This window comes from uncultured Bacteroides sp. (assembly GCF_937912035.1).
Classification (GTDB): Bacteria; Bacteroidota; Bacteroidia; order Bacteroidales; family Bacteroidaceae; genus Phocaeicola.
On the sequence record NZ_CALDPF010000031.1, the window covers coordinates 288,358 to 346,028 of the forward strand.

Annotated in this window: 48 protein-coding genes and 1 pseudogene (2 of these 49 only partly in view); 26 read left to right on the forward strand and 23 right to left on the reverse strand. The window is 36.9% G+C overall.

Annotated features, from left to right (window positions below; genetic code table 11):
* The 23 genes and pseudogenes from Q0486_RS06870 to Q0486_RS06980 form a co-directional block, all read right to left on the reverse strand.
* Positions 1–1,826, reverse strand: partial view of a hypothetical protein gene (locus tag Q0486_RS06870; RefSeq protein ID WP_299231479.1) — the 5' portion only. The gene continues 1,531 nt to the left of window position 1, outside the view; the window shows 1,826 of its 3,357 coding nt (coding positions 1–1,826); its start codon is at positions 1,824–1,826; its stop codon lies beyond the left edge, outside the window.
* Positions 1,827–1,841: 15 nt separating this feature from the next.
* Positions 1,842–1,994, reverse strand: a complete 153-nt coding sequence (locus tag Q0486_RS06875) for a hypothetical protein (protein ID WP_299231481.1) — start codon at positions 1,992–1,994, stop codon at positions 1,842–1,844.
* Between the two features lie 387 nt (positions 1,995–2,381).
* Positions 2,382–4,298 (reverse strand): hypothetical protein, encoded by a 1,917-nt coding sequence (locus tag Q0486_RS06880; protein WP_299231483.1) that lies wholly within the window; start codon positions 4,296–4,298, stop codon positions 2,382–2,384.
* A 403-nt stretch (positions 4,299–4,701) separates the two neighbouring features.
* Positions 4,702–5,937, reverse strand: coding sequence for an adenylyltransferase/cytidyltransferase family protein (locus Q0486_RS06885; RefSeq protein ID WP_299231485.1), 1,236 nt, complete (start codon positions 5,935–5,937; stop codon positions 4,702–4,704).
* A 12-nt stretch (positions 5,938–5,949) separates the two neighbouring features.
* Positions 5,950–6,165 (reverse strand): annotated as a pseudogene (locus Q0486_RS06890) (GDP-mannose 4,6-dehydratase); the annotation flags it as partial.
* Between the two features lie 18 nt (positions 6,166–6,183).
* The gene (gene glf, locus Q0486_RS06895; protein WP_299231487.1) at positions 6,184–7,314 is read right to left on the reverse strand and encodes a UDP-galactopyranose mutase; all 1,131 of its coding nucleotides are present in this window, start codon (positions 7,312–7,314) and stop codon (positions 6,184–6,186) included.
* Positions 7,314–8,084, reverse strand: coding sequence for a glycosyltransferase family 2 protein (locus tag Q0486_RS06900; RefSeq protein WP_299231489.1), 771 nt, complete (start codon positions 8,082–8,084; stop codon positions 7,314–7,316). The genes glf and Q0486_RS06900 overlap by 1 nt, the downstream gene beginning before the upstream one ends.
* 17 nt (positions 8,085–8,101) lie before the next feature.
* Positions 8,102–9,103: a glycosyltransferase gene (locus Q0486_RS06905; RefSeq protein ID WP_299231491.1), complete on the reverse strand. Its 1,002-nt coding sequence runs from the start codon at positions 9,101–9,103 to the stop codon at positions 8,102–8,104.
* Positions 9,100–10,233, reverse strand: a complete 1,134-nt coding sequence (locus Q0486_RS06910; protein ID WP_299231493.1) for a glycosyltransferase family 4 protein — start codon at positions 10,231–10,233, stop codon at positions 9,100–9,102. Before Q0486_RS06910 ends, Q0486_RS06905 begins: the two co-directional genes overlap by 4 nt.
* 21 nt (positions 10,234–10,254) lie before the next feature.
* The gene (locus tag Q0486_RS06915; RefSeq protein ID WP_299231495.1) at positions 10,255–11,304 is read right to left on the reverse strand and encodes an EpsG family protein; all 1,050 of its coding nucleotides are present in this window, start codon (positions 11,302–11,304) and stop codon (positions 10,255–10,257) included.
* 31 nt (positions 11,305–11,335) lie between these two features.
* Positions 11,336–12,451, reverse strand: a complete 1,116-nt coding sequence (locus Q0486_RS06920) for a hypothetical protein (protein ID WP_299231497.1) — start codon at positions 12,449–12,451, stop codon at positions 11,336–11,338.
* Positions 12,451–13,386, reverse strand: coding sequence for a glycosyltransferase (locus tag Q0486_RS06925; protein ID WP_299231499.1), 936 nt, complete (start codon positions 13,384–13,386; stop codon positions 12,451–12,453). Before Q0486_RS06925 ends, Q0486_RS06920 begins: the two co-directional genes overlap by 1 nt.
* A gap of 1 nt (position 13,387) precedes the next feature.
* On the reverse strand, positions 13,388–14,917 hold the full coding sequence (locus Q0486_RS06930) for a sugar transporter (RefSeq protein ID WP_299231500.1): 1,530 nt from the start codon (positions 14,915–14,917) through the stop codon (positions 13,388–13,390).
* A 300-nt stretch (positions 14,918–15,217) separates the two neighbouring features.
* Positions 15,218–16,315 (reverse strand): N-acetyl sugar amidotransferase, encoded by a 1,098-nt coding sequence (locus Q0486_RS06935; RefSeq protein WP_299231502.1) that lies wholly within the window; start codon positions 16,313–16,315, stop codon positions 15,218–15,220.
* 10 nt (positions 16,316–16,325) lie between these two features.
* Positions 16,326–17,366 (reverse strand): nucleotidyltransferase family protein, encoded by a 1,041-nt coding sequence (locus tag Q0486_RS06940; protein ID WP_299231503.1) that lies wholly within the window; start codon positions 17,364–17,366, stop codon positions 16,326–16,328.
* 4 nt (positions 17,367–17,370) lie between these two features.
* A complete protein-coding gene (locus tag Q0486_RS06945; protein ID WP_299231505.1) occupies positions 17,371–18,051 on the reverse strand; it encodes an acylneuraminate cytidylyltransferase family protein in 681 nt (226 codons plus the stop codon).
* Positions 18,051–19,202, reverse strand: coding sequence for a UDP-N-acetylglucosamine 2-epimerase (neuC, locus tag Q0486_RS06950; protein ID WP_299231507.1), 1,152 nt, complete (start codon positions 19,200–19,202; stop codon positions 18,051–18,053). Before neuC ends, Q0486_RS06945 begins: the two co-directional genes overlap by 1 nt.
* Entirely contained in the window at positions 19,199–20,209 is a 1,011-nt protein-coding gene (neuB, locus tag Q0486_RS06955) for an N-acetylneuraminate synthase (protein WP_299231509.1), read from the reverse strand. Before neuB ends, neuC begins: the two co-directional genes overlap by 4 nt.
* Positions 20,206–20,844 carry an acetyltransferase gene (locus tag Q0486_RS06960; protein WP_299231511.1) on the reverse strand — a complete coding sequence of 213 codons (639 nt, stop codon included), beginning with the start codon at positions 20,842–20,844 and terminating at the stop codon, positions 20,206–20,208. Before Q0486_RS06960 ends, neuB begins: the two co-directional genes overlap by 4 nt.
* Positions 20,844–21,992, reverse strand: a complete 1,149-nt coding sequence (locus Q0486_RS06965) for a LegC family aminotransferase (RefSeq protein ID WP_299231513.1) — start codon at positions 21,990–21,992, stop codon at positions 20,844–20,846. Before Q0486_RS06965 ends, Q0486_RS06960 begins: the two co-directional genes overlap by 1 nt.
* A 7-nt stretch (positions 21,993–21,999) precedes the next feature.
* Positions 22,000–23,208: a UDP-N-acetylglucosamine 4,6-dehydratase gene (locus Q0486_RS06970; protein ID WP_299231515.1), complete on the reverse strand. Its 1,209-nt coding sequence runs from the start codon at positions 23,206–23,208 to the stop codon at positions 22,000–22,002.
* Positions 23,209–23,625: 417 nt separating this feature from the next.
* Complete coding sequence (locus Q0486_RS06975; RefSeq protein ID WP_299231517.1) at positions 23,626–23,865, reverse strand: DUF4248 domain-containing protein; 240 nt, start codon at positions 23,863–23,865, stop codon at positions 23,626–23,628.
* Positions 23,866–24,078: 213 nt separating this feature from the next.
* Positions 24,079–26,478 (reverse strand): DUF3987 domain-containing protein, encoded by a 2,400-nt coding sequence (locus Q0486_RS06980; RefSeq protein WP_299231518.1) that lies wholly within the window; start codon positions 26,476–26,478, stop codon positions 24,079–24,081.
* A 263-nt stretch (positions 26,479–26,741) separates the two neighbouring features.
* Between Q0486_RS06980 and Q0486_RS06985 the strand changes: the two genes are divergently transcribed.
* The 26 genes from Q0486_RS06985 to Q0486_RS07110 form a co-directional block, all read left to right on the forward strand.
* Entirely contained in the window at positions 26,742–26,906 is a 165-nt protein-coding gene (locus Q0486_RS06985) for a hypothetical protein (RefSeq protein ID WP_299231520.1), read from the forward strand.
* Positions 26,907–27,068: 162 nt separating this feature from the next.
* Positions 27,069–28,181, forward strand: coding sequence for an MraY family glycosyltransferase (locus Q0486_RS06990; protein WP_299231522.1), 1,113 nt, complete (start codon positions 27,069–27,071; stop codon positions 28,179–28,181).
* Positions 28,182–28,189: 8 nt separating this feature from the next.
* Positions 28,190–29,656, forward strand: coding sequence for a capsule assembly Wzi family protein (locus Q0486_RS06995; RefSeq protein WP_299231524.1), 1,467 nt, complete (start codon positions 28,190–28,192; stop codon positions 29,654–29,656).
* Between the two features lie 14 nt (positions 29,657–29,670).
* Positions 29,671–30,108 carry a lipocalin-like domain-containing protein gene (locus Q0486_RS07000; RefSeq protein ID WP_299231525.1) on the forward strand — a complete coding sequence of 146 codons (438 nt, stop codon included), beginning with the start codon at positions 29,671–29,673 and terminating at the stop codon, positions 30,106–30,108.
* A gap of 95 nt (positions 30,109–30,203) precedes the next feature.
* Positions 30,204–32,627 carry an SLBB domain-containing protein gene (locus Q0486_RS07005; RefSeq protein ID WP_299231527.1) on the forward strand — a complete coding sequence of 808 codons (2,424 nt, stop codon included), beginning with the start codon at positions 30,204–30,206 and terminating at the stop codon, positions 32,625–32,627.
* A 60-nt stretch (positions 32,628–32,687) separates the two neighbouring features.
* The gene (locus Q0486_RS07010) at positions 32,688–33,791 is read left to right on the forward strand and encodes a Wzz/FepE/Etk N-terminal domain-containing protein (protein WP_299231529.1); all 1,104 of its coding nucleotides are present in this window, start codon (positions 32,688–32,690) and stop codon (positions 33,789–33,791) included.
* A gap of 113 nt (positions 33,792–33,904) precedes the next feature.
* Positions 33,905–35,398 (forward strand): succinate CoA transferase, encoded by a 1,494-nt coding sequence (locus Q0486_RS07015; RefSeq protein WP_299231531.1) that lies wholly within the window; start codon positions 33,905–33,907, stop codon positions 35,396–35,398.
* A gap of 157 nt (positions 35,399–35,555) precedes the next feature.
* Positions 35,556–36,353 carry a polysaccharide biosynthesis/export family protein gene (locus tag Q0486_RS07020; protein WP_299231533.1) on the forward strand — a complete coding sequence of 266 codons (798 nt, stop codon included), beginning with the start codon at positions 35,556–35,558 and terminating at the stop codon, positions 36,351–36,353.
* Between the two features lie 59 nt (positions 36,354–36,412).
* Entirely contained in the window at positions 36,413–38,821 is a 2,409-nt protein-coding gene (locus Q0486_RS07025; RefSeq protein WP_299231822.1) for a tyrosine-protein kinase, read from the forward strand.
* 628 nt (positions 38,822–39,449) lie between these two features.
* The gene (locus Q0486_RS07030) at positions 39,450–39,827 is read left to right on the forward strand and encodes a GIY-YIG nuclease family protein (protein ID WP_299231535.1); all 378 of its coding nucleotides are present in this window, start codon (positions 39,450–39,452) and stop codon (positions 39,825–39,827) included.
* Between the two features lie 50 nt (positions 39,828–39,877).
* Entirely contained in the window at positions 39,878–41,422 is a 1,545-nt protein-coding gene (locus Q0486_RS07035) for an oligosaccharide flippase family protein (RefSeq protein WP_299231537.1), read from the forward strand.
* 121 nt (positions 41,423–41,543) lie between these two features.
* Positions 41,544–42,605, forward strand: a complete 1,062-nt coding sequence (locus Q0486_RS07040; protein WP_299231539.1) for an NAD-dependent epimerase/dehydratase family protein — start codon at positions 41,544–41,546, stop codon at positions 42,603–42,605.
* Between the two features lie 9 nt (positions 42,606–42,614).
* Positions 42,615–44,357, forward strand: coding sequence for a thiamine pyrophosphate-binding protein (locus Q0486_RS07045; RefSeq protein ID WP_299231541.1), 1,743 nt, complete (start codon positions 42,615–42,617; stop codon positions 44,355–44,357).
* Positions 44,358–44,868: 511 nt separating this feature from the next.
* Positions 44,869–45,945 carry a polysaccharide pyruvyl transferase family protein gene (locus tag Q0486_RS07050; protein ID WP_299231543.1) on the forward strand — a complete coding sequence of 359 codons (1,077 nt, stop codon included), beginning with the start codon at positions 44,869–44,871 and terminating at the stop codon, positions 45,943–45,945.
* Positions 45,942–47,165: an O-antigen ligase family protein gene (locus Q0486_RS07055; protein WP_299231545.1), complete on the forward strand. Its 1,224-nt coding sequence runs from the start codon at positions 45,942–45,944 to the stop codon at positions 47,163–47,165. The genes Q0486_RS07050 and Q0486_RS07055 overlap by 4 nt, the downstream gene beginning before the upstream one ends.
* 5 nt (positions 47,166–47,170) lie before the next feature.
* Entirely contained in the window at positions 47,171–48,337 is a 1,167-nt protein-coding gene (locus tag Q0486_RS07060; RefSeq protein ID WP_299231547.1) for a glycosyltransferase, read from the forward strand.
* 252 nt (positions 48,338–48,589) lie between these two features.
* The gene (locus tag Q0486_RS07065) at positions 48,590–49,672 is read left to right on the forward strand and encodes a glycosyltransferase (RefSeq protein ID WP_299231549.1); all 1,083 of its coding nucleotides are present in this window, start codon (positions 48,590–48,592) and stop codon (positions 49,670–49,672) included.
* Complete coding sequence (locus Q0486_RS07070; protein ID WP_299231550.1) at positions 49,669–50,790, forward strand: glycosyltransferase; 1,122 nt, start codon at positions 49,669–49,671, stop codon at positions 50,788–50,790. The genes Q0486_RS07065 and Q0486_RS07070 overlap by 4 nt, the downstream gene beginning before the upstream one ends.
* A gap of 104 nt (positions 50,791–50,894) precedes the next feature.
* Complete coding sequence (locus tag Q0486_RS07075; RefSeq protein ID WP_299231824.1) at positions 50,895–51,893, forward strand: acyltransferase family protein; 999 nt, start codon at positions 50,895–50,897, stop codon at positions 51,891–51,893.
* Positions 51,894–52,092: 199 nt separating this feature from the next.
* Entirely contained in the window at positions 52,093–52,641 is a 549-nt protein-coding gene (locus Q0486_RS07080) for a putative colanic acid biosynthesis acetyltransferase (RefSeq protein ID WP_299231551.1), read from the forward strand.
* A complete protein-coding gene (locus tag Q0486_RS07085; RefSeq protein ID WP_299231553.1) occupies positions 52,634–53,620 on the forward strand; it encodes a glycosyltransferase family 2 protein in 987 nt (328 codons plus the stop codon). Before Q0486_RS07080 ends, Q0486_RS07085 begins: the two co-directional genes overlap by 8 nt.
* Positions 53,610–54,185: a WcaF family extracellular polysaccharide biosynthesis acetyltransferase gene (locus Q0486_RS07090; protein ID WP_299231555.1), complete on the forward strand. Its 576-nt coding sequence runs from the start codon at positions 53,610–53,612 to the stop codon at positions 54,183–54,185. The genes Q0486_RS07085 and Q0486_RS07090 overlap by 11 nt, the downstream gene beginning before the upstream one ends.
* Positions 54,182–55,093 carry a hypothetical protein gene (locus Q0486_RS07095; protein WP_299231557.1) on the forward strand — a complete coding sequence of 304 codons (912 nt, stop codon included), beginning with the start codon at positions 54,182–54,184 and terminating at the stop codon, positions 55,091–55,093. Before Q0486_RS07090 ends, Q0486_RS07095 begins: the two co-directional genes overlap by 4 nt.
* On the forward strand, positions 55,093–55,836 hold the full coding sequence (locus Q0486_RS07100; RefSeq protein WP_299231558.1) for a glycosyltransferase family 2 protein: 744 nt from the start codon (positions 55,093–55,095) through the stop codon (positions 55,834–55,836). The genes Q0486_RS07095 and Q0486_RS07100 overlap by 1 nt, the downstream gene beginning before the upstream one ends.
* Before the next feature lies 1 nt (position 55,837).
* Entirely contained in the window at positions 55,838–57,247 is a 1,410-nt protein-coding gene (locus Q0486_RS07105) for an undecaprenyl-phosphate glucose phosphotransferase (protein WP_299231559.1), read from the forward strand.
* A gap of 135 nt (positions 57,248–57,382) precedes the next feature.
* Positions 57,383–57,671, forward strand: the 5' end (the start) of a protein-coding gene (locus tag Q0486_RS07110; RefSeq protein ID WP_299231825.1) for a hypothetical protein. 851 nt of this gene lie beyond the right edge of the window; the window shows 289 of its 1,140 coding nt (coding positions 1–289); its start codon is at positions 57,383–57,385; the stop codon falls past the right edge of the window.

Below are 57,671 nucleotides of genomic sequence, written 5' to 3' on the forward strand. Positions count from 1 at the left end.
TTCGTCGTAATGCTGAAATAACGTTGTTTCTTATGCTTATCAGAAGATACTAACTCACACATATGCCTATCATCAAATGGCCACCACTTAATATTAAATTCACGTTTTTCAACATTCGCAACAGCATCCACATGAGTTGCTCCATTAAACAGATAACCAAAATACTCTTTGGACATCTGTACATTATTTTTGTCACCAGTCATACATTTATAACCACAGAAACTTGGAGTAATATGTTTTTCCAGTCCATAACTCCAACAATAATTTCCGTAAATAAAATAAGTAGAGTCCCATTGATAATTATCAAAATATTCAGGTTTAACAAAATATGAATCTTTAAATCTACCGTATTCCTCTTGACCTGGCAAAATCAGATAAGCAATATTTGGTAAGACACTCTCTCCAAATTTCTTAATAATATCAAGCTGTAAATTATCTTTACACATAATTCCAAATCCTCCCTGAGCATTACCTGAACCATGTGTACCGGAAATAAGAATTGCACTATAGTTTTTCAACCTGTTTAACACAAAAATATCATCAGAAACTTTTTCCATTTTAGCATCAACAGGAGATTCATCTATTATTCTACTATTATTTTCAAATTCTTTTGTATATTTATCCTTTAAGAAATTAAACTGGTCCTCAATAAACTGATCATAGTCCATTCCATACAAATATAAAACCGGACCTGCTACCGCTATAGTTTCTCCGTCTATCGAAGCAACATTATATGTTGTAGATTCATTCGGCATGTCATTTGTCGCTACTTTTGTTTCAACCTCATCAGCCGAACTTGCAATATAGACAAAAGATACCATAGACTGTAACCCATTTTGATAAGTTATAGTTATATAATCTTTTCTATCATCGTATTCTATATCAGAAACGTAAGATTGTTGTTCAAGCCATGAAATAAGTCCCTCCTTCACAATCTCCACATCATTTTGGGAATCTTCCATCAATTTCGAAATATACATCCGAATTGTTTGCAAATATTCTTCTAACATCCCTTCTTCATTCAGAACAGGTACTTCCGGCATATTTAAAATCACCCCTCTTTTAATTTTGCAATCCGAGATTGTCTTTTTAAAATATACACTATCTTCCGTATTATATGATACTGAGATTTGTGAATATTCACCTACCGGCAATGGTATATAGAACGTTTTATCTGACACTTCCTTTGCATCAACATTCACTGCTACTGTATCCAAGCCTTCTTCACTAATTGTAAGAATAGCATTTTCCTCCTTTATATCTGTTACTATAGCCTGACCGGAAATTCCTTTTGCATTCTCACCTTCTGACCGGATTACGAGTTTTGATTCCCCAACCGGAATACCTTTTAAAGTCAGTTTCATTAATCCACAAAGATGCTTGAACAGGAAATTTCCATTTTCCTGTTTCACTCCTATCATAGGTGCATTACTGCATTCTGTATACTCATATTCCGATGGAAGAGTAAAAGATAGTTTGTCATCAATCAAGGATGCTTCCATTCTATAAGGATAATAAGCATCAACCGGTTGCTCATCATCTTTAAGTGTTCCTTTAAAAGAAGCTGTCGAACCGTCATCTGACATTCCGTTATACATAAAACATGTATTAACAGAACCTTTATTCCCCCAAACACCTATTTGATCATTCTCTACCCACATCACACGATTCTCACTGTCAACAGCTGTACGGGTATCACTTCCATTCTCAATCTCTACTTTCAGTGTATAATTACCTTTTATACTTCCATTGCCTGAGAATTCCTCTTCTGTACACCCGGTAATCGCAATGAAAGCTGCTATTGCATAGTAACCAATCTTCCTCATAACCAATCCAATACATTAGTCCCAAAAGCCTTGTTCTTCATCGTAACTTTCAAGGCCACTGGTTGATATTAAGTAACTATTTTCCGTATCCATTTCTATACATTCTACAACTGGTGCTTCATACGGCACTTTTATTTCACTTTTTTTTTCATCATTAAACGTTTTCATAACTATATCATTTTATTAAACATGTTTACAAATATTCTATTTAATTCTAAAGCCTAAGAATTCACACGTCCAGTTTGAAATCCTTGATTGTCAGATACCTGCTCTGATACAAAATTACGTAAAAGTTTCCGAAATATCAATCTTATAAACACTGAAATTCCCCCACACCCGGCTTCACTTTGCCGGATATGGAGGAATCCCCTATAAAACATAGTCAACTGGAATCCAGTAACTATTCCCTTTTTATATGCAGCTCAATCGCCTCGCTGTGGCCGTTCAGGTATTCCTTGGCATCCTTCACCACTAGAGCCAGATATCCGCCAGAGCCTTCACCTTCTTCGGCCAGAAATTATTGTCATAATAGTGTCTGCACAGTCCCGGCACACCTTACAAGTATTTTTTATCTATATCATCAGCTTCTTCTATATCTTTTTCAGCCTCGTCAATATGTCGTTTCACTTCATCATCATAGCCCAACTTATTTCTTTTTTCTGCTTCCTCCAGTTCTTTTTCAGCCCTTCTCAAAGCATCCTCTTTCTCATGCTTCCAGAAGTTTCTATCTTCCTCCTCCCTTCTTTCCTTTTCTTTTCTTTCTTGTTCCTCTCTTTCTCTTCTTTTCTGTTCCTTTCTTTCCTCTTCCTCATCATACGGTATAACCGGGCTTTCTTTTTTCTCATTACCAGATCTCACTTCACTGATAATTAGTGAATAATCACAGTTCGGACATTTTTCGTAATAAACATTGTTTTCCGCACTCACTTTCAGTTTACTGTCACACATCGGACAAGTGGTATCTCTGGTACGTGTTTCCTGTCTTACATATGTATTTTTATCCTCATATCCACATTCTTTACATGCGCCCACCATAATATATTCAATATCCATGGTGTATGTTTTCTCCGGAATTCTGATATTATATTCTGTTTTTCCTCTATTCCAGCTATAGCTGGTTTTCGCTATTGTCCGGCTGATAACCTTTTCCGTTGGCGCGTATGCTCCGTTTTTCAGGCACGACGGACATTTGTAAATACTCTTTGCCGCATCATCCGTACCTATGCCGAATGTTTCAATAATGATCGATAAGATATATAGCAGTACCAGAATCCACCAGCTGTGGTAGAAATCAAGAAGAGCCAGTGTATAAATATATATGAACGGTGAGCATATCACCCAAATGATAATTTTCACCGACCTTTTCACGTTGAAACTCTTTTCCCCCGCCCAGTACGATATCACGCTGGCAGTTCTTGCTACCATTAAAATTACAAATCCCATCAGGAAGAAATTCACAACAACAGCCAGCAGCCTTTCCCAGAAACTGTTGTCTCCCGTAATACCTGTAGACACGTATAAGTTCTTGCAGGCTATTGTTTCATAAAAAGGAAGCTTATTGAATATATTCGACGATTTTTCCTCTTCATTGTACAATATGCTCTGAATCACTCCTGCCATGTTAGTCAGCACCGTTACTCCCTGCACTCTCTCCCCGTTTCCAATGGCCACGAGGTATGGAAATTCGTACATCATTCCCACTCCGGTAACATAGCTTCCCACTTCGCGTGCAAATTGCAGTATATCCTTCCCCATGTATGAGTCCACTTTCTCCTTACTCACGTTATAGGTAAATTTCTCGTTCAGGTCACTCAGACTTTCCACTTTATTTTTCAATCCACCTGCAGGTACCACAAACTGATTATGGTATTCATCTCTTACAAGGTATTTATAACCGTCATAATGACACAATACATCCACTTCGCTATCCGTCGAAGGCTCAAATCCATCTATATCCATCTGTATTGCAATCATGTTTTTAGCTCTGGAATTCAGACTTGGCGGTGATGACGGATTATTCAGCAAAAATATCATCCATCCGAATATTGCCAGTGTTATAATAACATATAGCGCTGTTTTCAATTGTGACAACAGTCTTACATTGTTTTTCCTCAAATACTTATATCCCATATTCAATGCAATGCATAAGATAATGAAGTAAACAAAGTACTGCACCACTCCCCATATATCATACGTTCTTTTTACCAGTTCAAAGTCCGTTTTTTTCACATACAATGTTTGTCCGTCAACATGCATTTCATACGAGCTATACTCCCCAAACGGTTCAATTTTCACTACAGTATCAAAAGGTAGCACGTCAATGCTGTCTCCCGATACAAACACAGAGTTATACACATTTGCACCTTTCTCCATTGTCACTCTGTAATACCCGCTGTTATCGATGTAGAATATCCCAAAGACAAAAAAAACGAATATCAACACCATCAAAATAGTTGAACCATTGATTTTCATAATGTTTTCAGTTAAAAGTTCTTATATATTCTTTTCAATGTAAATAAAGACTTAAATCTATCTTTTAGCCATTGTTATAGGTATATTTTTCCTTATTGCTCAAAATTCATCATAAACTTGATATATCCAATACTGATTATTAGTTTATATAATACAAAATTACGTAAAAGTTCTGTAACATCAATTATATAAACGAAAATTCCCCCTTGCCTGTCAACTTTTCTGCATCTGCTATTCGCCATAATAGAAAAAAGGCAGAGCTAACCGTCACGGTGCCCTGCCATGAAAACATTTATTTATTTTTTTAGAGAAAATCTCTTGTCACAAAGTTACGAAAAATTTCGAAACTTCCAATGGTATAAAAAACTTTCTTAGCCATCTTTTTGATGTACTAATAATATTTTTATTCCCTTCTTATATGCAGCTCAATCGCCTCGCTGTGGCCGTTCAGGAATTCCTTGGCATCCTTCACCACCAGAGCCAGATATCCGCCACCGCCTGCACCGGCCAGCTTCCATGCCATTACCTCCGGCATTGCGCTGTAGTGCGCTATGGCATCACCGATAAAGCTGTTGTCCTGTTGTGGCTGACCTATATACGCAGGATTCAGCATTCCCGGGAACATCGCAGTCTGCGCTTCGAAGCTCGCTTTGTAAGCCGCTGCAAAGCCGTTCAGGTCACGTCCCATTATGGCACTCCAGCATGCGTCTGCCGCATCCGCCAGAGCCTTCACCTTCTCCACTGTGATATCCTTTCCCTCCACTACCGAGCATCCCGGTTTGCGTGGTTCCAGAGGAATCATCACCAGATGCTGTTCCAGGAATCTCAGTGTCATCTCGTCCCTGCATATCTCCACCTTCTGAGGCCAGAAATTATTGTCATAATAATGCCTGCACAGTCCCGGCACACAAATACCAATCGCATCCTGTGCTCCGGAGATATGTCCCTCTTCACGCTCAGGATTATTCTCGAAGCAGAACACCAGACGTGCCAGCATTTCCGGATCCATTTTAGGCAGTTTCACCGGCCATATCTTCTTTATTATGTTTCGTGTGCTGGTGCTCAGTCCACATCTGTCCCTCACCTCGAAAGTAGGTTCCAGCGATATAGTAATCGCCCATCCAGGATGATGCACGCTCACGTAAGGCTGGTCAATCCATGTACCCGCCAGATCCAGACGCGTCGGTATACCCTTACTCTCCTCGTTTCCTTCCTCCTGTTTCTGCATAGCCGCCTTCAGCGAGCTCGAGCTTCTTGCCTCCAGACCCTCGTGCGGAGTGCGCTGCAGCTCGATATATTCTATTCCACGTTCCTCACACAGTCTGCGTTTCTCTTCGCTTCCTCCTTCCGCGTTCACCACGAATATGTCCGGCTTCACGATGTCCAGAGTCGGAATGAAGTCAATCACCCCGCTACCCTCATTTATATAAGCCTCCTTCACCGCCTTTATGTTCTTCACCATGAACAGACGTTCCTCCTGCGGGAACATCGGTTTCCTGTGCTTATATTCCAGATAAGTGGCGTCCGAACCTATACCCACATACAGGTCTCCAAATTTCGAAGCCTGCTGGAAGAACTCCACGTGTCCGCTGTGCAGCAGGTCGTAACACCCGCTTACGAAAACTTTCTTGTTGCTCATTGTATATTAATCTTAATTATTATAAGTTTCCTCATAATACTTCTGATAATCCCCTGAAGTCACATTATCCATCCACTCCTGATTCTCCAGATACCATTTCACGGTCTTCTCTATACCCTCTTCAAACTGCAGGCTCGGTTCCCAGCCCAGCTCACGCTGCAGCTTCGTAGAGTCTATCGCATAGCGCATGTCATGTCCCAGTCGGTCAGTCACGTAAGTGATCAGGTCCGCAATATGTTTTTATAATTATATTTCTTTGAAAGATAATACTTTCTCAATAATCGGTGCCATATCATAATATTTATATTCAGCCAATCTGCCTCCGAAAATTACATTTTTTTCTTTTTCAGCCAATTCTTTATATTTTGCATAAAGTGTATTGTTTTTCTCATCATTTACAGGATAATAAGGTTCCATACCATTTTTCCATTCTGTTGAATATTCTTTTGATATTACTGTCTTAGGACAACTTTCCACTTCAGCTCCGAACATTTCAAAATGTTTATGTTCTATTATTCTGGTATATGGAACATCTTTTTCGGTATAGTTTACAACAGCATTGCCCTGATAATTGCTGCAATTATGAATTTCTTCTTCAAATCTTACAGTTCTGTATTCTAGTTTTCCAAACTGATAGCCATAGAACTCATCTATTTTTCCGGTAAAAACTATCTTTTTAGCAATACTCTCCCAGTATTCTCTGTTGTCAAAGAAATCCATTCCGGTTTTTACTTCAATACCTTCCAAAAGACCATCAATTAGTTTATTATATCCCCCAATAGGTATTCCTTGATACTTATCATTGAAATAATTGTTGTCATATACAAATCTTACAGGAAGACGTTTTATAATGAAAGCAGGAAGTTCTGTACATTTTCTTCCCCACTGTTTTTCTGTATATCCTTTGATAAGGGTTTCATAAATATCTGTTCCTATCAATGATATAGCTTGTTCCTCTAGATTGCGAGGTTCTGAAATACCAGCTTTTTTCATTTTTTCTACAGCAGCAGCTTTCTGTTGTTCAATTCTATCCTTTGCCTGTTGTGGAGTAATTATGCCCCACATCTGGTAGAAGGTATTCATATTGAAAGGAAGATTGTATAATTTCCCTTTATAGTTGGCTACAGGTGAATTGGTATATCTGTTAAATTCTACTATAGAATTTACAAAATCCCATACAACTTTATTTGATGTATGGAATATGTGTGCTCCATATTTATGTACATTAATACCTTCTATATTTTCACAATAAACATTTCCTCCAATATGCTGACGTTTATCTATTACCAGACATTTTTTTCCTACTTGTTTTGCCTTATAGGCAAATGTTGCTCCGAAAAGACCGGAACCTACTATTAAATAATCGTATTTTTCCATTATTTTCTATATTTGAAATAAGATATAAATGCCCAGCAAACAATATAATATACACAAGATAATATCGGAAGTTTTTCTACATTACGCAAAACATTCCACTGAGGGTAGATTACTTTCTTTTTATTTGCAGTAACAGAAGTTTTTCTCATTCTGTAGTAAACTAATTTCTTTTTATTTCCGTATGCATATTTTATTTCTTTAAGCATTGCAAGCCAATATACATAATCATCCCTCATACTTCCCATGCCTTCATTAAAAAAGTATTTTTTTACTTTAGATAGATCATATATTGCTGTAGATGGGAAAATCGGACATGTTTTAAGCAGAGACTTATATGTAACTTTCTCAGGAACAATAAATGGTGAGAGAATCTCTTCTTTAGTATTTTCATCAATTCTATAATATGATGAGAAAACTAAAGCTGCATCTTTTTCTTTCATAAACTTTAATTGTTCTTCAAGGAACGTAGGTAACCAAATATCATCCGAATCAAGAAAAGCTATATATTGTCCTTTAGCTTTTTCTAAAGCTATATTTCTTGAACCGGAAGAGCCTCTGTTTTTTTTACTTTCAATAAGTATTATTCTATTGTCTTTTTCAGCATACTTTTTTACTACATTTATTCCGGCACCATTATCTGGGGAACAATCATCAACAATAATCATTTCCCAATTTTTATAAGTCTGAGATTTGACAGATTCTATTGTTTCAGCAACAAAAGTCGCTCCTTTATACATAGGAGTTATTATAGAAACTAGTTCATTATTCATAATGTTATATTTAAGTTTTATACTATGATTTTTTTTCCTAACAATGTTGGAATATTCATTGATAACCATATAAAAATAGAACTTCGCCCTAATAAAGACATTATTCTATGCTTTTTACTCATAAGTTTTCTTATCATATAATTATTCCACTTCTTGTAGTCTGTTGTCTTTGTATATTCATTGTAAAAATCTCTAAATATTTTATAATTAACTTTTAACGCCAAATGATAAAGTTCATAGTTACTAAAACGTACAAACCATGCCTTATAATAATCTTTGTATTCATCCCATAAATTATTTTTCTTTAAAAACTCTTCTACATTTGGTCTTTTCTTTTTCTTGTCAAGTTCATGAATGCTATTTCTTGTAACGCTAGATGCCCTTACCAAAACATGATAAAAATGCTCTTCACGAACAATAATTTTTTTGGCAAAAGCCATAAAATTAATAGTGAAAAATACATCTTCTGCATATTTTATTTCTGGAGCAAAGTATATATTGTTTTTAACAATTGTTTCCAAAAGATATATTCCCCCCCAAACACTACTCCAAATGTAGTTCCCTACTAAATAGTTTTTTAAAATTTCTTTACCTTCGAATAAAACTTGTGTAAATCCATCAGGCGAACATCTCTTTTTATTATTTTCTAAATCCTCAAAAATAAAACCGGCACCAACGAAATCACTTTGAGTTTTTTCGGCAGTTTCAACAAGTTTTTCTATCATGTCACAATCAATCCAATCATCACCGTCAACAAACATAATATACTTACCGTTAGCCTTATTAATGCCTTCATTTCTAGCGACAGATACTCCTTCATTTTTTTTATCTATAACGATAAATCTTTTATCTTGCTCCGCATACTTATTAATAATAGAAATAGATTTGTCTTTAGATCCGTCATTTACTACAATTATTTCTATGTTATTATAAGTTTGATGTATTAAACTATCCAAACATCTATGTAAATATAATTCAAGATTAAATACAGGTACTATAATTGAAACTTTAGGATTCATATCTTAGAACTTAATAAATCATTAAACAAATTAACCCATATATTCATTATTCTATCTTTTGAGAAATCTTTTGCACGTTTTAAAGATTGATTCCTCAAATATAATCTTTTTTCTTTACTTTCTATTAGCATTATAATAGAATTGGCTAATTCTTCAATATTATTTGGCTTTACCAATATCCCATATTCTTTATCTATTAAATCCTTAGGACCACATGGACATGAGAATGATATTATTGGAAGCCCGTATGACATTGCTTCAATAAGAACCATTGGAAGTCCCTCATATCTAGAACTCATAACATATATTGAAGCGTTAACATATTCATGTTCTATATTGTGGGTTGGTGGTTTTAACTCAATATTATTATTTAATCCTAATTTACAAATTTTTTTTCTAATGCTTTCTTTTTCTCCTCCACCAACTATTGTAAGTTTCCATTCAGGATGTATTTTAATAACTTTCTGCCATGCTTGAACAAGCATATCAAAACCTTTTTGATACGACATTCGTCCTATACTTAAAACATTCTTTTTATTGATATCTGAATGATTTGAAGTATTGATTTCCATACTATTGGGTATTACGTTTATATTCTTAATATTTCCCCAATGTTTTTTGTCTTCATCTGTTAATACTACAAATCTATCATATTTAGATACAATATTTTCCCAACCTTTTATTCTTAAAAATTGAATTAGCTTCATCATGGGGTTTTTTTGCTCTAGAACTTTCATCTTTTTACAAAAATGGAATTCTAAGATTTTTTTACTTCCATCTTTTATCTTATGTAAAATATTGAAATCTCTATCAAACATTGAAATACAAATATCAGGTTTTTCTTGATATATAATTCTTTCTAAGAATCTTTTATGTAATTTCCTTTTTTTTCTTTCTCTAAAAAATCTTATTACTCTATTTGTATTTAAATCATCATCATAGTTAATTGCTAAATCTATAAACTTTATTTTTTGATCAAAAGAAAAGAAATTTTCTCTGTTTTTCTGTTCCGTTGTGATAATGATAACGTCAAATCCTAATTCCTTACAGAAATAATTCACTTTATTACATAAAACTTTTTCCATTCCACCACTATTGTATGTAGAATTTATAGTATATATAATCTTCATATTGTTATTATTATGATTTTATTACATATCAAATAAAGACTTATATGGTATAACACCATGTAAATTTGTATCTCTGGTTATTAAAAATAAGTAGAAAACAATTGAAGCTAAAATCACATTAATTCCATGCTGTTTACTATTTATACAGTATTTGCTGATAATATAAATAATTACGTAGAAACAGTACATCGAAAGTCTTTGTAGCAAATGATATTCGATAAAAATTATATACATACTTAACCCAATAAGATAAAGATTTAAATTAATCCTATTTTGTGGATTGTAATATATTAATATATAAACAGTAATTATAATATAAAAAAGAAATACAGGAGAGAATCCTATTTCTTCGGCAAGAACTCTATCTGAGTTTATAAAATGCATATAATTTTCAGGTATAGGAAGCGAGGTCAACACTATATTCCCTAAGTTCCTAAATACTCCTGCTAATTGTAAAATATATAAAACAACAATAATTATTATCCATTTATGATTTGAAAATTTGATATTTTGAGCTAATGGAATTATAAGAAATAAAATAAAAGCTGATGTATGACATAGTAAAACATCCAATACAAGTATAGGAATCCATATTTTATATTTTTTTTTCTCAATATACTCTAAAGCAAATAAAAAAACTGCTATTGCTAAAGCTTGTCTAATTTGATTTGATGCCATAAACTGATACTGAAGAACAATGGAAAAAAATATTCCCTGACATAAAATATTATTTCTATAAAGAGAAGCTATAAGGAAAAAATACGTAATAGCACTCATTAATGAGATAGTAAAAAATTCACCACCATTAAATTGAAATAACATTGAAGCCAAATGATAAACTGGTTCTACGTAGCTATCATATCCATTTCGTATTTCTTTCGATATATCAATATATGAATCATAATCAAATCCTATGCCATATCTTAAACTCCAAAAAGTGACAATAAAAATATATGTTACAATTAGAAATGCAATACTATTGATTCTCTTCTTGCACAATTGCGACATCAGAGCTAAAACTGACGAAACTAACAAAAAAACTGTATATATTAAAAAACTTCTAAAATCCATAATTATATATCAAAAGGAATTTTTTACCTATTTATAATGCCTCTAAAATTCCTTTAATAATATTGAAATTATTTTTATCCTTAGTTTCTAATGAAGTTAAATATGTATAAATGTACTGTTCTCTATATTCTTCTGTAATCGTATTAGTATCCAATTTATCAAGATCATCTTTATCTATATTGATAGTTTCTTTACCTAATGTTTTGCATAATAAATTCATATATTGAATAGACTCCTTTAACTCTTTCATGTCTTCTGTAATAAAAAAGATGACTGGTTTATTGGCTAATATACAATACGAAACCGAATTACTAAAATGTTGTAAGACCAATGAAGAATTGATAACTAAATTACCTGTATTATATTTTATAATCTTTCGATATCCAAATTCATCTCCATCATAATTAGACTTTGGATGTGCAGCAATAATTACTGGCATCTTATATTTCTTCTCCAAAAAATCAAAAAAAATGTTCAATGATTTTCTATATTTAATAGCCGATGGCCTTTTTTTATATAAAGAAACAAATTCTGGATGATCAGGAAATGATATATCACAAAAAACGATATAATTACCTTCAACTATAGGTTTATCATTCATTTCTTGAATATAAGATTCATAATCAGGATGATTTATTTTATCAGTTCTGTATACTATAGATGATGAAGACAATATTTTATCAAAAGATTTAATTTTATAGACCTTTTTGTATATTGATAAAAATGTATATTTAATCTTGTTGTTGATTATAGAAAAAAAAGTACTTGAAAAAAGACGAGATATTTTTTCCTTATAAGTTTCTTTTAATACTGTATTTGCATACAGATCAATCTTTATTGTATAACAATTATATTCAGATAATAGTCTATAGATTTTTCTATTATCCCATATATCTAAACATTCAACGATAAATATTGTATCCTTAATATTACATAATGATAATCTTTTATTTAAATCATCAATATTTAATAATTTCTTAACTATTTCATCTTTTTGTTCATCCGGATATTTTATATTAGGATAAACAATATTTGATATGTCCCAAATCTCAACATTGAAACCAGACTTTATAAAAGCATCAATCATGAAAATCTCTTTTCTTCTTTTTGTGTACAATTCATGATCAATCAAAATTAGTTTTTTCATTATTCGTGTATAACAAATTTCGATAATATTTTTTCGAGATAATTATTATATATGCAAATATATTTTATTTTTGATTTTAAATCCAATTTCTTAAAAACGTCTTTTTTGTATAAAGATAATATTCTTGATTTTATTCTATGTTTCTTATTAATATCTGTGCAATAATAATAAGAAGATAACAATTTAGAAAGTAAAATTGGTAGAAACTCATTTTTATATACTGTTATACTATATTGCAATTCATATAGTTTAACAATATAATTTATATCAATATCTTTTGTATGTGTTACTGAATCATTCCTTTGGGTGTAATGATAAAAAACATAATCTGTAATGAAAATACTATTTACATTATTAAGAATTCCAAGTAATGTTGAAGAATCTTCACCTCTAAATATATTTCTGTGTATATTAAAAATATCTTCATTGATAATTTCTCTTTTAAATATCCCAATACATATAGAAGGTATACATTCAAGTTTGTTTACAGATATAGTAATATATTGGGAAACAGAAATTTCACCTATGGGGTATAATTTCTTTATATGTTCAATCTTTCCATTATCATATATAATGTCATAACTTCCTGCTATAAAATCATATTCTTTTTTTGACAAAATATTTATAAAATATTCTATAGCTTCCAATTGAATGCTATCATCTGCATCTATAAATAAACAATATTTGCCAGTTGAATTTTGCCAACCTCTTTTTCTTGCTAAAGTAACACCGCCATTTTCTTGGCTTATAACTTTAATTCGTTTGTCTCCTTTCGCATACTTTTGTATAATATTTAAAGAGGAATCAGTTGAACCATCATTAACCAATATAATCTCAATATTCTTATATGTTTGATTAATTAAACTATCTATACATGTATGTATATAATTACCAGTATTGTATATAGGAACAATAATTGATACTAGTGGATTCATATTACTTAATTATAAAGCGTTTTACAATGTTTCTGAAATATTTATTGCATGAGAAAAAAATCAAAAAACTTATAAATATATATGTAGTCATTATTTCAATAGATTTTAAAATCCAATCTATATAATCATTACATGGGGATTTAAAATAATTATTTGTTATAAATAAGCCTAATAAAAAAGAGGTAAGAATAAAAGTTAAATATTTAGCATTTTCTACTAGGTATTCTGATATTTTGTCCTTAAATCCATAAGTATATAAATAAAATGGCTTCCATATATGTATTACAAGAAAAGTACTAATTAAACCACCTAATATTATACCAGATAATCCCCATACAAGTCCTAATAATATTGATATTGATAAATTTAAAATTGACTCAATTATAGGTGCCCATATGTCACCAAATAAGCCGTATGCATTAATAAACAAATCATTATTCCTTGTTGAATTTAGATATGTTAAACAGATAAGGATTATTAATGTTTCTCGAGGTAAAATAAAGTCCTTACCCACCCATAAAATAATAAAATCTTCGCTCAAAGTATATATACCAAAACAAATAAATGAAGCTATCCAAACTCTAAAAACAGTAGTTTCCCAAAAAACTCTTTTTATATTCTTTTTATTGCCCTCAGCAACTAAATTTCCTACACTGCTATTCACTCCATTATAAATAGCAGTTAACAGCGTTGTTATACCATTAATAATTAAGATATAATTCCCATATATAGCAACCATAGTTAACGTTGAAAATGCATATATAATAATAGGTGTGGTCTGGGTTAAAACAAAACTACCTATCTTATGAAAAAACAGTTGTTTTGTCTTTGTCAAAATATTAGGATATTTTTTTCTTAAGACATTCCCTTTTGATATATCCGTTTTAAGCCATTTATACTCTTTGTTTATTTCTTTATTTAAAACTATAGAGGTAACAAATGACATTAGAATTTCTATTATTATCCACCATAGATAACCAACTAATAAATATCTAATAGCTAATATTTGTATGCATACTTTCAGTAATTTTAAACCTTGTACAACTATTGTTATTTTATACTCTTTTTGGTCAGCAGAAAGAACAATCTGCTTATAGTTTATAAAATATCCAAGTAATGAACTTGTAAGTAATGCTATAAATGATCCATAAGTATACCAAAAAGGGATATCTACCTTTTTAAAAATTAAAGGGAAAAAAAGCATTAAAAATAATGATGATATTATAACAATATAAGCTATTCTTCTGTATAACCAACCTTGAATAGAAACTATTTCGTTAACCTCATTATAATTACTATTATATAATGGCTTATAAAGACTATATGCTATAGCACTACCTATTCCAAGTTCAGCTAAATTTAAGAAACCTAACAGATTTTGTGCAGTAGTATTCAATCCTAAAACTTCACTACCTAAATAAGTAATAAAAATTTTTCTGGATAAAAATTGAATTAATATATTAAAAACATAGAATACTAACGCTATTTTAGCATTTCTTATACTATTATTAATCCTACTAGTTGCACCCATATAATGCTTTTTCAAATCAAATAAAAATTAACTATAAAAAAACGAAGTGAGGTATCTAATGTTATTCATATATAAAACTTCTATTTACAACTTAATATTTTTTATACAATTAAAAATTGTTAAGCTGTAAATAGAAGTTTTAAGAACAAATATTTTATATAGCTTACTCACTCTATACTTACCATTAGAGTGTTTTTTATTATACAATTCGTATCATCTATACTTCATGTATTAACACTTTTATTACTTTATTGAATGAATAAAAGACTGAACCTTTAAAGATAAAAAACATAACCTTTTTTATTTTAAAACCCATCTTCCATAATTATCTTTCTTGAATATATCACGATTATAATGGCTATCAATAATATCCCAAAACTCTTTTTCAGAATATCCAAGAAAATCACAGAAATCTCTAACACACAAAGGGTCTAAAGCATGGTCATGTTCTTTGACAAGTTTAAAAGCTTCATCTCTGTTAATCATTCCATATCTTACCATTCTTGCAGCATAGTCAGTTGCGGACGCATGACCAAATTTTGGATATTTCAACCAAGAATGAACTAAGTATGCTCGACTATCGACCTGATCCATTTGTTCAACATGGTGAGTTCTATTCCATTCATGGGTAAGATCGTGAAATCCAAAATGCTTTGCTATTTCATAGTTCTTAAAACTGTTCCATTCGACGAAATAACTTAAATATATTGGATCTAATTTATTTATTTCATCAATTGTAGGAGGTTCAAAAAAGTTTAAATCTTTTAAAGTAACGCCATCTCCTAATAACTCTTCAGTTGGAATCCCATAACCAACCCCATTATATATTTGATCCTTTGCAGAATAAGTTTCTACAGCACCATTACCACCATATTCATAGCTAACATTCTCTCCATAAACCAATAAAGGAGTATTAAATTTTAAAGCCATGTGTAATGGATACGTGTATATGTATCGATCAATAAAATATGTTGGCTTTCCATATTTCTCAAAAGTTTTACGCATTATTATTTTTTGAGCTTTGATATTAGGCTTCATACTAATAATATCGCAACCAAAAGCTTCTGAAATGTTTTTAAGATTATGCTTGCCTGCCTCTGTCATTGGAAAATTATCTTCAACAGAAACTAATAGAGGATTCATGTGAAGAATTTCTTTCATAACATAAGTTTGGTAATGGCTATCCTTACCACCACTAACAGCAATCATACAATCATAACCGTTTGGCCCATTCATTCCTCTGTATTTATCACATAGGATTTTGAGCTCTTCAAAACGCTTATCATAATTAACATTTTTCCTATTTTCGTATGCTTGACATGCAGAACATACTCCTTCTTCATTGAAAGTAATTCCAGGTCTTGTATCTGGCATTACACATTTAGTACAATATTTCATAATTCTTTTATTAATATATATGTTTTACAATTTCTTTGGCTCTTTCTAATTCATCATGTTGACCTATATCAATCCAATATCCGGAAATAGGATATCTAATAACATTATATCCACCTTGAATCAGAGAATCCATAAAATCTGTTGCATTATAGAACTTATTTTTAGGAATGAGTTGTAATAAGTTTTTCTTTATAAGATATATTCCTGCATTAGCATAATAACTTATAGTAGGTTTCTCTGTTACACCTTTAATATTTCTCCCTTCAAGATTAAATACACCGTAAGGAACTTTTACTACGTAAGGGACTGCTGCGACACTCATATCTGCATTATGTTCTTTGAAATGTAAATAAAAATCTTCATAATCTATATTTGTAAATAAATCAGAGTTCATTACAAGAATAGTATCATTATGGAATACATCAACGAATTTTATACTACCTATTGTACCTAAGAATTTAGGTTCCCTCACAGTGTTTATTTTTATACCGTCTCTTGGTTCTGCAAAATGCTCTTCCAATTGTTCTCCTAAATAGTTTACTGTAACTGATATATTTTTGATACCGAATGATATTAGATTGTCGATATTGTAATCAATAATACATTTTTCTCCTATTTTTATTAATGGTTTAGGAGTTTTTTCCGTTAAAGGTCTTAATCTTTCACCCTTACCTCCAGCCATTAACACAGCATCAATAGGTAATTTTGTCTTATATTTTTCAAGATTGATTATTTCTACTATATGGTTTTCATCATCTAATGTCGGAATCAACCTCATTTTCATTTCTCTTTGCCTATGAATATTGGCAACATCATCATTTTTATCTTTACGTAGGAAATTAAAATTTCTGTTTATGGCCTTAGTTATGGAATCTTCAACTTTTATACCTCGTATTAAAGCACGTCTGATGTCTCCATCAGTAAGTGTTCCTATCATTCTATTTTCCTCATCGGTTACAAATAAAACTAATGGATCGGATACAAAACTATTAATTTTAACTAAGGCGTCTATAATCCTACTGTTACTGCTTAAGATATGCAAACTTTCCATTATATTATTCTTTTATAATAGCTTCTGCTATTTTCCAATCTAGCATTGTATCTAAATCAATTGAATATTTTCTATCCATTACATATTTTACTTTCTTGGTAAACATATTTAATGGCATTTTTTTTAAACTTTCAGGATTAATAATATAAATAGCTCCATTATATTCCCAGCATTTGGGAACATCTTGACGTCTAGTATATTTCCCGTCTCCTTTGCAAATATTTAAATATCCATTCTCTCCATCCTCAAAACAATTGTAGTATGGATTTGATGAAACTTCACAGACCGATACCACCATATCAATTTCTGAATTATATAATTCCAAAGCTTCTTTTACATGATTTATTGTTCTAAATGGAGATGTATTTTGTAATAAAATTATATTATCAAATTTATGTCCCTGATTTTCATAAAAGTTTAGTGCATGTAATAATACCTCATAAGTGCCTGCAGTATCTGTTGCAAGTTCTGCAGGACGCACAAAAGGAACTTTCAATCCATAATTCTCTACTATACTAATAATTTCTTGCGAGTCTGTAGATACACATATATTGGAATCTGCAACTATACCTCTGGCCACATCTATTGTATATTCTATCAAAGGTTTACCATTTAATGGCTTTATATTCTTACCAGGAATACCTTTACTACCTCCTCTGGCAGGAATAATAACTAATGAATTCATTATTGTTGTATATTATAAAATGTTTTCTGTATCAATCCTTCAAGAGGATAAGTCATTATTACGTGCAGAATATCTGCTGTTGTATTTTTACCTTCGTAAGGATTATGTATCTCTCTATGTCCTGAGTTTAATACTTTGTCAAGACCTTCCAAAATATCTTTTTTGCTTGTACCACAATTAATCACACTGTCTGCTGCAATACGGCCCTTTTGTCTGTCACCTATATTTAGTGTCGGTATTCCGAAACTAGGAACCTCTATAATACCACTTGATGAGTTTCCTACAACAGCTTTAACAAACTGAAGCGCAGAAAGATATCGTTTCAACCCTAAAGAAGGATATGCTATTGCTTTTTCCTGATGCTTAGAAACGTACTCATTTATCAGTCTGATAATAACACGACCATCTGTGTCAGAGTTTGGAAGAGTAAAAATAATCTTTATATCGGAATATTCATCTAGAGCTGATAACAGACTATGTATCTGTTCTTCTGCTGTCGAATTCTCAAGAGTTACCGGATGATATGTTATTAAAATGGTCTTGTCATTAAATGTAAAGCCATCAAGTGTTGATTCAAGTTCCTTTTTGTTCATTAAAGGAACTTTCTTTATATTTTCAATACCTGGAGCACCTACATTAAACACTCTTTTAGGATCTTCTCCTAATTGTATTACACGCTGGCGATATTCTTCAGTACTTGTAAAGTGCAAATGACTCATTTTTGTGATGGCATGACGTATGCAATCATCATATGCACCTTCGGTTATTTCTCCACCATGAAGATGTGCCACAGGTATTTTATAAAATAATGCGGCAGTAACTGCAGCTAGAATTTCATATCTGTCACCCAATACAACAATCATATCAGGTTTTAAATCTTCGTATGCGTCAGCAAAACCTATGGTAGCTAAGCCTACGGATTTTGTCGTTGCATTTGCAGTATCACTTGATAAAAGCATTTCAACTTTCTTATTTATAAAGAACCCGTCCCGTTCAATTTCTTTATATGTCAAGCCGAATTCAGGAGACAAGTGCATGTTTGTTGCAATAACTTGCAACTCTAAACTTTCATCTTCCTTTATGGCTTTCATCAAACCGCTTAAAAGGCCATACTCAGCTCTACTGCCTGTAATGACACATATCTTTCTCATAATTCTATCAATTCTTCTTCCTGAAAATCGCGTTTTGCAGCTTTACCGATAACATTTTCCCACTCCATTGGGCTGATACCATTTCCAGGGCGTTTTACTGTAATATTATCTTCCGTAAAGATTTCGCCTTCTTTGATATCTTTTGCAGCTACAATACTCTTTCTCGCTATTTCAATATTTTTTCTTTCAGATTCGGATACAGTTTTATGTCCGGATCCTAAAGCTTGTTCAATATTTCTGATTGACTTAACCATGGCTTTCAGCTCATTTGGCTCTAAAGAAGCTTTATGGTCAGGACCTTCCATATTCTTGTCAAGAGTAAAATGTTTCTCTATAACTGTCGCACCAAGTGCAACTGCCGCTATAGGAACTTCTATTCCTTCAGTATGGTCAGAATATCCTATTTTTACTCCAAATTTTTCTTTTATCTCGAACATGGCTTTAAGATTTACATCTTTCATAGGTGTCGGATATTCTGTATTACAATGCAACACTGTTATTTTATCTTTAGAAACTCCGTTTGCGACAAGGACGTAGATTGCATTTTCTATATCACTAAGTTCACACATCCCTGTAGATAATATCACAGGTTCTTTATAAGAAGCAATTTTCTTCAGGTATGGATAATTTGTTATTTCTCCTGATGGGATTTTCCATAAACCCAAATTCAATGAATGAAGATAGTCAATGCTATCCATATCAAAAGCGGTAGAGAAAAAACGAATATTCTTTAAGTTACAGTAAGCTATTAACTCTTCATGCTGCTTATTACTGAGCTCCAGTTTTTTGAGCATTGCGTATTGAGTTTCCTCTCCTTTTCCTATATTTTTTTTCTGATATTCAGCTTGTTTGGCTGCTTTTGATACCAGTTTCTCCGCTTTGAAAGTTTGGAACTTTATAATATCAACTCCGGCAGAAGATGCTTCATCAACAAGGCGTTTTGCAATCTCAAGTGAACCGTTATGATTAACACCTGCTTCAGCAATTATTAATACTTTATCTCTCATTTTTTAATCTTTAAGATTGCAGGGTTACCCGAATATATACCGGGTTTAAGAATATTTTTTCTAACCAAACTACCTGCGCCGACTATTACATCATCGCAAATGCTTATTCCATTTGCCAGGACAGATTGACTGCCAATAAAACACATCTTACCAACTTTACAATCACCATTAACCATGGTACCTGTAGAAATATGGCATTGGTCTCCAATTACGGCGTCGTGTTCTATATTGCAGAATGTATTTATAATACAATTTTCTCCAATCTTGGCACCCGCATTAACTACAGCCTGATGCATTACAACAGTACCTTCACCTAAACTTGCATATCGTGAGACATGTGCGGTAGATGCTATTATAGTTGCCAGTTTACCTCCTGCCTCTCTTACCTTATCATAAATACGCATACGGATGGCAGGACTCTTGATAAATCCCACTGTAATTATGAATTCAGCTTTGTCAGCAAACTGAGGTATATCATCATCAGTCCCGATTACTTTATAATCCAAAACAGATTTACCAATATCTTCCGGCATATCCAATATACCAATTATATTATATCCTGCCGACTCGGCAACGTCAATGACTGATTTGCAATGACCGCCACCTCCAATCAATATGAGATTTTTCTGACTCATCACAATCTGACTGAACTAGGAATATTAACTACTCTGTCTGCAAACCAGATAGTATTTTTCAAACCATCATTCTCGCATTTCTCAAACATTGGCAATCGGTTCATCAACTCCCAAATAGGGCGTGTCATAACTCCGTTATCGTTGGTTTGCTGCAAGAATTCCAGCTGTGCATCTTTATCTTTCAAGATTACTACGTTCAGCCAATAATTTGAGTAACAGTTTTCAGGTTCTGTAAAGAAATCAATATCATCTACGTTCTTAAAGAATTCGGCATATTCGGCTGCAACCTGACGTTTACTTTCAACGAATTTGTCCAGATTCTCCAACTGTGCACAACCAAGTGCCGCATTAATATTAGGCATACGGTAGTTATAACCGATATGGTCATGACGGAATTCCCAACGGTGAGGAATTTTAGCCTGTGTAGTAAGATGTTTTGCAAATGCACCTAACTCTTCGTCGTTAAACAGCATCATACCGCCACCTCCGGTTGTTATTGTCTTATTCCCGTTGAAGGAAATAGCGCCCACTTTACCGAAAGTACCTGTGTGTTTACCTTTATAAAGAGATCCGATAGATTCAGCAGCATCTTCTACCAATTCGATATGATATTCTTCACATATTTGGGCAATCTCCTCAATCCGCACTGGATGTCCGAATGTATGCATAGGTACACAAGCCTTTACACGTCTTCCTGTATTCTTATTGTAACACTGTCCGTTACGAATCTCTGCATTTTTAACCAGCCATTCCTTTATAGCGTCAGGCGATAAACCCATAGTAGTCTTATCCACATCAATAAATACCGGATGTGCGCCAATATAAGAAAGAGCATTACAAGTGGCAATAAACGTAAGTGCCTGTGTAAGAACTTCATCATCGCGTTCTACACCAGCAAGCATAAGTGACATGTGAAGAGCATTCGTACCGCTTACGCAAACCACGGCACGCTTACATCCAGTATAAGCTGCCATATCTTTTTCAAATCTGTCAACAAACTGACCTACAGACGAAACAAATGTAGTGTCAATACATTCTTCTAGATATTTCTTTTCATTACCTGCAAATACAGGGACGGCAAGAGGAGTAAACTCTTTATTGCCATATACTTCTTTTATGAAGTTTATTGTTTTAGAATAGTCTGCCATAATTCATTTACATTTTCTGATCCAAATTCTTACCTTTTTCTTCATGTTCAAAGTTTGGCAGGAACTCTTTAAGAGCCGCCACAATTTCCGCTTTGGTAAAATTCTCGTTGGCAAAAATTGTTTCCAGTTTATTATAAAATTCTTCTATTTCATTCATTGGCCGATGCTTCGATTCTTCTATCACTCCCAAAGAAGAGAATCTGTCCATATTTATTTTCTCTCCTGGTATATAGAACTCTTCGTAATCCTTTTCTCCTGTCGTATCGCTCTTGAAATATACTACAGGATACTCCTTGTCACCTTCTTTCCTTTCAAAAGCAAACTTCTTTGCTTCCTCGTCTGAACTGCACTGATGCTGTTTGTAGCCTAATGTTTCAATGAATTTATCACAGAAACTGCTGAAAGTAATCATCTGTTCCTCTCCCAGTTTAGGGAAGAACACTTCACCACTGTTTCCAAGGATACATGCTAGCATACATATCTGTCCGCTTTCTTCAGGAGAAACGAAATATCGTCTTACGTCGCTTGGTGAAGCCAAAGGCTGTTGTTTCATTATTCGTGCCACCCATCCGTCAGGCAATGAGCCGTTTGAAAATGCCACGTTTGCGAAACGTGCAGTGGTTACAGGGAATTTCTTCGAATATGCCATAATCATATCTTCCATAACACGTTTGCTGGCTCCCATAATATTTACAGGGTTGGCAGCCTTGTCAGTACTTACACAGAAGAAATGCTTTGGCGGAAATTCACACAAGAGATCCATCAGTTTCTTAGCCTTGATATCATTGTTCTCAATTAAAGCCTGAACTGAATATTTGTCCTTTTCACTCCTTACATGCTTATGTGCCGAAAAGTTTGCAACAATGTCAAATCCCTTTTCTTCACGGAATATTCTGGCAAATATTGGGTCTGCAAAATTTAATGTATATGCTCTGTAGTCGGCAGGTACATACATTCCGTATGTTGATCTCAAATCTCTAGTGAGTTCTGCCAACCCATTTTCATTTAAGTCTATTACTACTAATTTAGAAGGCTTAAATCTTAATATTGCACGTATGAATGATGAACCGATAGATCCTGCTCCACCTATTACACACACGCTTTTGTTATAAATTTCTTCTGAAAGCTTCTCTTTGTTTGCTTCAATATCCTGAGCAAACATACTTATGTCACGCTTTGTGACATATTGAGAAATGAATTTACTTATATTTATCATATTCTTAATTAATAGTACAAATCTATACCTTTAGGCACGCTTCGCGGCTACCCCCCACATCCTCCGTTTCCGCCCAGATGTACAAGATAGTCCGCATTTAGTCTATAATTATTCACAAAAGTAAGTTTTATTCCCGATATAGCCAACTTAAACCATGTTTTTTTAGACAAAAGAGCATAATGAGATACTTTTACTGTGGTTTTAATAGCTTGTAATTTACTATTGTCAAAAAAATATTGTATTTCAGGTGATAAAACTAATTGTAATAAAAACAGAGATCTCGGTAGATACTGTTTTATTGGTTAAATGCAAAAATTAATGATATACTTACTGTGGAGTGATGAATAGTTTTGTTGTTTAATATATTTTAACAATATAGGCTGGATTTTATGCAAAAAAATAAGCATCCGGGAGCCGTCAGTACGGTTCTCCCAGATGCTTCACTATTACTTCCACCTCTGCCTTTAGCAGATACTGGCGGTTCTTGTCGTATCCCATGGCTTCAAGTTCCTGCATCATCGGATGGCAATTCCTTATCCAGCGCCTGAAATTCTTTGAAGCGGCCGCCTTGGTTACGTCGGGGAAATACATCATTGCCAGCTCACTCTTCTTGTAGGTCTTGAGTCTGAACTCCTGTTCTGTCTGTAGATTTTTCATCGCTCTTTCGTTTTATTTCTACGTAAAGATACTAATAATCAGCCTATAAATCAAATCTTGAAAGAGGAATGTTGTCAGTTTGTCCCCCATTGTATGTGTTTGGGTTAATTACAGAACGGGCTGTCATTCGACTTTAAATGACAGCTCGTTTTACATCGAATGACAGCCCGTTTTTTTTAAACGTATCAGACGCCTGTTTCAGGTTCACTAGGTTCATTTTTCGCCCATGTACCCTTTCCGCCCTAACGATGTCTTTCTGTATCCTGTGGAAGTCCTTGATATCAAGCCTGTTTCCAGATATTTTTTCAAGGCTCTTTTTGCCGCGCTTTCGTTCAGTCCGGAGTTTATGGCCTCGTTTTTGAAGTCGGAATATCTGAATTCGTTTTTCATCTTCATCAGTACCGGCATCAGCTTGTAATAGTTGGTCAGCCTGTGCCTTTTTACTACTTCGTTCATCATGGTGGATATGTTGGCGGAATGTCCCATGCAGACCAGTGTGATACAGACGGCATTGTCGAAATCCTCGTCCGTACATGTGTATTCGGTGACGTTCCATCCGGCCTCCATTATCCTGTAGCCGCAGAACACCATTGCCACTCTCAAGGCGATGAGCCCCGAACGGAAGACAATGGCGACCACGTTCGGATTGCTCTCCGCGGCAGCCAGTCCGAGCTCTTCCTGGAAGATGCTTGCGTGGTGGTCCCATTGCTCGCGCGTGAAGTTTATCATTATCTCTTTCCCCAGACTTCTGAAGAAGTTCGCTTTCAGCTTCGCTCCCGTATCACCGAACAGTGTCTTCACGTCTATATTGCCGTTGCCGTCCAGTGGCGACTGCGATTTCCATTTGTAGTTCGAGCTCATGGTGTAGAACATGAATCGGCTGTACATACCGTCTTCAAGTGTCTTTATGAAATTCACGAGCTGTTCCGGTGTACCCATAAGCATGAGCGCGAGCATCGGGAAGGCTATTGATATGGGCTCCTTGTCGGTCTTGAAGCTCTGGCCCACACTTTCATGGTGGAAGAACATTCTTATTTCGGCGGCGTGTTTCCCGAAGTCAGTATTCAGGGATTCGGCAAAGGCGTCTATCTCCGATGTGGCAAGGATATTTCCGAAAGCTTGCGCATCGGCCATCTCGTGCATCATCTGGCTCTTCGAGGTGTTCACCTGCAGGAGGAGTGTTTTTCTCACGGGCTCTTCGGGCTTGAGGTTTATGTCCGGCAGGCGTTTCTCCCTGAAGGCCGTCTTCAGCTCCATTTCCCACACCAGAAGTTTCTTTTCGTATTCTTTCTTTTCTTCCCTGTATATCCTGTCCAGCTCATCCTGGATCTGTCGGGCGAGAATCAATGCGAACATTGCGATACCCTTACCCGAACCGGCTCTGGCCAGAAAGCACATATAGAGATGTGGTGAGTTTTTCTGATTGCCGTACATGGTTCGCAGTGCCGGAAACAGTCCGCTAGACACGGCTATGCATGAAAGCAGTATTATATCCCTTTCGCGTTTGTCCTTCGCTATGACAAGCAGTTTCCGGAGTTCGTCGGGAAGGGTGTCGAACACTTCGTCCGGAATAGGTGCGCAAAATTCGTTGATGATGTCTTCCTCGTCCTCCTCGGAGTTTTCCGATTGCTGATTGTCAGGCTTTTGCCGCATTCCTTCAGGAGAAAAAGGGTACATAGGCGTTTTTTGAACCTTTTGAACCTTGTATGTCTTTGTATTCGGGTCTTCTTTGCCATGATTATATCCCCATAATATGGCCGTTCTTATCTCCTTTTCGGTGATGCCGGGTTGTACCGCTCTTCTGCATGCTGTGGCTATCGCTTCGTCCAGTTGCCATGATTGTATTCCATACCAGCGTAAGTATTTTCCCAGGAAGAGCATGGTGTTGTTCCGGCTGCCTTCCACGTATGGATTGGTGGAGAAGAAACGGTCAATGACAGAATTTATATCCGCGTCGGCGCCCATGGCAAAGGCCTGTGTGACGGGGTTGTTGAGAAAGCGGAAGTCCTCCGAGGTGTCGGGGCCTGTGGCAGGTACATAGTTGAGCGGATTGCTGTCCGCATCGTAGGGGAATACTGTGGCGGCGGGATTGAAATAGATGTCAGGATCGTACGAAGCGAGGCTGGCACGTGCAAAGTCCTTGCATGCCATGTCCGCTTCTAGACCGGTGATGTCATGAAGACGTTGTGCCACAGTCTCGTAGGCTGTACGGTATACATCTATGTGGACAATGCCGATGTTGGCTATCACACGCAGTCCCCTGCCCGATGCCGTGATGTGGACTGTCACTATCCACGGAAAGACCTCCAGGAGTTGTCGTGCCGCAAGTATCTGCTTCTCCTCCAGATTGTCAAAATCGAACACGGCACATCCCGTCCTGTCCTTGGTGTTCTTATAGAATCGCCCCGTGCGGCAGTCGCCTGCCCAGACTGAAGCCGCAAGCTTCATCTTCCAGTCGCGCGCCTTATCCTTGTCGCCCAGCTTGATCATGGAGCGTACCCGGTCGACTGTCGGTTTATACATGCCATCCCTGATAGCTCTTACCCACTCCGCCGCGTCAATTATGCCTTGAGCCTCTTTCTTTGTCAGACTCTCGAAAATTGTGATTTTCATGATACTTAAAATTTTAATTCGTCTGGACAAATGTAAATCATGTTTCAAAAACGGTAATTGTTAAAAAATGGCTGAGCTTTTACTCTTTGTCCCCTATTGTCCCGTTTTTGGTAAATGAATCTGTCCATAAAAACGCCCTGAATTTTAACGTTGTCTAATTTATTTTAAAATCACATTTTTTATATATTTGTCGATTATTGGGGAATTTTAGTAACATATTTTATACCTTAAAATCATGAGCAAAAAAAATTTCTGTTGCCGAAATGGCAATGTATGTGGAGATTTTCAGAACAATTGTGAGTAACCGTTTCAGTGAGGGACGCTTGCGCTATGACGAATTTCTTGAACTGCGCCGTCAGATAGTGCTGGCGGATTATGAGTTCAGTGAAATGGATGAGTCGTTTAAAGGTAAAAGAAAAAAGAGGTGATAATTTACTATTATACAAAATGACAGCTTCTCATATTGATAAAAACATGTTTTGATGATTAATTGGGCTGAAAATATTTGGCTTCATCATTTAAATATCATAATTTTGCAATCACTTGCCTTGGCAAGAATGAAGAACAAAAGGATTTAACGATTTATTTTTATGGCGAATGTTTATATTTTAATAGGAGCCTTTTTGGCGGCAATAATCCTGGGGAGGATTATTATTCCTAACATTCTTATTATTTCTTTGCGTAAAAGACTGTTCGACGTGCCTGACGCACGAAAAGTTCATAACCGTCCAATCCCCCGTCTGGGAGGAGTGACATTTTTCCCTGTAATAGTGTTTACCTTTGCTACGGTGACTGCACTGAGGGTGATGCTGAATGAAATAGAGTATGAGGTATTCACCGCAAAAATGGCATGCGAGTTCCTTTTTCTTATTGCGGGACTGACGCTATTGTATATTATAGGTATAGGTGATGACCTTGTCGGTGTGCGTTATCGTAAGAAATTTCTTGTCCAGATTATTTCCGCATCGTTATTTCCCATAGCGGGTCTGTACATCAATAATTTCTACGGGGTGTTCGGAATCAGCGACATTCCTGTATGGATAGGTATGCCGTTTACTGTGTTGCTTGTGGTGTTCATCACCAATGCCATTAACCTTATCGACGGTATCGACGGTCTTGCCTCAGGACTCAGTATGGTGGCTCTGGTCATTTTCGGAACTATATTCATGCATTATCAGCTGTGGAATTTTGCAATTCTGGCATTTATTTGTGTGGGAGTGATTATTCCGTTCTTTGCATATAATGTGTTCGGTAATGCCGACAAAGGGCGCAAGATATTTATGGGAGATACGGGCAGTCTTACACTTGGTTATATCATCAGTTTCTTTGTAATCAAATATTGTATGTATGTTCCCGGTGAGGATATGCAGGCGTATGGCGCTCCTGTTGTTGTGGCATTCAGCGTTCTTCTGGTTCCGTGTCTTGATGTAATCAGAGTGGTTCTGAAACGTGCACGAACAGGTAATGCTTTATTTATGCCGGATAAGAATCATATTCATCATAAGTTCCTGGATATGGGATTCACTCCCCGCCGTGCCCTCATCACTATCCAGATTATGTCGGCATGTTTCTGCGCATTCTCTTTCATTGCCGTGAAGCATCTTGACAATACTTTGGTGTTTGTGATAGATATTGTGGTTTGGACATTACTTAATATGTGGTTTAACAGGGTTATTAATAAAAGGAAGAATTCTGCAAACTAACAACTCACATGAAACTATATACATTATTACTTCCTCTCCTTCCGTTATGCGGTTATGCCGCGAATGACAGCATTTCTGTCAGAGTGGAGTCGGAAGCTACTTTTTCGGGGGGCGACTTTGCTCCCCTTTGGCTTTCTACCAATAAGTATGGTATGGGAAGTGCGGAGAAGAACAGCTTTTATTTGCGTGCAGGCGCGGACTGGAACAGAGAATTCCGCAGAGAATGGAAAGTCAGTGTGGGCCTTGATATTGCAGGTGGAGTCGGTACTGTCTCAAATTTCTGGGTGCAGCAGGCATATTTCGATGTGTCGTGGTGCATGCTGGGGCTGAGTATAGGCAGTAAGGAACGAATAGGCTCGCCATTGGAAAAGAATGCGGAACTTACTTCAGGCTGGATGACTGAGGGTATGAATACCCGCCCCATACCACAGGTGCGTATTGAGATACGTGACTTCTACAGTCTGTCGTTCACGGGGAACTGGCTTGCACTGAAAGGACATCTTGCATACGGGGCTTTTCTTGACGGGAAATGGCAGGAGGATTTTGCGGCTCCCGGAACGCTTTATGGAAAGGGTATAAAGTATCACAGCAAGGCTCTGATGTTCCGTTTGGGAAATAAGGGAAAAATGCCGTTGGAGTTTGAGTTCGGCCTCCACATGGCCACACAGTTCTGTGGTGACCAGATGCGAAAACTGGAGGATGGAAACAGTGAACTTGTATTGGATATGCCGGACGGATTCCGCAACTATATCAATGCCTTTTTCCCTACTGCCGGTGGCAGTGATACCACATGGGGAGAACAGGTTAATGTGGAGGGCAATATGCTTGGAAGCTGGAATTTTGCCCTGAACTATTATTTCCGTGACTGGAAGTTCCGTCTTTATCTTGACCATTACTTTGAAGATGAGTCGCAGATGTTCTGGCAGTACGGCCGTTGGAAGGACGGACAGATAGGTCTGGATATAACCCTTCCTGATAACAGATGGGTGAATCGGGTACTTTGGGAGGGCATATCTACCAAGGATCAGACAGGACCTTTGCTTTATGATGGTTTTGCTGGTTCTTTCGGAGACTTGCAGATGAGCGGTTGTGACAATTATTTCAATCATAGCATATACCAGGCATGGCAATACTACGGCCAGGGAATCGGTTCACCTCTCCTGCCAGGTCCGTCATATAATAATGATCATAGCATAACTTTCCGAAGCAACCGTATGAAGGCTCATCACTTCGGCTTGCAGGGTGAACCTGCAGATGAATGGAGCTGGAGGCTTCTGGTTTCCTTCGTGCGTCACTGGGGTACATACTATAATCCTTTCGATGAAGTAAAACATCAGTTCAGCGGTATGGCAGAAGTGAGATTCTCCCCTATTAAATTAAAACCCTGGAGCTTTAAAGCTGCTTTGGGAGTGGATAATGGAGATTATATCGGGAACTCTGTGGGAGGAACAGTTTCTGTTAATTATAAATTATAAATTAATAGTTAAGAATGAAACAATTGACAACTATATTAATTTTATTCATACTTCTCTTTGCCGGTTGTGAAAAAGCTCCTATACGTACAGACGTAGAAGGATTCTGGAGGCTGGAGAGATACACTGTTCTTTCCACGGATGAGACTGTGGAATGCAATCGTCTGTATTACAGTATTACACGTATGGTGACAGAGGTCTCTGATAAGGGTGACAACGGCTTTTATTCATATATTGCACGTACTGGATATGAGGATAATGAAAATACGCTTGTGCTTAAGGATTTCAAGGTTCGTGGCGGGACTGCCGACACCAGAGAGAACGCCCCAGTAGAGGGACTGCATAATTACGGAATAAATTCTCAGGAGGAAACTAAATTCCGTATTGTCAGTTGCGACGGTAAAACAATGACACTAGAATCGGACTATGCACATCTCGAACTTAGTAAGTTTTAGGGAAATAGAGTATTCATTTACTTTGTGTTCTAGTGTATTATAATTACTTTTGCAATCAAAATTATCTGATAATAACATTATATTAGAATATTTACATGAGGAAACAATTCATTTATGCGGCGCTTACATTCTTTATGATAGGAGCGCTACCTATAATGGCACAGTCGGTAATGACTGACTCGCAGGTTATTCAGTATGTACAGGAAGGTACAAAGCAGGGGAAGAGCCAGCAGCAGCTTATGGTGGAACTTTCAGCCAAAGGTATGACTCGCGAACAGGCTTTGAGACTGAAGAGAATGTATGAATCCGGACAGATTAGTTCCGGAACAGGAGGTGTAAATAGCGCCAATCCTGACAGCAGAATGAGAAAACAGGGATATTTCGCAGGAAATGCCAATACAGGGGTCATGATGAACGACTCTACTGCTATGCCATTAGACCGGTACGGACGCCCAATCAGACAGATTATTCCTGAAGACCAGGTATTCGGACGCAATATATTCACCAACGAGAACCTTACTTTCGAACCGGACGTTAATGTGGCTACACCTCAGGACTACCGCCTGGGTCCGGGCGACGAGATTATCATCGATATATGGGGCGCCAGCGAGAACTCGATACGTCAGGAAATCTCTCCAGACGGATGTATCACTATCCCCGGACTGGGAATGATTTCTCTCAACGGGATGAACATTGCCGATGCCAGGGAATATCTGAAGAGCGAGCTTAGCAGAATATATGCCGACGAAGGTAATCAGATTCAGGTGACTCTGGGAAATACACGAAGCATCAGGGTGAACGTAATGGGTGAAGTAATGGTGCCCGGTACATACACAATGTCGGCTTTCGCTTCGGTATTCCACGCTCTCTACAACGCCGGAGGTATCACAGACCTGGGAAGCCTGCGTGATATCAGAGTGGCGAGAAACGGCAAGACCGTGGCAAACGTCGACGTGTACGAATATATCCTTCAGGGAAAGACAGATACGAATATCAGTCTTCAGGAAGGCGACGTGATTATCGTTCCTACATACGAGGCTATCGTGAAGGTGGAAGGAAAGGTGAAACGTCCTATGAAATACGAGATGAAGGGCGACGAGACAATCTCTACCCTATTGAAATATGCTGGATTCTTCGCGTCGAACGCCTATAAGAACAGCGTGCGTGTGGTACGTCAGGAAGGCAGACAGCTTTCTGTGGCTACGGTGGAAAGAGACAACTTCGGATCATTCAAGGTAATGGACGGCGATGTGGTGAGCGCCGACTCTATCTCAAACAGATATTCAAACCGTCTGGAGGTTGTTGGTGCCGTATACAGACCAGGTGTCTATGAGTTCGGCGACAAGATTAAGACAGTGAAACAGCTACTCACTCAGGCTGACGGACTTCTGGGCGACGCCTTTACAAACCGTGCCGTGCTCTACCGACAGAGAGAGAACCTTACAAGCGAGGTATTGCCTGTAGATGTGAAGGGCATCATGGAAGGTACTGCTGCCGATGTAGAATTAAGAAACAACGACCTACTCTATATTCCAAGCATCCACGACCTGAAAAATGAAGGTGATGTATATATCTCGGGAGAAATAAACAAGCCGGGCACTTATCCGTATGCCGACAATATGACTCTTGAGGACTTTGTAATTACTGCAGGAGGACTTAAGGAGACCGCTTCACTGGTAAGAGTTGATGTGGCAAGACGTATCAAGGACAACAAGGGAACCGAGGCATCCAAGACTGTGAGCCAGAACTTTACCTTCGGTCTGAAGGACGGTTTCATTGTTGACGGCGAACCGGGATTCGTGCTTGAACCATACGACCAGGTATTCGTAAGAAGAAGTCCGGGCTACAGAATACAGAAACTGGTAACAGTAAAGGGCGAGGTACTCTATGCCGGTGAATACAGCATGAATACCAAGAATGAAAGACTGAGCAGCCTGATAGAGCGTGCCGGAGGTGTAACAGCATTCGGATATACCAAGGGCGCTAAGTTGACACGTGTGGCAAACGAGGACGAAAAGAAAAGAATGGAAGACGTTCTTGATATTATGAGAAGAGAACTTGGTGAGAAACTTACAGATTCTCTAAAACTTGAACTCGACAGTGTGTTTACTGTAGGAATTGATCTCGAGGCAGCTTTGGCCAAGCCGGGAAGCAGTGCCGATATAGTCCTAAGAGAGGGAGACGTAATCAGCGTTCCTGAAATGACAACTACAGTTAAGATTAACGGTGCGGTTATGATGCCTAACACAGTGACATATCTTGACGGCAAGAATGTAGGTTACTACCTGAACCAGGCCGGAGGATATTCGCAGAATGCCAAGAAGAGCAAGAAGTTCATTATATATATGAACGGACAGGTAGAGAAAGTGAAATCAAGAAGCAAGAAGGTAGAACCCGGATGCGAGATTGTGGTGCCTAACAAGATTAAGAAGAACAATTTCGCCAATGTAATGGGATATACCACTTCCCTAGCCTCTCTCGCCATGATGGTAGCTTCAATTGCGAATCTAGTCAAGTAGTTTCTAATTAACTACGTTGACCGTTGGTTATTAATTATTAATTATTAATCGAACTGACTTATGGAAAATATACAGAAACAACAGATCATTCAGAAAGATGAAATAGACCTGCTGGAATTGGCTAAGAGACTTTGGCTTGAGAAGAAGCTTATACTGAAAACTTGCGGTTGGGCTGCCTTGGTCGGATTAGTTGTAGGATTCAGTATACCTAAAGAATATTCGGCTTCAGTCACACTTGCTCCAGAAAGAACAGGAGGTAAATCCGTCAGTGGAGGTCTTTCTGCCCTTGCAGGAATGGCAGGGATAAACCTTGGTTCCTCTTCGTCGAGTGATGCTCTCTCCCCTGAACTTTATCCCGATATTGTAAAATCCGTACCATTCTCTATTGAGATGTTTGACGTCAAGGTGAAGGACAAGGATGGAGAATTGGATACTACCCTTTATGCATATCTTAAGGAACATCAGAAACAGCCGTGGTGGGGATATATTACTGCCGCTCCTTTTCAGGCTCTTGGTTGGGTGATAAAGACCATAAAGGACGAGGATGAAGAAAAAGAAGGAGAAGATTCTAGTGTTGATTCATTCAGACTTACTCAGGACCAGAGTGGCATTATTAGTGCACTCGGTAAAAGAATCTCTGTGTCAGTAGACAAGAAAACTTTTGTAATCAGTATAACTACCACCATGCAGGATCCTCTGATAGCCGCTACAGTTACAAACGAAGTAATGGAGAAACTGCAGGAATATATTACAACCTACAGAACGAACAAGGCACGCAAGGACTTGGAATTCACCCAAAAACTGTATGAGGAAAACATGGAAACATACCATAAGGCCCAGCAGGAATATGCTGCATATATGGACAGGAACCAGAATGTATCTTTACGCAGCGCCCAGACCCAACAGGAGAGATTGAGAAACGAAATGGAGCTTGCCTTCAATGTATATAACCAGACAGCACAGCAGCTTCAAGTGGCAAAAGCAAAGGTGCAGGAAGACACTCCTGTATTCACAGTAGTGGAAGCCGCAACAGTGCCTCTCAGAGCCTCTAAACCTTCAAAGCCGATGATTCTGATAGGACTCGTATTTCTGGCAGGTGTGGGTGCCTGCGGCTGGATTCTTTTCGGGAAAGACCTCATTAATCAGTTTAAAGCCAAGAATTAAAAATATTCATCTAAATATGAAGGAGCATCTGAAATGATGCTCCTTTTTATATATAAAACGTAAAAAGTATTTGTTATATTTGAATAATCTTAAATTTGTGGGGGGGATAAAATATGAATTATAACATTATGACAGCTCAGGAAGCTGCATGTATGATAAAAAACAATGACGTAATAGGTATAGGAGGATTTTCATCTGTAGGAACTCCTAAGGCAGTTCCGGCAGCATTGGCAGAACGCGCTAAATCGGAGCATGAGCTCGGCAGGGAATTCAAGGTAGGCCTGATTACAGGTGGAGCTACTGGCGATACGGTTGATGGAGCATTGGCAAAGGAAAATGCGGTCTTGTTCCGTACTCCTTTCCAGTCGAACAAGGATATGAGAAATTCTATCAATGAAAAGAATACGGCCTATTTTGATTTGCATCTTTCTCATATAGGTCAGGATGTCAGATACGGATTTCTACCTAAAATAGACATAGCCATTGTTGAAGCTTCTGAAATTACAGACAGCGGTGAAATTACTTTAACCACCTCGGTGGGCATTTCTCCTACGCTGGTACAGCAGGCAGACAGGGTGATTATAGAATTGAACTCTGCCCATTATGGAAAGCTGAACGGGATGCATGACATCTATATACCTTCTACCCCTCCATACAGAAAAGAGATACCGATATATCACGTGAACGACCGTATCGGTGTTTCTACCTTAAAAACTGACCCTAAAAAGATTGTGGCAGTTGTTGAGACCAACGGAAGAGACAATATCGCTCCCTTTACACCATTGAATGAAACTACCCGACAGATAGGCTGCAATGTAGCGGACTTCTTGATTGGTGAATGGAAAAACGGCGGTATTCCAAAGGAGTTTCTTCCTGTCCAGTCGGGTGTAGGGAATATAGCCAATGCCGTGTTGGGAGCATTGGGCACCGGTGAGAATATTCCGCCATTCTCCATGTATACTGAGGTTATCCAGAATTCTGTAATCGATCTGATGGAAAAAGGCATCATCAGGTTTGCCACAGGAAGTTCACTTACTCTTTCCGAGGATCGTCTGGATACGATATATAATAATCCGGACTTTTTCAGGGAAAGGATATTATTGCGTCCTCAGGAAATAACAAATCATCCTGAAATAATCAGACGACTGGGAGTGATTGCCATTAACACGGCCTTGGAGGCCGATTTGTTCGGTAATATAAACAGTACTCATGTGCTGGGAAGCAAAATAATGAACGGTATTGGCGGATCAGCCGATTTCTCAAGAAATGCCTATCTGTCAATCTTCACGACACCTTCTACGGCAAAGAACGGACTTATATCCTCCATAGTGCCGCAAGTGGCCCATGTAGACAGTACTGAACACGACGTGAGAATCCTGGTGACAGAACAGGGAGTGGCAGACCTCAGAGGTAAGTCTCCATATCAGCGGGCGCAATGCATTATTGAGAACTGTGTACATCCCGACTACAGGCAATTGTTGTGGGACTATCTGAAACTGTCGGATAAGAAAGCATGCCATACTCCGTTCGACCTGAAGAATGCATTCCGTATGCATCTGGCTTTCGAGGAAACCGGAGATATGAGAAATACAAAATATCTGTATTAAAACAGATTCAGATTATTAAATGACATTTGACCGTATATCGAAAACGGAGACTATCTCAGTATAAACGGGAATAGTCTCCATTTTTATTTATGATTTACATTAAAATGTTTGCTAATATTTTTCAAATGTCCTAATTTTGCAATGAAATTCAATTATTATGAAGAAATATATAGCTATATCATTATTTGCTGCCATGTTTCTGGGCAGCTGCTCCTCATATAAGAATGTACCTTATATGCAGGATATAGAGACTGTAAACAACTACGGAAAGGTAATTCCATTGTACGATGCAAAGATAATGCCCAAGGATCTTCTCAGTATTACTGTAAATACCACAGACCCTCTGGCTGCAGCACCTTTTAATCTGACGGTTCAGACAGAACTTACTTCTTCTCTGGCTCAGAATCTGCGTACTACGGCTACCCCTATGCTTCAGCAATATCTGGTAAACAACGAAGGGGAAATAGATTTTCCGGTAGTAGGACGTCTTAAGGTGGGAGGTCTGACCAAGAACGAAGCTGAGGATCTTATACGAGGCAAGCTTATGCCTTATCTAAAGGAGACACCGATAGTGACTGTACGTATGGCAAACTACAAGATATCCGTTCTTGGCGAAGTGGCACGTCCGGGTACATTCAATGTAAACAATGAAAAGGTAAATATACTTGAAGCCCTTGCCATGGCTGGCGATATGACTGTCTACGGAGTTCGTACCAACGTGAAGCTCATACGTGAGGATGCCGATGGCAAACGTGAAATTAAGGAGCTTGATCTGACAAAGAGCGACCTTGTCCTCTCCCCTTATTTCTATCTCAGACAGAATGACATCATTTATGTCACTCCAAACTCAACAAAGGCAAAGAGCTCAGATATAGGTACCACTACAACCACATGGATATCCGCTACATCCATTATGGTATCTATAGCCAGCTTATTAGTAAATATTCTGAGATAAGAGATTAATTGTTAATTATTAATTAATTAAATAACGTGGAAAAAGAGATTTTCAATGAAATGGAAGAGGCTCAGGAAAAGCCTTTTAACATTTATGAGATAGTGTTCAAGTATCTGGTCTATTGGCCGTGGTTCATCATCAGTGTAATTTTCTGTATGGTTTTCGCATTTATATATCTGCGTTATTCCACACCAGTATATACTGTTGATTCTAAAGTATTAATAAAGGAGACAGACTCACGTTCCCAATCGGCTGGTAGTGCCCTTATGGCACTTCAGGACATGGGCGGTTTCTCCATGACAAGCAATTTCGACAATGAGGTTGAAATTCTGAAATCAGTTACACTTGCCCAAAAGGTGGTTACAGATATGGGACTCTATATCAGTACATACCTCTGCCGTACATTCGGTTATGATATGCCACTTTATAATAAGAATACCCCGTTGAATGTATATATGAATCCTCTTGAGGCGGAGAAGCTTAAAGGGAGTGTCAGTCTTGATATAAAATACACAGTATCAGGACAATTGTCTGTAAAAGGAAAATATAATATAATTGACGAGGAATACAAAATAGAAGAGCAGAGTTTCTCTACTCTCCCTGCAGTACTTACTACTCCTGTAGGTGTCATTACCATTAGCAAGAATGAAACTTATATTGAAGAGGAAGAAGATAATTCGGAAGATGTACATCTTCGTTCTGTTATTGTAAAACCATTAGTTGCGGCACAGTCATATTCAAAGAATCTTACTGTAGATCCTACTTCCAAAACCACGACAATAGCCGCCATTACATTACAGACCGGCAATACACTTTTGGGAATAGACTATATCAATAACCTTATCCGCCAATATAATAATGACGCCAACGATGAGAAAAACCAGGTGGCAAGCAAGACTGCAGAGTTTATTGATGAACGTCTGGCGATAATAAATAAGGAACTGGGAAGTACAGAAACAGAAATGGCAGAGTTCAAGCAGCGTGCCGGAGTGACCGATGTGAAGACAGACGCTCAGCTTGTTCTTGAAGAAAACACAAGATACGAGCAGCAGCGCATTCAGAACTCCACACAGATAAACCTTGTGGAATTCCTGAAGAGCTATATCAACAATCCTGCCAATGCCAACGAAGTTATTCCTGCCAATGTAGGACTGGAAGATCAGGGACTGACATCAGTTATATCCCAGTATAATACCATGCTTATTGAGCGCAAGAGACTGCTCCGCACATCATCAGAAAGTAATCCTGCTGTAATCAATCTCAATACTGGAATTGAAGCTATGCGTACAAGTGTCCAGACTAGTGTGGAAAGTGTTCTCGAAGGATTGAAGATAACCAAGGCAGACCTTGACCGTAAAGCTAATCGCTTGGAGTCACGAATCAGCAATGCACCTCAATACGAAAAGGAATTCCTCAATATATCACGCCAGCAGGAGATAAAGGCACAGCTCTACACTATCCTTCTTCAGAAACGTGAAGAAAATGCCATTACTCTGGCTGCTACAGCCAATAATGGCCGTATTGTTGAAAACCCGTTACCTTCACGTGAACCGGTATCACCTAAGAAAGCTATTATAGCCCTTGCAGCACTTGTACTGGGTTTGGGACTTCCTGTATCATTCATCTATCTGCGTGAGCTGTTGAAATATAAGATAGAAGACCGTACCGATATAGAACGAATCACAGATGTCGGTATATTGGCAGAAATACCAAAGACATCAGTCCCGAGTAAGGGGGCCATAGTAGTACGTGAGAACCATAACAACATGATGGAAGAGGTGTTCCGTGGATTACGTACAAACCTCCTCTTTATGCTTGAAAAAGGCCAGAAAGTAATAATGGTATCTTCCACACAGCCCGGTGAAGGAAAATCTTTTGTAGCAGGTAATCTGGCTACAAGTCTTGCATTCTTAGGTAAAAAAGTAGTTATAGTAGGTATGGACATACGCAAACCCGGACTGAACAGAGTCTTCAACCTTAGTGCCCGTGTATACGGTATCACCAACTACCTGAGCAATCCTGAAGAAGTCAAACTTATGGATATGATCCAGCACTCAGATGTAAGTCCAAATCTGGACATCCTCCCTGGTGGACCTGTACCCCCCAATCCTACCGAGCTTGTAACACGTGATATACTTGATTCCGCTATTTCACAGCTATGCGAGAAATATGACTACGTTATACTCGATACCGCCCCTATCGGTATGGTACCGGATTCGGCAATTATAGGCCGTGTGGCAGACATCCTTGTATACGTATGCCGTGCCGACTTCACCCCTAAATCGGGATTTGAATATATCAATGTATTGAAAGCAGACAAGAAGTTCCCTAAACTAGCCACTGTCCTTAACGGTATAGATATGTCTCAGCGCAAGCACAGCTATGGCTATGGCTACGGCCGCAAGTATGGCTATGGCAGAGGTTATGGCTATGGCTATGGTTATGGGGAGGCAGACAGTAAGAAATAAATAAGAGGGGCTCATTCAATTCCCTCAAATATATATAAACAATAGGGCTTGGAAAATTCCAAGCCCTATTGTTTTAATGAGAAAATATCGTTTCCTCTCTAATCCTGCTTGTGCGTCTTGTCTATTTGTCTATAAGTTTGGAGAGCCTTTTACCGGCATGCCGTATATGCCGTATGTCGCTTTTGTTTATCAAATAGTTTTCAAGGAGCATGTAAAACAGGTTTATTGTCCTTTCCATCGCTTCACACAGTGAATGGATAAAGGAATGTCCCTGCTTCGATGTAAAGGCCGAGGGCTACATGGACTCCCCAGTCCGGAGATAGCCCCTCCCCTCTTTTGATTGGAATCCGCAAGTTTTCCCACAAATAAGGCGAGGGCTTGCGGATTTTTTTATTGTTTATTCACATGAATGCGGTATACACCGTTAAATTCAATACTGAAAAGCATAAAAATCTCCGAATTAATTTGAATTATCGTTATTAAGGCTTACTTTTGTGACGATTTAAGGATTAATGCGGACTATCTAGCGCAGCTTTTCAGGGATGGGAAGATGTGGGAGGTAGCCGCGAAGCGTGCCTAGAAGGGAAAAAAGTCAAGCAAAGAGATGATAACACAAAATACGAATTTAATGGAAAGGAAAAGTGGTTCAGATTTTCATGTTAATTTAGTTGACATGGAAGGAAAATCTGCTGATGGGATAGCTGATTATATGAACACAATAGGTTTATCAGAAGTATTAACCGGTAGAGATTCAAATCTGGATAGAGGCAATTTATATTGTGGTATAACCAACGATATAGAACGTAGAATGAAAGAACATACTGACAATGACTTCCAGATAGAAGGCAACAGAATCTTTGCTTGCAAATGCGACAATACTGAAATAGCCAAAGAAGTAGAACGTTTAATGAGTAATAAAAATTACGACACGGGTAGAAATCCGAAAGCAGGAGGTTGTGATGATTCTGTATATGTTTACCTGTTTAAAAAGGTAATAAATTATTAAAGGGAAAGATTGAGATGCCAAGCAGCTCAAGTAGAAGAAAAGAAAAAATAATGGACTCTACTTCAGATAATAACAAGAGGATAGCGAAAAATACAATATTCCTGTATTTTCGTCAGATATTGTTGATGTTGGTAAGTCTCTATACTGTTCGTGTAGTACTTGCCGCATTGGGTGAAGAAGATTATGGTATATACAATGTCGTGGGTGGTTTTGTTTCCATGTTTAATATTCTTTCAGGCGCTTTGTCTATAGCCATAAGCAGATTTATTACCTATGAAATGGGGCAACCTGATGTTACTGTTAAAAGATTACAATGTATATTCTCTTCATCGCTTATTATACAGATAGTTATGGGATTGATTATCTGTTTGCTGATAGGTACTTTTGGCGTATGGTTTATTGAGAATAAAATGGTAATTCCTTCCGAACGTTTAGACGTTGCGCTTTACGTAATGCTGTTTTCTGCTATAGCATTTTTTATTAATTTGCTCAGTGTCCCATATAACGCATTAATTATTGCCCATGAGCAAATGAAAGCGTTTGCATACATTAGTATTGTAGAAGCTGTTTTGAGGTTGTTAATGGCTTATTTATTATTGGTCTCTTCAACCGACAAATTATTGCTCTATGCACTTTGTATGGTGCTTGTTTCATTGATTGTTCGCAGTGTCTATGCCATTTATTGTAAACGCCATTACATGGAATGTCGTTTTGTTCTGGGATTTGACAAACAACTCTTATCTAAAATGTTTGTTTTTTCAGGATGGGCATTTCTAGGAAACGGTTCTTTCGTATTAAAAGAACACGGTGTAAATATCTTGCTAAACATTTTTTGTGGTCCAGTAGTGAATGCGGCGAGAGGTATCACTTCTCAAGTAACCCATGCGGTCACTATATTTGTTTCAAACTTCATGCAAGCCGTCAATCCTCAGATAACAAAGTTATTTTCTTCAGGTAAGTTGGATGAGATGCACCGTCTTATATTCAGAAGTTCACGCTTTTCATTTTATTTGATGTTACTGTTAGGACTTCCTTTGATGAAAAATATTGATTATGCACTTGGATTCTGGCTTGTTTCAGTTCCTGAGCATACGGCACTCTTCATTCAGTTGCTGATGGTGTTCTGTTTAATGGATTGTCTGGTACAACCGTTGATGACAGGTTTGTTGGCAGAGGGGAATATACGTGTGTACGAATTTGTATTAGTTGTATTGAATGTAGGTAACGTACTCTTATCGTACTTAGCTCTTCGGATGGACTATGCCCCAGAAAGCGTTTATATAGTTTCTATAGTGATAGAGGTTGGTATTATGTGGTCACGCATCTATTTATCTGGTAAAGCCTATCAGTTGCCAGTCAAGCGTTATTGTATAGATGTACTGGGTAATACAGCAGTGGTAGCTACATTGTCGGGGGTATTTGCTTGGTGGATTCAACTGCCCATATCACATCCTTTTGTCCATTTCGTGACAGTAGTATTTACGGTGATAGTTTTTACCGGAATTATGATATACCTGTTCGGATTAAATCGTAGTGAACGAGCCTTGTTTGTTAATGCCTTAACAAAAATATTATATAAAATAGTTCGTAAATGATAGTTTATGTGAATCTTTTCGTCATGTAAAGACTAGATTAATATAACCAAAAAAGATTACTATTTTATGTTTTAGAAGACTAAATTGAATAAAATTATTTGTTACAAATAGATAAAATCCAATGAGAATTTTAATTTTAGGAGGAACAGGAGCTATGGGGTTACATTTAGTAGACTTATTGTCTAAGAATAGTGATAACCAGCTTACTGTTAGTAGTCGTCGGAAACAAATAGGGAAAGATAATTTGACTTATGTACAGGGAAATGCTCATGAAATGACCTTTCTTTCTCAGATTTTGAAAGAAAGATATGATGTGATTGTTGACTTTATGAATTACCACACGGATGAATTTAAGGAACGGTATCAATTATTATTGTCTTCTTGTGACCAGTACATATATTTAAGTTCTTCACGTGTGTATGCCAATTCGGATACTCCAATAACAGAAGATTCTCCTCGCTTATTAGATGTTGTGCAAGACCATGAATATTTATCAATGGATGAGTATGCATTAGCAAAAGCTCGTCAGGAAAATTTGTTACGTGATTCAGGCTATAAAAATTGGACTATTATACGCCCTTATATTACCTATAGTGAAAACCGTCTTCAATTGGGTGTGCTGGAAAAAGAGCAATGGTTATATCGAGCTTTGCACGGACGTTCTATTGTTTTTTCGGAAGATATTGCATCACATGAAACAACATTGACTTATGGGTTAGATGTAGCCAGGGGTATGGTTGCTCTTATCGGCCGTGAAGAAGCAAAGGGAGAGGCCTTTCACATCACTTGCCCCTATTCAATTAATTGGAATGACGTGCTTTCACTTTATCAAAAAGTATTAGAAAAAAAACTGGTAGATGCTCCCCGAATTTTCATGACAGAAAAAGCGCTGAACCTTAACTATAGTTGGGGTAAATATCAAGTTAAATACGACCGTTTGTTTAATCGCAGCTTTGATAATACAAAGATAAATCGGTTTATTGATGTACATACGTTTGTAAAGCCTCAAGAAGGGTTAGCTTTTTGTTTAGAATATCTATGTGACCATCCTTCTTTTCGAGCAATTAATTGGAAAATAGAAGGTAAATATGATAGACTTGTTCATGAATCTGTTTCTTTACGAAAAATACAAGGGAAGAAGAATATATTAAAATATTTTTTGTTTAGATACATAATTAAATAGTATAATTTTATGGAAGGGAAATACTACACTAGCGAGCGTAGCTTGCAGATTTTAATATCTTTATTAAAGCAACATAAGGTAAAAAAATGTGTATTATCGCCAGGGGCTACAAATTTATCGCTTGTAGCGAGTTTACAGCAAGATTCCTGGTTTGAGTGCTATTCATCAGTAGACGAGCGTAGTGCAGCTTATATAGCTTGTGGTATGGCTGCTGAAAGTGGAGAGCCTGTCATGTTGAGCTGTACAGGTGCTACTGCCTCACGCAATTATATACCAGGTTTGACAGAAGCCTATTATCGTAAATTGCCTATATTGGCAGTCACCAGCACGCAGCCAATAAACCGCATTGGGCATCACATAGCTCAGGTTATTGACCGTCGTTCAATACAGAACGATATAGCTTTACTGAGCGAGCATATACCTGTAACAGATAGCGATGATGAAGCGTGGAGTAACACCGTAAAGATAAACCGTGCTTTATTGGAGTTACGTCATCGCGGAGGAGGACCTGTACATCTTAATGTGGAAACAACCTATAGTCGAGACTATTCAGTAAAAGAATTGCCCAAGGCACGCATGATTAATCGTATAATTCCGGGAGACATATTTCCTGAATTACCCAAAGGACGCATTGCAGTTTTTATTGGTGCCCACCGGAAATTTACAGAAGCTGAGACAACTGTTCTAGATGATTTTTGTGCAGCTCATGATGCTGTTGTGTTTGTAGACCATACTAGTGGATATAAAGGAAAGTACCGAGTGCCGATTTTGTTGCTTACGTTGCAGGAAAAAGATTACTGTACTTTGAAAGAGGTGGATTTACTGATCCATATAGGCGAAGTGTCCGGTGCATACATCCCCTTGCGTCCAAAGTCTGTATGGCGCGTCAACCCCGATGGAGAATTGAGAGATCATTATCGAAAGTTGAGTTACATTTTCGAAATGGGAGAACAGGTGTTTTTTGAGCATTATATTGGTACCGTCTCAGCTCCAATGCATTCATATCTCGATACATGTTGGAACAAGTTGCAAAACACTTGGGCAAATGTGCCTGACATACTTCCTTTTTCCAACGTTTGGATAGCCCAACAAACTGCGCATCGCTTGCCGGAAGATAGTGTACTTTTCCTCGGTATACTGAACTCACTTCGTACATGGAACTTCTTCGACATTCCTGAATCCGTCTATGGTTATGCTAACACAGGTGGTTTTGGTATTGATGGCTATATTTCATCGTTTATTGGCGCCTCATTAGCTTATCCTGATAAACTTTATTTTTGCGTAGCTGGTGATTTAGCTTTTTTCTACGACATGAATGTCATAGGTAATCGGCATGTGGGTAGAAATATTCGTATCTTATTGGTTAATAACGGAAAGGGAACTGAGTTCCGGAATTATATGCACCCTGGTGCTGTTTTTGGAGATGAAGCCGATAAGTTTATTGCTGCAGGTGGTCATTATGGCAACAAATCACACAAACTAGTAAAACACTATGCGGAAGATTTAGGTTATGAATACCTTTCGGCAAATGATAAAGAAGAATATATAAAGAATGTAGAGCGTTTCCTTACCCCCCATGTTACTGATAGACCTATGTTATTTGAGGTATTTGTAGATAACAATGATGAAAGCGAGGCTATTCGTATGATATTAAATGTGAATCAATCGACGGAAGGTATATTAAAAAATGTAGTAAGGGAGACATTTGGCGAGAATGGAATTAAAACGATTAAAAAGATGTTAGGTAAGTAAAGACATAGTATATATGAAATTTGAGCTTGTAGTTTTTCGTTTCCTACTTTCAGTAACTATCCAAAATTAATTTATTGACTAGCATGGTTCTTTCCAATACCTTCGTGCAAAACATAAAACTCGAAAGATTATGTTTAGTGAAAAAGATTTTGAAAGACTGTAGTTTCTCTACAAGACCGAGGGCGAATCCAAAGGAGTTTCAAACAACTCATTCTGCATTAGCAACAACATTCCATATACGGTATTCTATGACTTGTTCAAGAAGAGAAATAAGAAATACTTTTATAAAAAATTGGAATCTCATTCAGGGATTACTTTTGCAGGCTTCTCAGAGAATTAAAAAAGGGAACACTAAAAAATTGGATTCTTACTTTATAAACCGGAATGTTAAATTAAACAGATATTTTATTTTATCGGCTGTTTTTCAGCCGGAAAAATTGTAATAATTGAAAATATAATGATTGCAGCTAATACTATATATTACGTAAAAGCAATATAAAAAAATAGAATAATGAAAATAGGAATCTTAACACTACCCATAAAAAGTAACTATGGTGGAATATTACAAGCATATGCATTACTTGCTTTTCTTAAGAAACAAGGATATGATGCATGGTCTGTAAGACGCCGATGGAACAGTGAAAATCAAAGCATACTTCATAAGCTATTTAAGCAGATGTACCATGCATTAATTATTCAGAAATTCAACAAATTCATTAAGCAATATATACAACCACAAACAGAAATAATAGATACAAAAGATAAAATCAATGCGTTAATTTCTAAAGGATTTGATGCTTTTATTGTGGGAAGCGATCAGGTATGGCGTATGCGTCATGTCTATGGTGCGGATTACAACTATTTTCTTGATTTTACAAAAGATTTTAATGTAAAACGTATATCTTACGCGGCATCTTTTGGAGTAGACTACTGGGATGATCCAAACGCAGAGGAATCAATTCCTATTGTAAAAGAGTTTATGCAAAAATTTGATGCCATATCTGTAAGAGAAGATTCTGGAATAGAATTATGTAAAACATTATTTGGAGTAAAAGCCCAACATGTACTAGATCCTACACTCCTGCTTGATAAGGAATACTATATTGACCAATTTAAGCTTCATATTAATCAAGGAGAATATATTGCTGTTTATGTTTTGGATATGACTAAGGAAAAGCAACAGCTAATAAATGCTTATTCTAAAATGTTAAATTTACCCGTAAAATACATCAACCAAACAAAACTATCATCTTTGTCCGAACGAGGATTCTGGAAAGAGCTATGCAAGCCAGGAGTTGAATCATGGCTTGAAAATATAGCTAATGCGAGTTTTGTAATTACAGATTCGTTTCATGGCACAGCATTCTCTATAAATTTTGAACGTCAGTTTATAAGTATTGCCAATGAGAAAAGAGGGCTGGACCGATTCTTGTCCTTATTAAATCAATTGGGACTAAAGGACAGGCTGTTAAAGGATTCATGTATACAACCGGATAATATTAATGAGATTAATTACAAGTTGATAAAAGAACGTATGAACAAAGAACGCGAACAATCTATAAATTTCTTAATAAAAAGCCTTCAATGAAGTTTAGTATATCCCAACTTAAACTTAGTAAACCTATAAACCAGTTCTTGATAATTCAAGCAATAGGTATAGTTTGGATGGCATATCTACATGCTTCCGGACAAATGTTCCCAGCTTCTGTATTACTTACAATCAACTGTCTGCTATTTATTTTCAGATATGGGCAATTAAGTTTCTTTTCTGAAACCGGACTTAATAGAATATTCATTCTTTTAACAATTACATCCGTTATATCTTTTACAAATTACTTATATTACGAACGATATACAGGAGGATTATTTTTTAATTGTACCCTGTTTCAATTATTCTGCTACTCTCTGTTATGGGTTAATATATATATTTTCTTCTATATTTATGTTAGAAGAAATAATAATTATGATATAGTCTATATTTTTGCTATTCTATTTTTTATTGCAGGCATTATAAACAACTTCAGATCATACCAATATTTTAGAGTTGTAAATGATACCCTTGCGCAACATCATTATTATTATTTCACGTTGCAATGTCTTCCATTACTTTTAATGCGAGTCCACTCATGGAAGAAATATATTTTAATCCTAATCGTAACATTATGTAGTATATATGCTTTTAAGCGTGCAGGTATTATTGTATGTGGTGGTATATTGCTTGCTAATATAATAATAGATACTCATTATAAATTCCATCGTTTAGTTGGACTTCTATTTATAGTTTCTGGAATATTTTATGGAACTTATTATTTCATGAAAGGAAATGAAAATATAGATCGTATAATTCAAAGGATTGAAAATATTCAAGATGATAAAGGTAGTGGTAGAGGTGAAAATTTTGTTGATGTTTATAATGAAATAAGTCATGCTCCTATTGAAAATAAGATTTTAGGATATGGATTCATGTCAATGCTTTCTAAACATAAACACATGGTTGATGTAGAAATTGCTTCTATGTATTACTACTATGGGATAATAGGTTTAATATTGTATTTATTGTTCCATTGTTTTATGATATTCAGATTTTTTTCAATAATAAAATCAAAGAACAAAGAGATAATAAATTTATCAGCTTCTTTTGCAAGCTGTTATATGATATTTTTAATATATTCTATAGCAGGCGAAGTGTTTACATATCATTATTTATTTATAATGGTTTTCGTATATTTAGGAACAATAGAAGGATTGTATTACAATAAAAAACAGTTTGTCATTAATGACAAGCGGAACAATAAAATGAAAATTTAATTAGTATGAATATACTATATCTATATTCTTCATCAATTAATCCGACACGTGGCGGCATACAAAGAGTGACATATGTGCTTTCAGAGTTTTTCCGTAAGAATGGACATAAGGTTTTGTATCTTGGATTAGAAAAAGGAGAATCTCCTTTTCAATATACTTTCCCTGATCCCCAAAAAGCGTGTAGCAAACAAAATTTGAAATTTCTAAAGGAATTTATTCAAAGTGAAAGCATAGACATAACTGTTTTTCAGGAAGGTGTTTCTCCCCTACATACAGCTTGGCTTGCTACCGTCAGACAAACTGATTCCAAATTAGTTTCATGTATTCATAACAGTCTACTTGGAGGTGTTGTCAATATGGAACTGTCTTCAAGAAACAGATTAAAAAAATACCATCTCCAATCTTTAGTCCATTTGCTTAAAATACCATTCATGCCTCCGTTGGTAAAATGGGGATATTGCTTAATGATGCATCCTCACTTCAAGAATTTATGTAATATAAGTAACAGAGTCGTATTGCTTTCTGAATCTTTTTTAAAAGAGCTTAGTCTATTTATTGATGTTCGGAAATATAATAATATAACAGCTATTCCAAATCCTGTCTCATTTATAACGAACCCCGTTTTATCTAAAAAGAAAAAAGTTCTTTATGTAGGTCGTATTGATTTCAAACACAAAAGAGTTGATTTGTTAGTTAAAATATGGGAGAAGATTTGGGAAAGATATCCAGATTGGATTTTAGATATTGTAGGAGACGGTACGGAACTAATGTCACTAAAAGATTACGTAAAAAATAATTCTATCAAGAATGTAAACTTTCATGGTTTTAAGGATCCTCTACCTTTTTATAATGAAGCCTCTATTTTTTGTATGACTTCCTCATCTGAAGGTTTTGGTATTGTATTAGTAGAAGCAATGCAAAATGGTGTGGTACCTATAGCTTTCGATAGTTATTTATCAGTAAAAGATATTATAACAGACGAAACAGACGGCATTTTAGTTACACCAATGGACATTAATGAATATGCAGATAAACTATCCAGATTAATAGAAAATGACGCATTCCGAAATAAAATGGCAAGTAAGTGTATACAAAAAGCCAAAACTTTCTCTATTGAAGAAATAGGCCGTCAATGGATTCGTTTATTTGAAGAATTAATAAAGAATAAATAATTTAATAGTAAGCCGTAACCATTCTATTTTCCGCCTTGACGCACATCGTAGCCTAACATATCTTTGCGCCGTAACCTTTAACAACAATGATTATGGCAAAAGAAAAAGTAAACTACCAGGAGGTATATGACCTCTATCAGTTATGCAGCGAGACCAAGGATCTTCGGGATTATGGAGTGAATTACGACAAGTTCATGAACTGGTAACTTCACCAGCTGTAGATCAACTTGAATTCAGCTTGTAATATTAATAATGAGAAAGAAAAATTCTATAGCCATACTCCAGCCTGAAGTTCCTCATTACAGGCAGGAGTTTTTTGATTTACTGCGTCAAAAATGTGACACCTCTGATGTGTATGTTTACAATTCCTTTGAGAATACCAAGAGTCAGGGATTTAATATAGATACTACAGGGATCTCGTATATTCCCAACAAACAGATAAAAGGATTCTTGATATATAATCCGTTTACACTGCTATCAAAGAAATATGATACACTGATACTGATGCTGCATTTTGCGCATATCACTACATGGTTGCTGCTGCTGACAAAGTTCATCCATAGAAAGAAAATCATTCTCTGGGGACAGGGTATCTCAGTGAAGCGATATCTGGCAGAGGAGAAAAAACCGGACTGGAAACTGAAATGGCAAATGGCTTTGGCAGATTGTGTATGGCTGTATATGCAGAAGGAACTGGAGCAGTGGAAAAAGATTTTTCCCAATAAAAGGATGGTCGCACTGAACAATACTCTTACGGGAGTAAAGGAAATGACGGAATATGTTACAACAGATGGTATATATGAATTGAAAGAGAAATATGGTATAAAGGAGGAGATAATACTGATTTTCTGTGCCAGATTTGAGTCGAACTACAGGAGAACGGATCTGTTGGTGGAAACTATAAAGAGGCTGGACAGTAAGAAGTATGGTTTTGTAATAATAGGTAGTGGTAAAAATAAGCCGGACTTTACACCATACAGTAATGTGCATGATTTTGGGGCCGTGTATGACACTACCATAAAACGTGAACTGTTTGCACTGGCTGATATATATTTCCAACCTGGATGGTTAGGACTTTCGATAGTGGAGGCTATGGCATATGGGAAACCTATATTTACATTCGTAAGGAGTGAAGAAACTAAGCAATGCGTGGAATACAGTTATATTAAGCCGGGATTTAATGGGATTATATTCGAAAATGTGGATGATTGTTATAGCTTTATTACCAATTCAGAGAAGAATGTATTTCTTGAAATGGGAAACAACGCACGTGCTTTTGTAAAAAACAATCTTTCTATGGAACAGATGGTAGAAAATGCGATAAGTATATTATGAGAATTATTCACTACATACCTACAATAGGACGTAATTGGGGCGGCACAACGGCTTATATGCAGCTGTTAGGGAATGAACTGGGAAAGTTGGTAGAACTGCATATATTCACTCATTCATCGGAAAATCCCGTAGAGATAAAGAATTGCGAGATTCATAATTTGCCTACAATAAAGAAATATGGTGAGTTTAAGAAAGAGTTCTGCAAACTGATGAAAGAAATTAATCCTGATGTATTTCATGTGAACGGATGCTGGACTCCCGGATGTGCGATAACACAGAAATGGGCACAGAAACTAGGGTATAGTGTGGTTCTTACTCCTCACGGTATGCTGGAGCCATGGATCATGACAAGACATTACTGGACAAGGAAAATACCTGCTCTCCTGCTCTATCAGAAAGGAGCTGTAGTTAAAGCTGATTGCATTCATGCCACTGCCGAGAGTGAAAAAGAGAATCTTTTAAAGTTAGGTTATAATAATAAGATTGAGGTTATAGCAAACGGCATTGATATTGACAGCATAACGATGAAAAAAAGCTGGGAAAGGAATAAGAATATACTATTCCTGTCAAGAATTCATGTAAAAAAAGGTATTGAATTTCTGTTGGAAGCGGTATCGGCAATTAAAGGGCAACTTATCGGATATAGCATAAATATAGCAGGTGAAGGAGATGAGGATTATATACTATCTCTAAAAAAGAAAGCAAAAGAATTAGGAATATCAGATATGGTATGCTTTTGTGGAGGTGTATATGGTGAGAAGAAATGGGAACTATTCAGACAAGCGGATGTGTTTGTGTTACCTACATATTCGGAGAACTTTGGGATTGTAGTAGCTGAAGCTCTTGCAAGCGGAACTCCAGTTATTACAACTAAAGGAACTCCATGGGAGGAACTTAATACCGAAAATTGCGGTTGGTGGATAGAAATAGGAAGTGAATCTACTAAGAATGCATTAACAGATTTTCTTAGTTTATCTTCAGATGAATTGAAAGGAATGGGAATGAACGGAAGAAGATTAGTAGAAAAGAAGTATTCAACTAAAAAAATCGCTCTTGATATGTTTAACCTGTATGGTAGGATAATCAACACGCCATCGAGGATAAACAAAAGGAAATAGAAGTTTCACAAATATTTGGCTTGATGCGTAAACATGAGATTAATTTATAAAGTATGATAAACCGTTATTTAAGCGACAAGATAAAGTTGTTATCTTTATTTTCAATGTTTTTAGTATTATATATTCATTCCGGATTTCATAATTATCCGCATGAGATTCTTGGTATGAAGTTCAATAACGTTTTGCAGAGCTGCATTTCTGGAAAAATAGGAAGGTGTGCTGTACCTATTTTTTATATGATTTCGGGATTCCTTTTCTTTCAGAATATTGAGAATGGAATAAGTTCAATATTCATTAAAATGAAAAAAAGAATAAGAACTCTTTTTATTCCATACATAATAGGTTGTTTGTTCTTTCCGTTATTTTTTATTATTCTAATATTCATACCTGGGTGTAATAAATTTATGAATGGAGGTAATGACATCCTTTCGTTATTCGAACAGCCTTTTTATGAGATAATCTCTTCTATTTTTTATAAAAAGCCTGACGGGACATCACCGCTGGCATTTCAATTATGGTTTCTTCGTGACCTAATAATTATTGTACTTATATCACCAGTTATATATTTATTAAGAAAGCATATCAACAAATATGTGCTGATTTTGTGTACATTATGTTTGAGTTGTTTTGAAGGAATTAATGCATATTTCCCATTTTTATCTTTATTTTGGTTCTTGTTGGGAGACTGTCTTTTTAATAAAATCAGCAATTCTATCTTTCTTTACGTATATATGATAATCAGCAGTATAGAAGTGTATTTTAGTATCACATTCCCTACATATATTAATACTTTAGTTACAATTATAGGTGTATTTGGTATCTTGAGTATTTATAATATTATTGTTCCGCAAAACTATATTCTAAAGCATAATAAATATCTGCTTTTGGCTTGTAATACTACTTTTTTTGTATATTTATTCCATGAACCAACTCTGAATTTAATAAGGAAGTTATTGGTGGTAATCTTAGGTCAATCATCGGTTGGTTTTGCTTTCTCGTATTTATTGTCGCCATGGGTCTTTACAGTTGCCGCCATATTTATTTCATTATTAATGAAAAGATACATTCCAAAGGCCTATTCAGTATTAGCTGGTGGAAGGTAAGTCTACTCACTATCATAGGTTTTAGATGAAATTGTACGGACAAAAAATAAAAAAAACAAATAACCACCACATAGTGTTTTACAACAAATAGAAATAAAATTTGTGGATAACTATAATATGATTACAAGTAAATGGTAAAAAACATTAGTATAAGAAACTTCAAAGAAAGTTGTTTTTTAGAAATGTTATAATAATTGGTATGAATAATAATACAATAGAGTTCGTATCTCCTTATTCTACTTCTGACAGAATAAAGAGATATATATGGAATATTTGCTGGACACTGTTTGCACGTCCTTTCCCTAGAAGTATGTGCAATAAGTGGAAAATTTTCATCTTAAGATGTTTTGGAGCGAAAGTTTCATATAAGGCAAATGTATATTCATCTGCAAAGATATTTATGCCATGTAATTTGGTAATGGAGGATTATTCCTGTTTAGCGTCAGGAGTAGATTGCTATAATGCCGCGAAGATAACATTAAAAGCTAACGCAATAGTTTCACAAAGAAGTTATCTTTGTACGGCATCGCATAACATTTCATCTCTAAGGCATGAACAGATAGAAAAACCTATAGTAATAGAAGAAAGAGCTTGGGTAGCAGCCGAAGCATTTATAGGACCCAGAGTAACAATAGGTGAAGGGGCTGTAGTAGGTGCAAGAGGTGTTGTATTCAAGAATGTCGAACCGTGGACTGTTGTTGGCGGTAATCCGGCTAAAACTATAAAAATTAGAAGAATAAATGAATAACAATACCATTGCAGCTATTATTCTGACAAAAAATGAGGAGAAACACATTGCTCGGTGTATAAACTTGCTGAAAGGGATTTGCGAAGAGATAATAGTGGTTGACTCGTTAAGTACTGACAGAACATGCGAAGTAGCAGAAGAACTTGGTGCCAAGGTTTATAAAAATCCTTGTAAGAATTATGCCACTCAATTTAATTATGGTGTATATAACTGTGAGATTAATTCGGAATGGATATGGAGAATAGATGCTGATGAGTTTTTAGAAGGCGGATTGGGTGATGCAATGAAAAAGGCTCTCAGTGAATGTGACCTGGATACAAATGGTGTCTATGTAAGAAAAAGGATTGATTTCATGGGGAAACCACTTCTTCATGGCGGATGTTATCCATCGTATCACCTGAAGGTTTTCAGAAAAGGACACGGAGACTGTGAGAACAGATGGATGGATGAGCATATCCGTTTGTTTGACGGTAAGACTATAACTGTTGAGACAGGCAATCAGGTGGATGCGAATCTTAATAACCTTACTTGGTGTACAGAGAAGCATAACGGATATGCGATCCGTAAAATGGTGGATATGCTTATGATGGAGTATGGTATGGACGCGAAAGCCGAAGAGGTTATTCCTAAATTTCTCGGTACAGAAGAACAACGTAAAAGATGGCTTAAAATTAAATATATAAAGTCTCCATTATTTATAAGACCGTTCATAAACTTCTTTATCAGATACATACTGAAAGGTGGATTGGATGGTAAAGAGGGATTTGTATGGCATATTCTTCAAGGTTTCTGGTACAGAATGCTTGTTGACGCCAAGGTTTTTGAGATAAAGAAACAGTTTAATTATGATGCAGAGAAAATTAAGGAGTATCTGAGGAATAATTATTTAACGACAGTTAACAAATGGGAGGTAAAATGTAATACTTCATTCCGCATACAGCTGATTCCTGACATGAAGGGAGGTTTGTATGCGGCGTAATGATAGTTCTCAAAAGCCTATAGCCAATCTTGCAATTTTTACTACTGGTAACTTTAGCAAGAGGGCAACTCCTTTGAAGATTACTTTATGGTATTTCGTGAACGCACTAATTGTACGCGCCTCATGGAATCCGTTTATGGGAATAAAGATAGCTCTGTTAAAAGCATTCGGAGCCAAGATAGGTAAAGGGTTAATAATAAAAAATAATGTATGTGTCAAATTTCCATGGAAACTGACTGTTGGAGACAATGTTTGGTTGGGTGAGAATTGTTGGATAGATAATCTGGATTACGTTACTATAGGTAACAATGTGTGTATATCGCAAGGAGCTTTATTACTAACAGGAAATCATGATTATACTCTTACTTCGTTTGATTATAGAAACGCTCCTATTATCATAGAAGATGGGGCATGGGTTGGAGCAAAATCAGTGGTTTGTCCCGGAGTTACTGTTCATAGTCATGCAATACTGACTGTAGGCTCTATAGCAACAAAGGATATGGAGGAATATAGTATTTATCAGGGGAATCCCGCTAAACAGATAAGAAAAAGAATTATCAGATGAAAAAATTAAAAATACTTTTGGCTATTCCAATAATTTTGTTAGGGGGGGGGGAAATCGCCCTAAGGATTTACGGATTATGCAATGCCCCACTCTATCAGGCAAGCGACAAATATGAATATATGGCTTGTCCTAATCAGGAGGGCTCGAGATTTTTCAATCATTACAAGTATAACAGCTATTCGCAACGCAGTGACGAGCCGGATAGCACCAAGACCATAATTTTAGGTCTTGGAGACTCGGTGATATTCGGAGGAGTACAGACGGATCAGAAGGACCTGGCAACGTCTATATTCACAGCAGAAACGGGGATGCAGATGCTGAACATTTCTGCCGGCAGCTGGGGACCGGATAACTGTGTGGCGTATCTGAAGGAGAAAGGCTTGTTCGGGGCAAAAGCTATGTTTCTGCTTGTGAGCAGCCACGACGCACACGACAATATGGACTTTCAGCCTGTGGTGGGCATTCATCCTTCCTACCCCGACAAACAGTATAAACTGGCTCTATGGGAACTGATAGACAGATATGTGATGCCACGAGTGTTCAAGAAAAAGAATGTGGAGCCAGATCCTGACCAGAAAGTGGCTCAAGGTGTGGGGATAAAGAAAGGCGGAAGAGTGTTCAATCCGGGATTTAACGAGCTGAAAGCTATAGCGGACAGTGCGAATATTCCGCTGGTGGTGTATCTTCATGCGGATATTGAGGAACTTAGAAATGGATGTTATAACGAACAGGGCAAGGAAATAATAGACTGGGCTGAAAAGAACTGTGTTACTCTTATTAAGGAATTGAACTATAAATTTACTGAAGAGGATTATAGGGACGGTATTCATATCAATGCTAAGGGACAAAGGAAACAGGCGGAGATTATGAAAAGGGTTATGCCTAAATATATAAAAAATAATAATTAATGAAAGTTTCAATAATAACATCATGTTTCAACCGTGAAGCTACCATAGCACAGGCGATTGAGAGTGTATTGGCGCAGGACTATCCGGATATAGAGTATATAGTGGTGGACGGTGCGAGCAAAGATAATTCGCTGAAGGTGATAAATGGTTATAAGGACCGGATAGCGAAAATAATATCGGAACCGGATCATGGGATGTACGAGGGGATAAATAAGGGTATCAGAGTTGCTACGGGGGATATAGTAGGGCTTCTGCATAGTGACGATTTTCTCTTTTCTACTGACATAATATCGAAGATAGTGGAAAGATTTAAACAGACGAATGCTGACTTTGTGTATGGCGATGGGCTATTTGTGGATTTCAATAATACAGAGAAGGTAGTGCGTAACTGGATAGGTGGTTCATACTCAAAATGGAAGGTACGCAACGGTTGGCTGCCGCTGCACCCAACCTGCTATATCAAGCGCGCGGCGATTGAGATATATGGATTGTACGACGAAAGCTATAAAATTGCTGCAGACTCGGATTTCCTATTCCGATATCTTTACGAGGCGGATCTGAAGGTGGAGTATCTGAAGGAATATATAGTAAGAATGCGTATGGGTGGACTAAGTACGGACAGCAAAAGGAGGAAACAGATGTGGGACGAAGATATACGCATGTACCGTAGCCATGGACTTAATCCTACGCTGACAAAACTAGAGAAAATGGCATGGAAAATACCACAGTTTATACATCTTTAATATGGAAAGTTATAATAAATCTTACAGGAATATTGCTTTTACCACAATCATGGTATGTGAAACCGTGATGTGTGGTTTGCTGTTTTATGGGTTTTCGTATTTCACAGACAATACTGTTTGGGAAAAGGCTATGAACGCACCAAAGATTCAGGTCACAGTACTGATCATGATGATTTATGCTCTTAGTGTGGTACTGAACGGTGTAGTTGTGTACGACAGAAAGACGTACCTATATGAGGTGATAAAAAAGGTAATCTCTACAAATGTATGCTTCGCTCTTGCGGGATACATAATCCTTACAGTGGGGCAGTTTATGGATTCGTGGTCGTATATGTTTGTAGGATTTCTTGTCTCTACATGTGTAGCGAGTACTCTATTCCGTATAGCAGTAAGAAAAACGATAAAGAATTACAGGAGCAAGGGTGGAAACCTGAGGTTCTCGGTTCTTGTGGGTGGAAGTAAAAGCATGGCGGAGCTTTATGAGGAACTGACTATACAGAAATGGGCCGGATATAGGGTAAAAGGCTATTTCGACTTTGAGCCTTCGGAACTGATGCCGAAGGACTGTCCTTACCTGGGAAGACCTGAGCAGGTGAAAGGGTATATGGAGAAATATGGTAACAGTCATTACCTGTTCTGCGGACTAGACAGCAGGCATAGCGAACTGATAAGGGAAATAATGAGGTATTGCGAGAACCACATAATAAGATTCTACTCTATTCCTGACCTTTATGAATATACGCAAAGCAGGATGGTAATGGAGAATGTGGGAAATGTGCCGGTGATGTGTATAAGAAGGGAGCCTCTCTCCTACCTGTCGAACAAGATTATGAAGAGAACTATGGATCTGGTGATATCGACGATTTTTCTGTGTACGCTCTTTCCTATAATACTGATTATAGTGACTGTAATTACAAAAATAACGATGCCGGGACCTGTGTTCTTCAAGCAGAAGAGAAACGGACTGGATGATGTGGAGTTCTACTGCTTGAAATTCAGAAGCATGAAGGTGAATGCGGATGCTGACAGGGTACAGGCTACGAAGAATGACCCGAGAAAGACAAAATGGGGGAACATAATGAGAAAAACGAATATAGACGAGCTGCCGCAATTCATAAATGTGTTTATGGGGGATATGAGCCTTGTGGGACCAAGACCGCACATGGTGAAGCATACGGAGGAATACTCGAAGCTGATTGACAAATATATGGTGAGACACTGGGTGAAACCGGGAATTACGGGGTGGAGCCAGGTGACAGGCTTCAGGGGTGAGACCAAGGAACTGAAGGATATGGAGAACAGAATAAAGGGTGATATATGGTATATAGAGCACTGGTCGATATGGCTGGATCTGTATATAATGTATAAAACTGTAGCAAATATGATAGGCGGAGAAAAGAATGCTTACTGATTTGGTACGGAAAAATAAAAAATATTTAGAATTTTATTTGACATTAAACATAAATAATGTAATTTTGCTACCGATTATATACTAAACAACTGACTAATGAAAAGATTTTTATACAGTTCCTTGTGTTCTTTACTGATGACAGTGCCGGGTATGGCCACCGCACAGGAGGCACAGAAGGCTGTAGACATGCTCACGGACTTGGGATTTGAGAATGTGGCATGGCATGAGTCAGAGAAGGAGTTGGTGTATGTGATAGAGAATACTGCTTACAAGCAGAACGGCAAAGGTATAGGTCTGGCGCTGGATATGTTGCAGAAGAACGGACTTCCGGAGAGCAAGCTCTGCCGTGTGGTGGTGATGGACAATAACGTGCCGCAGATATCGCTGACATACAGACAGGGATGTGACGCGGAATGGAACGCCG

What these genes read in the sequence shown, in the direction of transcription:
- Q0486_RS06875 (WP_299231481.1), bottom strand. Translation starts at nt 1,994, where the DNA reads ATGAAAACGTTTAATGATGAAAAAAAAAGTGAAATAAAAGTGCCGTAT.
- Q0486_RS06880 (WP_299231483.1), bottom strand. Translation starts at nt 4,298, where the DNA reads ATGAAAATCAATGGTTCAACTATTTTGATGGTGTTGATATTCGTTTTT.
- Q0486_RS06885 (WP_299231485.1), bottom strand. Translation starts at nt 5,937, where the DNA reads ATGAGCAACAAGAAAGTTTTCGTAAGCGGGTGTTACGACCTGCTGCAC.
- glf (WP_299231487.1), bottom strand. Translation starts at nt 7,314, where the DNA reads ATGGAAAAATACGATTATTTAATAGTAGGTTCCGGTCTTTTCGGAGCA.
- Q0486_RS06900 (WP_299231489.1), bottom strand. Translation starts at nt 8,084, where the DNA reads ATGAATAATGAACTAGTTTCTATAATAACTCCTATGTATAAAGGAGCG.
- Q0486_RS06905 (WP_299231491.1), bottom strand. Translation starts at nt 9,103, where the DNA reads ATGAATCCTAAAGTTTCAATTATAGTACCTGTATTTAATCTTGAATTA.
- Q0486_RS06910 (WP_299231493.1), bottom strand. Translation starts at nt 10,233, where the DNA reads ATGAAGATTATATATACTATAAATTCTACATACAATAGTGGTGGAATG.
- Q0486_RS06915 (WP_299231495.1), bottom strand. Translation starts at nt 11,304, where the DNA reads ATGGATTTTAGAAGTTTTTTAATATATACAGTTTTTTTGTTAGTTTCG.
- Q0486_RS06920 (WP_299231497.1), bottom strand. Translation starts at nt 12,451, where the DNA reads ATGAAAAAACTAATTTTGATTGATCATGAATTGTACACAAAAAGAAGA.
- Q0486_RS06925 (WP_299231499.1), bottom strand. Translation starts at nt 13,386, where the DNA reads ATGAATCCACTAGTATCAATTATTGTTCCTATATACAATACTGGTAAT.
- Q0486_RS06930 (WP_299231500.1), bottom strand. Translation starts at nt 14,917, where the DNA reads ATGGGTGCAACTAGTAGGATTAATAATAGTATAAGAAATGCTAAAATA.
- Q0486_RS06935 (WP_299231502.1), bottom strand. Translation starts at nt 16,315, where the DNA reads ATGAAATATTGTACTAAATGTGTAATGCCAGATACAAGACCTGGAATT.
- Q0486_RS06940 (WP_299231503.1), bottom strand. Translation starts at nt 17,366, where the DNA reads ATGGAAAGTTTGCATATCTTAAGCAGTAACAGTAGGATTATAGACGCC.
- Q0486_RS06945 (WP_299231505.1), bottom strand. Translation starts at nt 18,051, where the DNA reads ATGAATTCATTAGTTATTATTCCTGCCAGAGGAGGTAGTAAAGGTATT.
- neuC (WP_299231507.1), bottom strand. Translation starts at nt 19,202, where the DNA reads ATGAGAAAGATATGTGTCATTACAGGCAGTAGAGCTGAGTATGGCCTT.
- neuB (WP_299231509.1), bottom strand. Translation starts at nt 20,209, where the DNA reads ATGAGAGATAAAGTATTAATAATTGCTGAAGCAGGTGTTAATCATAAC.
- Q0486_RS06960 (WP_299231511.1), bottom strand. Translation starts at nt 20,844, where the DNA reads ATGAGTCAGAAAAATCTCATATTGATTGGAGGTGGCGGTCATTGCAAA.
- Q0486_RS06965 (WP_299231513.1), bottom strand. Translation starts at nt 21,992, where the DNA reads ATGGCAGACTATTCTAAAACAATAAACTTCATAAAAGAAGTATATGGC.
- Q0486_RS06970 (WP_299231515.1), bottom strand. Translation starts at nt 23,208, where the DNA reads ATGATAAATATAAGTAAATTCATTTCTCAATATGTCACAAAGCGTGAC.
- Q0486_RS06975 (WP_299231517.1), bottom strand. Translation starts at nt 23,865, where the DNA reads ATGAAAAATCTACAGACAGAACAGGAGTTCAGACTCAAGACCTACAAG.
- Q0486_RS06980 (WP_299231518.1), bottom strand. Translation starts at nt 26,478, where the DNA reads ATGAAAATCACAATTTTCGAGAGTCTGACAAAGAAAGAGGCTCAAGGC.
- Q0486_RS06985 (WP_299231520.1), top strand. Translation starts at nt 26,742, where the DNA reads ATGGCAATGTATGTGGAGATTTTCAGAACAATTGTGAGTAACCGTTTC.
- Q0486_RS06990 (WP_299231522.1), top strand. Translation starts at nt 27,069, where the DNA reads ATGGCGAATGTTTATATTTTAATAGGAGCCTTTTTGGCGGCAATAATC.
- Q0486_RS06995 (WP_299231524.1), top strand. Translation starts at nt 28,190, where the DNA reads ATGAAACTATATACATTATTACTTCCTCTCCTTCCGTTATGCGGTTAT.
- Q0486_RS07000 (WP_299231525.1), top strand. Translation starts at nt 29,671, where the DNA reads ATGAAACAATTGACAACTATATTAATTTTATTCATACTTCTCTTTGCC.
- Q0486_RS07005 (WP_299231527.1), top strand. Translation starts at nt 30,204, where the DNA reads ATGAGGAAACAATTCATTTATGCGGCGCTTACATTCTTTATGATAGGA.
- Q0486_RS07010 (WP_299231529.1), top strand. Translation starts at nt 32,688, where the DNA reads ATGGAAAATATACAGAAACAACAGATCATTCAGAAAGATGAAATAGAC.
- Q0486_RS07015 (WP_299231531.1), top strand. Translation starts at nt 33,905, where the DNA reads ATGAATTATAACATTATGACAGCTCAGGAAGCTGCATGTATGATAAAA.
- Q0486_RS07020 (WP_299231533.1), top strand. Translation starts at nt 35,556, where the DNA reads ATGAAGAAATATATAGCTATATCATTATTTGCTGCCATGTTTCTGGGC.
- Q0486_RS07025 (WP_299231822.1), top strand. Translation starts at nt 36,413, where the DNA reads ATGGAAGAGGCTCAGGAAAAGCCTTTTAACATTTATGAGATAGTGTTC.
- Q0486_RS07030 (WP_299231535.1), top strand. Translation starts at nt 39,450, where the DNA reads ATGGAAAGGAAAAGTGGTTCAGATTTTCATGTTAATTTAGTTGACATG.
- Q0486_RS07035 (WP_299231537.1), top strand. Translation starts at nt 39,878, where the DNA reads ATGGACTCTACTTCAGATAATAACAAGAGGATAGCGAAAAATACAATA.
- Q0486_RS07040 (WP_299231539.1), top strand. Translation starts at nt 41,544, where the DNA reads ATGAGAATTTTAATTTTAGGAGGAACAGGAGCTATGGGGTTACATTTA.
- Q0486_RS07045 (WP_299231541.1), top strand. Translation starts at nt 42,615, where the DNA reads ATGGAAGGGAAATACTACACTAGCGAGCGTAGCTTGCAGATTTTAATA.
- Q0486_RS07050 (WP_299231543.1), top strand. Translation starts at nt 44,869, where the DNA reads ATGAAAATAGGAATCTTAACACTACCCATAAAAAGTAACTATGGTGGA.
- Q0486_RS07055 (WP_299231545.1), top strand. Translation starts at nt 45,942, where the DNA reads ATGAAGTTTAGTATATCCCAACTTAAACTTAGTAAACCTATAAACCAG.
- Q0486_RS07060 (WP_299231547.1), top strand. Translation starts at nt 47,171, where the DNA reads ATGAATATACTATATCTATATTCTTCATCAATTAATCCGACACGTGGC.
- Q0486_RS07065 (WP_299231549.1), top strand. Translation starts at nt 48,590, where the DNA reads ATGAGAAAGAAAAATTCTATAGCCATACTCCAGCCTGAAGTTCCTCAT.
- Q0486_RS07070 (WP_299231550.1), top strand. Translation starts at nt 49,669, where the DNA reads ATGAGAATTATTCACTACATACCTACAATAGGACGTAATTGGGGCGGC.
- Q0486_RS07075 (WP_299231824.1), top strand. Translation starts at nt 50,895, where the DNA reads ATGTTTTTAGTATTATATATTCATTCCGGATTTCATAATTATCCGCAT.
- Q0486_RS07080 (WP_299231551.1), top strand. Translation starts at nt 52,093, where the DNA reads ATGAATAATAATACAATAGAGTTCGTATCTCCTTATTCTACTTCTGAC.
- Q0486_RS07085 (WP_299231553.1), top strand. Translation starts at nt 52,634, where the DNA reads ATGAATAACAATACCATTGCAGCTATTATTCTGACAAAAAATGAGGAG.
- Q0486_RS07090 (WP_299231555.1), top strand. Translation starts at nt 53,610, where the DNA reads ATGCGGCGTAATGATAGTTCTCAAAAGCCTATAGCCAATCTTGCAATT.
- Q0486_RS07095 (WP_299231557.1), top strand. Translation starts at nt 54,182, where the DNA reads ATGAAAAAATTAAAAATACTTTTGGCTATTCCAATAATTTTGTTAGGG.
- Q0486_RS07100 (WP_299231558.1), top strand. Translation starts at nt 55,093, where the DNA reads ATGAAAGTTTCAATAATAACATCATGTTTCAACCGTGAAGCTACCATA.
- Q0486_RS07105 (WP_299231559.1), top strand. Translation starts at nt 55,838, where the DNA reads ATGGAAAGTTATAATAAATCTTACAGGAATATTGCTTTTACCACAATC.